General features: G+C 65.7%; 61 protein-coding genes and 1 riboswitch (3 of these 62 running past the window's edge). Of the genes, 33 read left to right on the top strand and 28 right to left on the bottom strand.

Annotation, left to right across the window (positions count from 1 at the left end):
- Nucleotides 1-2 carry a 2-nt sliver of a sensor histidine kinase gene (locus BR78_RS0114410; RefSeq protein WP_025587548.1) on the top strand. Its footprint begins 1,123 nt before the window's first position, so only 2 of the gene's 1,125 nt are visible here; its start codon lies off the left edge, out of view; only part of the stop codon is in view: it crosses the left edge, with 2 bases visible at nt 1-2.
- Nucleotides 1-790, top strand: the 3' portion of a protein-coding gene (locus BR78_RS0114405) for a LytR/AlgR family response regulator transcription factor (RefSeq protein WP_025587550.1). It extends 2 nt beyond the left edge of the window; 790 of the gene's 792 nt are visible here — the last part of the coding sequence; its start codon straddles the left edge of the window (only 1 of its three bases is visible, at nt 1); it ends in the stop codon at nt 788-790. The genes BR78_RS0114410 and BR78_RS0114405 overlap by 4 nt, the downstream gene beginning before the upstream one ends.
- A 49-nt stretch (nt 791-839) precedes the next feature.
- Here the strand turns inward: BR78_RS0114405 and BR78_RS0114400 are convergent, their stop codons facing one another.
- Nucleotides 840-3,869, bottom strand: a complete 3,030-nt coding sequence (locus tag BR78_RS0114400) for a TonB-dependent receptor domain-containing protein (RefSeq protein ID WP_025587552.1) — start codon at nt 3,867-3,869, stop codon at nt 840-842.
- Nucleotides 3,870-4,111: 242 nt separating this feature from the next.
- On the opposite strand from BR78_RS0114400, the gene BR78_RS0114395 reads away from it, so the two are divergent.
- From BR78_RS0114395 to BR78_RS0114375, 5 genes are all read left to right on the top strand, one after another.
- Entirely contained in the window at nt 4,112-4,579 is a 468-nt protein-coding gene (locus BR78_RS0114395; protein ID WP_025587554.1) for a hypothetical protein, read from the top strand.
- 60 nt (nt 4,580-4,639) lie between these two features.
- Nucleotides 4,640-5,575 (top strand): DUF5996 family protein, encoded by a 936-nt coding sequence (locus tag BR78_RS0114390; RefSeq protein ID WP_025587556.1) that lies wholly within the window; start codon nt 4,640-4,642, stop codon nt 5,573-5,575.
- The gene (locus tag BR78_RS0114385) at nt 5,575-5,784 is read left to right on the top strand and encodes a putative signal transducing protein (protein WP_025587308.1); all 210 of its coding nucleotides are present in this window, start codon (nt 5,575-5,577) and stop codon (nt 5,782-5,784) included. The genes BR78_RS0114390 and BR78_RS0114385 overlap by 1 nt, the downstream gene beginning before the upstream one ends.
- A 139-nt stretch (nt 5,785-5,923) precedes the next feature.
- Entirely contained in the window at nt 5,924-6,262 is a 339-nt protein-coding gene (locus BR78_RS0114380; protein WP_025587306.1) for a P-II family nitrogen regulator, read from the top strand.
- Nucleotides 6,263-6,276: 14 nt separating this feature from the next.
- The gene (locus BR78_RS0114375; protein ID WP_025587304.1) at nt 6,277-7,698 is read left to right on the top strand and encodes an ammonium transporter; all 1,422 of its coding nucleotides are present in this window, start codon (nt 6,277-6,279) and stop codon (nt 7,696-7,698) included.
- A 294-nt stretch (nt 7,699-7,992) separates the two neighbouring features.
- Here BR78_RS0114375 and BR78_RS0114370 read toward each other — a convergent pair whose 3' ends face one another.
- Genes BR78_RS0114370 through recQ form a run of 5 tightly spaced genes read right to left on the bottom strand, consistent with a single transcriptional unit; the run spans nt 7,993 to nt 13,057 of the window.
- Complete coding sequence (locus BR78_RS0114370) at nt 7,993-9,570, bottom strand: GMC family oxidoreductase (protein ID WP_025587302.1); 1,578 nt, start codon at nt 9,568-9,570, stop codon at nt 7,993-7,995.
- Complete coding sequence (locus BR78_RS0114365; RefSeq protein WP_025587300.1) at nt 9,504-10,466, bottom strand: sterol desaturase family protein; 963 nt, start codon at nt 10,464-10,466, stop codon at nt 9,504-9,506. Before BR78_RS0114365 ends, BR78_RS0114370 begins: the two co-directional genes overlap by 67 nt.
- Nucleotides 10,467-10,476: 10 nt before the next feature.
- Entirely contained in the window at nt 10,477-10,866 is a 390-nt protein-coding gene (locus tag BR78_RS0114360; protein ID WP_025587298.1) for a hypothetical protein, read from the bottom strand.
- Nucleotides 10,863-11,291 (bottom strand): TIGR01244 family sulfur transferase, encoded by a 429-nt coding sequence (locus BR78_RS0114355; RefSeq protein WP_025587296.1) that lies wholly within the window; start codon nt 11,289-11,291, stop codon nt 10,863-10,865. The genes BR78_RS0114360 and BR78_RS0114355 overlap by 4 nt, the downstream gene beginning before the upstream one ends.
- The gene (gene recQ, locus BR78_RS0114350) at nt 11,288-13,057 is read right to left on the bottom strand and encodes a DNA helicase RecQ (RefSeq protein ID WP_025587294.1); all 1,770 of its coding nucleotides are present in this window, start codon (nt 13,055-13,057) and stop codon (nt 11,288-11,290) included. The genes BR78_RS0114355 and recQ overlap by 4 nt, the downstream gene beginning before the upstream one ends.
- 115 nt (nt 13,058-13,172) lie before the next feature.
- On the opposite strand from recQ, the gene BR78_RS0114345 reads away from it, so the two are divergent.
- Nucleotides 13,173-14,627 (top strand): ATP-binding protein, encoded by a 1,455-nt coding sequence (locus BR78_RS0114345; RefSeq protein ID WP_029936806.1) that lies wholly within the window; start codon nt 13,173-13,175, stop codon nt 14,625-14,627.
- Nucleotides 14,628-14,690: 63 nt separating this feature from the next.
- Nucleotides 14,691-15,302, top strand: a complete 612-nt coding sequence (locus BR78_RS0114340; protein ID WP_025587291.1) for a hypothetical protein — start codon at nt 14,691-14,693, stop codon at nt 15,300-15,302.
- On the opposite strand, the gene BR78_RS0114335 is transcribed toward BR78_RS0114340, so the two are convergent.
- On the bottom strand, nt 15,266-16,234 hold the full coding sequence (locus BR78_RS0114335) for an alpha/beta fold hydrolase (protein WP_025587290.1): 969 nt from the start codon (nt 16,232-16,234) through the stop codon (nt 15,266-15,268). The genes BR78_RS0114340 and BR78_RS0114335 overlap by 37 nt on opposite strands.
- A 38-nt stretch (nt 16,235-16,272) precedes the next feature.
- Here BR78_RS0114335 and BR78_RS0114330 point away from each other — a divergent pair, with 38 nt between their 5' ends.
- Nucleotides 16,273-16,545 carry a GNAT family N-acetyltransferase gene (locus BR78_RS0114330; protein WP_025587288.1) on the top strand — a complete coding sequence of 91 codons (273 nt, stop codon included), beginning with the start codon at nt 16,273-16,275 and terminating at the stop codon, nt 16,543-16,545.
- Here the strand turns inward: BR78_RS0114330 and BR78_RS0114325 are convergent, their stop codons facing one another.
- Nucleotides 16,546-18,366, bottom strand: coding sequence for an ABCB family ABC transporter ATP-binding protein/permease (locus BR78_RS0114325; RefSeq protein WP_025587286.1), 1,821 nt, complete (start codon nt 18,364-18,366; stop codon nt 16,546-16,548).
- A 91-nt stretch (nt 18,367-18,457) separates the two neighbouring features.
- Between BR78_RS0114325 and BR78_RS0114320 the strand changes: the two genes are divergently transcribed.
- Complete coding sequence (locus BR78_RS0114320) at nt 18,458-18,697, top strand: hypothetical protein (protein ID WP_025587284.1); 240 nt, start codon at nt 18,458-18,460, stop codon at nt 18,695-18,697.
- 19 nt (nt 18,698-18,716) lie between these two features.
- On the opposite strand, the gene BR78_RS0114315 is transcribed toward BR78_RS0114320, so the two are convergent.
- The 6 genes from BR78_RS0114315 to BR78_RS0114290 all read right to left on the bottom strand — a co-directional run bounded on the left by BR78_RS0114315 (nt 18,717) and on the right by BR78_RS0114290 (nt 23,833).
- Entirely contained in the window at nt 18,717-18,908 is a 192-nt protein-coding gene (locus tag BR78_RS0114315; RefSeq protein ID WP_029936805.1) for a hypothetical protein, read from the bottom strand.
- A gap of 30 nt (nt 18,909-18,938) precedes the next feature.
- Entirely contained in the window at nt 18,939-19,895 is a 957-nt protein-coding gene (locus tag BR78_RS0114310; RefSeq protein ID WP_025587281.1) for a phytoene/squalene synthase family protein, read from the bottom strand.
- A complete protein-coding gene (locus BR78_RS0114305; protein ID WP_025587279.1) occupies nt 19,892-20,473 on the bottom strand; it encodes a TIGR00730 family Rossman fold protein in 582 nt (193 codons plus the stop codon). The genes BR78_RS0114310 and BR78_RS0114305 overlap by 4 nt, the downstream gene beginning before the upstream one ends.
- The gene (locus tag BR78_RS0114300) at nt 20,470-21,948 is read right to left on the bottom strand and encodes a phytoene desaturase (RefSeq protein ID WP_029936804.1); all 1,479 of its coding nucleotides are present in this window, start codon (nt 21,946-21,948) and stop codon (nt 20,470-20,472) included. Before BR78_RS0114300 ends, BR78_RS0114305 begins: the two co-directional genes overlap by 4 nt.
- The gene (crtY, locus tag BR78_RS0114295; RefSeq protein WP_025587275.1) at nt 21,945-23,105 is read right to left on the bottom strand and encodes a lycopene beta-cyclase CrtY; all 1,161 of its coding nucleotides are present in this window, start codon (nt 23,103-23,105) and stop codon (nt 21,945-21,947) included. Before crtY ends, BR78_RS0114300 begins: the two co-directional genes overlap by 4 nt.
- Before the next feature lie 113 nt (nt 23,106-23,218).
- Nucleotides 23,219-23,833, bottom strand: a complete 615-nt coding sequence (locus tag BR78_RS0114290; RefSeq protein ID WP_025587273.1) for a glutathione binding-like protein — start codon at nt 23,831-23,833, stop codon at nt 23,219-23,221.
- 76 nt (nt 23,834-23,909) lie between these two features.
- On the opposite strand from BR78_RS0114290, the gene BR78_RS0114285 reads away from it, so the two are divergent.
- Nucleotides 23,910-24,500 (top strand): TetR/AcrR family transcriptional regulator, encoded by a 591-nt coding sequence (locus tag BR78_RS0114285; protein WP_025587271.1) that lies wholly within the window; start codon nt 23,910-23,912, stop codon nt 24,498-24,500.
- 41 nt (nt 24,501-24,541) lie between these two features.
- Nucleotides 24,542-25,075 carry a DUF2585 domain-containing protein gene (locus tag BR78_RS0114280; RefSeq protein ID WP_269320216.1) on the top strand — a complete coding sequence of 178 codons (534 nt, stop codon included), beginning with the start codon at nt 24,542-24,544 and terminating at the stop codon, nt 25,073-25,075.
- 2 nt (nt 25,076-25,077) lie between these two features.
- Here the strand turns inward: BR78_RS0114280 and BR78_RS0114275 are convergent, their stop codons facing one another.
- Complete coding sequence (locus BR78_RS0114275) at nt 25,078-25,806, bottom strand: hypothetical protein (RefSeq protein ID WP_025587267.1); 729 nt, start codon at nt 25,804-25,806, stop codon at nt 25,078-25,080.
- A gap of 157 nt (nt 25,807-25,963) precedes the next feature.
- Here BR78_RS0114275 and BR78_RS0114270 point away from each other — a divergent pair, with 157 nt between their 5' ends.
- Nucleotides 25,964-26,680, top strand: a complete 717-nt coding sequence (locus BR78_RS0114270) for a sterol desaturase family protein (RefSeq protein ID WP_029727459.1) — start codon at nt 25,964-25,966, stop codon at nt 26,678-26,680.
- A gap of 10 nt (nt 26,681-26,690) precedes the next feature.
- Nucleotides 26,691-26,999 (top strand): alkylphosphonate utilization protein, encoded by a 309-nt coding sequence (locus BR78_RS0114265; RefSeq protein WP_025587263.1) that lies wholly within the window; start codon nt 26,691-26,693, stop codon nt 26,997-26,999.
- A gap of 52 nt (nt 27,000-27,051) precedes the next feature.
- On the opposite strand, the gene BR78_RS21020 is transcribed toward BR78_RS0114265, so the two are convergent.
- Both BR78_RS21020 and BR78_RS21785 read right to left on the bottom strand, forming a co-directional pair.
- Nucleotides 27,052-27,996 carry a hypothetical protein gene (locus BR78_RS21020; RefSeq protein WP_051683344.1) on the bottom strand — a complete coding sequence of 315 codons (945 nt, stop codon included), beginning with the start codon at nt 27,994-27,996 and terminating at the stop codon, nt 27,052-27,054.
- Nucleotides 27,997-28,061: 65 nt separating this feature from the next.
- Nucleotides 28,062-28,211 carry a hypothetical protein gene (locus tag BR78_RS21785; protein WP_156022329.1) on the bottom strand — a complete coding sequence of 50 codons (150 nt, stop codon included), beginning with the start codon at nt 28,209-28,211 and terminating at the stop codon, nt 28,062-28,064.
- Nucleotides 28,212-28,305: 94 nt separating this feature from the next.
- Between BR78_RS21785 and BR78_RS22335 the strand changes: the two genes are divergently transcribed.
- Nucleotides 28,306-28,431, top strand: a complete 126-nt coding sequence (locus tag BR78_RS22335) for a hypothetical protein (protein WP_269320213.1) — start codon at nt 28,306-28,308, stop codon at nt 28,429-28,431.
- Nucleotides 28,432-28,656: 225 nt separating this feature from the next.
- Here BR78_RS22335 and arr read toward each other — a convergent pair whose 3' ends face one another.
- The gene (arr, locus tag BR78_RS0114245) at nt 28,657-29,067 is read right to left on the bottom strand and encodes an NAD(+)--rifampin ADP-ribosyltransferase (protein WP_025587259.1); all 411 of its coding nucleotides are present in this window, start codon (nt 29,065-29,067) and stop codon (nt 28,657-28,659) included.
- A gap of 56 nt (nt 29,068-29,123) precedes the next feature.
- Nucleotides 29,124-29,411: a VOC family protein gene (locus BR78_RS0114240; RefSeq protein WP_156022328.1), complete on the bottom strand. Its 288-nt coding sequence runs from the start codon at nt 29,409-29,411 to the stop codon at nt 29,124-29,126.
- On the opposite strand from BR78_RS0114240, the gene BR78_RS21780 reads away from it, so the two are divergent.
- Nucleotides 29,410-30,768, top strand: a complete 1,359-nt coding sequence (locus BR78_RS21780) for a hypothetical protein (protein ID WP_156022327.1) — start codon at nt 29,410-29,412, stop codon at nt 30,766-30,768. The two genes, BR78_RS0114240 and BR78_RS21780, sit on opposite strands and share 2 nt — an antisense overlap.
- A 487-nt stretch (nt 30,769-31,255) precedes the next feature.
- On the opposite strand, the gene thiC is transcribed toward BR78_RS21780, so the two are convergent.
- The 3 genes from thiC to BR78_RS0114225 all read right to left on the bottom strand — a co-directional run bounded on the left by thiC (nt 31,256) and on the right by BR78_RS0114225 (nt 34,271).
- A complete protein-coding gene (thiC, locus tag BR78_RS0114235) occupies nt 31,256-33,151 on the bottom strand; it encodes a phosphomethylpyrimidine synthase ThiC (protein ID WP_025587256.1) in 1,896 nt (631 codons plus the stop codon).
- A 47-nt stretch (nt 33,152-33,198) separates the two neighbouring features.
- A riboswitch (TPP riboswitch) is annotated at nt 33,199-33,289 on the bottom strand.
- Nucleotides 33,290-33,396: 107 nt separating this feature from the next.
- Nucleotides 33,397-33,564 (bottom strand): 50S ribosomal protein L33, encoded by a 168-nt coding sequence (gene rpmG, locus BR78_RS0114230; protein ID WP_025560997.1) that lies wholly within the window; start codon nt 33,562-33,564, stop codon nt 33,397-33,399.
- A 131-nt stretch (nt 33,565-33,695) separates the two neighbouring features.
- Nucleotides 33,696-34,271, bottom strand: coding sequence for a DUF2059 domain-containing protein (locus BR78_RS0114225; RefSeq protein WP_025560998.1), 576 nt, complete (start codon nt 34,269-34,271; stop codon nt 33,696-33,698).
- Between the two features lie 109 nt (nt 34,272-34,380).
- Between BR78_RS0114225 and BR78_RS0114220 the strand changes: the two genes are divergently transcribed.
- Nucleotides 34,381-34,941, top strand: a complete 561-nt coding sequence (locus BR78_RS0114220) for a TMEM165/GDT1 family protein (RefSeq protein WP_025561000.1) — start codon at nt 34,381-34,383, stop codon at nt 34,939-34,941.
- Between the two features lie 101 nt (nt 34,942-35,042).
- Nucleotides 35,043-35,540, top strand: coding sequence for a Dps family protein (locus tag BR78_RS0114215; RefSeq protein WP_025561001.1), 498 nt, complete (start codon nt 35,043-35,045; stop codon nt 35,538-35,540).
- 256 nt (nt 35,541-35,796) lie between these two features.
- Here the strand turns inward: BR78_RS0114215 and BR78_RS0114210 are convergent, their stop codons facing one another.
- Nucleotides 35,797-36,120 carry a hypothetical protein gene (locus tag BR78_RS0114210; RefSeq protein WP_025561002.1) on the bottom strand — a complete coding sequence of 108 codons (324 nt, stop codon included), beginning with the start codon at nt 36,118-36,120 and terminating at the stop codon, nt 35,797-35,799.
- A gap of 154 nt (nt 36,121-36,274) precedes the next feature.
- Here BR78_RS0114210 and BR78_RS0114205 point away from each other — a divergent pair, with 154 nt between their 5' ends.
- Nucleotides 36,275-36,631, top strand: a complete 357-nt coding sequence (locus BR78_RS0114205; RefSeq protein ID WP_025561004.1) for a DUF1428 domain-containing protein — start codon at nt 36,275-36,277, stop codon at nt 36,629-36,631.
- Here the strand turns inward: BR78_RS0114205 and BR78_RS0114200 are convergent.
- Nucleotides 36,628-37,458: a metallophosphoesterase gene (locus BR78_RS0114200; protein WP_025561005.1), complete on the bottom strand. Its 831-nt coding sequence runs from the start codon at nt 37,456-37,458 to the stop codon at nt 36,628-36,630. The genes BR78_RS0114205 and BR78_RS0114200 overlap by 4 nt on opposite strands.
- A 159-nt stretch (nt 37,459-37,617) precedes the next feature.
- On the bottom strand, nt 37,618-37,848 hold the full coding sequence (locus tag BR78_RS0114195; protein ID WP_025561006.1) for a hypothetical protein: 231 nt from the start codon (nt 37,846-37,848) through the stop codon (nt 37,618-37,620).
- A gap of 261 nt (nt 37,849-38,109) precedes the next feature.
- Between BR78_RS0114195 and BR78_RS0114190 the strand changes: the two genes are divergently transcribed.
- From BR78_RS0114190 to BR78_RS0114180, 3 genes are all read left to right on the top strand, one after another.
- Nucleotides 38,110-39,693: a cisplatin damage response ATP-dependent DNA ligase gene (locus BR78_RS0114190; protein WP_025561007.1), complete on the top strand. Its 1,584-nt coding sequence runs from the start codon at nt 38,110-38,112 to the stop codon at nt 39,691-39,693.
- Nucleotides 39,694-39,707: 14 nt separating this feature from the next.
- The gene (locus tag BR78_RS0114185; protein WP_025561008.1) at nt 39,708-40,541 is read left to right on the top strand and encodes a DMT family transporter; all 834 of its coding nucleotides are present in this window, start codon (nt 39,708-39,710) and stop codon (nt 40,539-40,541) included.
- A 174-nt stretch (nt 40,542-40,715) separates the two neighbouring features.
- Nucleotides 40,716-41,546 (top strand): alpha/beta fold hydrolase, encoded by an 831-nt coding sequence (locus BR78_RS0114180; RefSeq protein ID WP_197021381.1) that lies wholly within the window; start codon nt 40,716-40,718, stop codon nt 41,544-41,546.
- An 88-nt stretch (nt 41,547-41,634) separates the two neighbouring features.
- Here the strand turns inward: BR78_RS0114180 and BR78_RS22330 are convergent, their stop codons facing one another.
- Nucleotides 41,635-42,435, bottom strand: a complete 801-nt coding sequence (locus tag BR78_RS22330) for a cold-shock protein (RefSeq protein WP_025587619.1) — start codon at nt 42,433-42,435, stop codon at nt 41,635-41,637.
- Nucleotides 42,436-42,647: 212 nt separating this feature from the next.
- Here BR78_RS22330 and BR78_RS0114170 point away from each other — a divergent pair, with 212 nt between their 5' ends.
- The 6 genes from BR78_RS0114170 to rpoN all read left to right on the top strand — a co-directional run bounded on the left by BR78_RS0114170 (nt 42,648) and on the right by rpoN (nt 47,918).
- Complete coding sequence (locus BR78_RS0114170; protein ID WP_025587617.1) at nt 42,648-43,457, top strand: TerC family protein; 810 nt, start codon at nt 42,648-42,650, stop codon at nt 43,455-43,457.
- A 31-nt stretch (nt 43,458-43,488) separates the two neighbouring features.
- Nucleotides 43,489-44,109 carry a ribonuclease D gene (locus BR78_RS0114165; RefSeq protein ID WP_025587615.1) on the top strand — a complete coding sequence of 207 codons (621 nt, stop codon included), beginning with the start codon at nt 43,489-43,491 and terminating at the stop codon, nt 44,107-44,109.
- Between the two features lie 41 nt (nt 44,110-44,150).
- On the top strand, nt 44,151-44,795 hold the full coding sequence (gene lptC / locus BR78_RS0114160; protein ID WP_025587613.1) for an LPS export ABC transporter periplasmic protein LptC: 645 nt from the start codon (nt 44,151-44,153) through the stop codon (nt 44,793-44,795).
- Nucleotides 44,795-45,346 (top strand): LptA/OstA family protein, encoded by a 552-nt coding sequence (locus tag BR78_RS0114155; RefSeq protein WP_029727498.1) that lies wholly within the window; start codon nt 44,795-44,797, stop codon nt 45,344-45,346. The genes lptC and BR78_RS0114155 overlap by 1 nt, the downstream gene beginning before the upstream one ends.
- 164 nt (nt 45,347-45,510) lie before the next feature.
- Nucleotides 45,511-46,287, top strand: coding sequence for an LPS export ABC transporter ATP-binding protein (lptB, locus tag BR78_RS0114150; protein WP_025587609.1), 777 nt, complete (start codon nt 45,511-45,513; stop codon nt 46,285-46,287).
- 116 nt (nt 46,288-46,403) lie between these two features.
- Nucleotides 46,404-47,918, top strand: coding sequence for an RNA polymerase factor sigma-54 (gene rpoN, locus BR78_RS0114140; RefSeq protein WP_025587607.1), 1,515 nt, complete (start codon nt 46,404-46,406; stop codon nt 47,916-47,918).
- 1 nt (nt 47,919) lies between these two features.
- On the opposite strand, the gene BR78_RS0114135 is transcribed toward rpoN, so the two are convergent.
- Nucleotides 47,920-48,624 (bottom strand): hypothetical protein, encoded by a 705-nt coding sequence (locus tag BR78_RS0114135; protein WP_156022326.1) that lies wholly within the window; start codon nt 48,622-48,624, stop codon nt 47,920-47,922.
- 65 nt (nt 48,625-48,689) lie between these two features.
- Here BR78_RS0114135 and BR78_RS0114130 point away from each other — a divergent pair, with 65 nt between their 5' ends.
- Nucleotides 48,690-49,094: a hypothetical protein gene (locus BR78_RS0114130; protein WP_025587650.1), complete on the top strand. Its 405-nt coding sequence runs from the start codon at nt 48,690-48,692 to the stop codon at nt 49,092-49,094.
- Here the strand turns inward: BR78_RS0114130 and BR78_RS0114125 are convergent.
- The gene (locus tag BR78_RS0114125; protein WP_025587649.1) at nt 49,091-50,089 is read right to left on the bottom strand and encodes a ligase-associated DNA damage response exonuclease; all 999 of its coding nucleotides are present in this window, start codon (nt 50,087-50,089) and stop codon (nt 49,091-49,093) included. The genes BR78_RS0114130 and BR78_RS0114125 overlap by 4 nt on opposite strands.
- Nucleotides 50,090-50,145: 56 nt before the next feature.
- On the opposite strand from BR78_RS0114125, the gene BR78_RS0114120 reads away from it, so the two are divergent.
- The 3 genes in view from BR78_RS0114120 to BR78_RS0114110 are tightly spaced (at most 42 nt apart) and all read left to right on the top strand, a layout consistent with a single transcriptional unit that may run on beyond the window.
- Nucleotides 50,146-52,554, top strand: coding sequence for a ligase-associated DNA damage response DEXH box helicase (locus BR78_RS0114120; protein WP_025587647.1), 2,409 nt, complete (start codon nt 50,146-50,148; stop codon nt 52,552-52,554).
- A 41-nt stretch (nt 52,555-52,595) separates the two neighbouring features.
- Nucleotides 52,596-53,603 (top strand): aspartyl protease family protein, encoded by a 1,008-nt coding sequence (locus BR78_RS0114115; RefSeq protein ID WP_025587645.1) that lies wholly within the window; start codon nt 52,596-52,598, stop codon nt 53,601-53,603.
- A 42-nt stretch (nt 53,604-53,645) separates the two neighbouring features.
- Nucleotides 53,646-53,866, top strand: the 5' portion of a protein-coding gene (locus BR78_RS0114110) for a mannitol dehydrogenase family protein (RefSeq protein WP_025587643.1). It continues 1,210 nt past the right edge of the window; the window shows 221 of its 1,431 coding nt (coding positions 1-221); the start codon lies at nt 53,646-53,648; its stop codon lies off the right edge, out of view.

The following is a 53,866-nucleotide window of genomic DNA, read 5'->3' as shown; positions in this document are numbered from 1 at the left end:
GAGCGACGATCGCATCCTGATCGTCGACGATGAGCCACTGGCGCTGCGGCGGCTCGAGATATTGCTCAAGGGGCTGCCCGGGGTCCGGCTGGTCGGATCGGCGGCGTCGTGCCGCGAGGCCGTCCACGCCATAATCGAGCTGCGGCCCGATATCGTCCTGCTCGACATCCGGCTCCGCGACGGCACCGGCTTCGAGATTCTCGAGCAATTGCCGCCCGATATGACCCCGGCGGTGATCTTCACCACTGCCTTCGATCATTTCGCGATCCGTGCCTTCGAAGTGTCGGCGGTGGACTATATCCTCAAGCCCATCGAGGCCGCGCGGTTGCAAGAGGCGATCGGCCGGGCGCGCGAGCGCCTGTCGGCCGACGGCTCGTCGCGCGAGATCGAGGAAATGCGCCGGATCATCGCCGATCTGCGCGCCGAATTCCATTCCGGCGGGCCGGCTCCTTACGAGACCGAATTGTGGATCCGCGGGGTCAGCGGAAGCCTGATCCATGTCGCGCTCGATCAGGTCGATTGGGTCAGCAGCGAAGACGATTATGTCCGGCTGCACACGCCTTCGGGATCGCATCTGCTGCGGCTCTCGATCAAGGCGCTGTCGGAGCGAATCGATTCGGCGAAGTTCGTCCGCGTCCACCGTGCCGCATTGGTGCGCGTCGCCGCGATCGCGCAGGTCCGTCAGACGCCCACCGGCCGGCGCGACGTGATCCTGCGCGACGGCACCCGGATCGCGACGGGGCGCGTCTATGCCAGACGTCTGCGCGACATGCTGCGCGAGCACGCATGAAAAGGCGGCGGGGTCGAAATCCGCCGCCTCTGTTTCACCGGCCCGCGTGTCAGAAGCGGAACTTGGCCCCGGCGCGATATTGCCGACCGAGGATGTTGTTGCCGACCTGGACGGCGTTGTAGTTGAACGCGCCATAGGTGACCGGATCGACCCCCGGCATGGCATCGAACAGGTTGATCGCGTTCATGTAGAAGCTGAAATTGTCGGTGACCTTGATCGTCGCGTTCAGGTCCACCGTGACGTAGCGCTTGACGCGGCAGCCGACATAATCGGGCGCGAGCCCGCAATCGTGATAGTCGGTGCCCTGATCCATCGCCGACAGATCGTAGCCACCGACGTAATTGACCGTGCCGGTCAGCATCAGCGGACCGGTCTCGACCGTGTTCTGCCAGGTGCCGCGCCAGCGGAAGGTGCCCGAGCCGGCGGTCAGGTTGAAGTTGCCGAGCGTGTCGACATAGGTCTCCTTGCTGCCGTCGGGAAAGGTCGTGCTGAGCTCGAGGATCAGGCTGGCGTCGAGATTGCTGGTCCAGCGGAACCCGCCGAAATCGTGCGTGAAATTGACTCCGAAATCCACGCCTTCGGATTTGATCGTGTTGGCGTTGATCAGCTGCGATTCGACGAAGGCGATGCGCGGCTTGGCAGTGGGGTGGTTCGGATCGGGCGCGTCGACGATGACGTTATAGCCCGCCGGGATCGGTGTGCCGGCATAATAAGCCGAGATCGCCGGATCAGACGAGGGCGCGGTGATCGCGCCGGTCTTGCGGATGTTGAAGTAATCGACCGTCAAAGTGAGGTTGCGGATCGGTTCGAACAGCAAGCCGGCGGTGAAGCTGCGCGACTTTTCGGGCTTGAGGTCAGGCGATGCCAGCGTGGTCAGGCCGATGGCATAGACCGTGATATAACCCGGGCACCCCGCCGCATTGTCGGGCCGGCAATTGGCGCCGTATTGCGCGAGGAACGCCGCAGGGATGTTGGACACCGATTGCGAGACGAATCCGGTCGTCGGCAGTGCATTCGCCTCGCCGAAGCTCGGGATGCGGAAGCCGCGCGAATAGGTGCCGCGCAAGGCGACTTCGCGGATCGGCGTGAACTTGGCGCCGATCTTGGGTGAGAAGGCGCTCTGCCCGCTCGAATAATGATCGTAGCGGCCTGACGCGTTGACTTCGAGCATGTCGACGATCGGCGCGTTGATCTCGGCAAAGGCCGAAGTCACCGTGCGATGGCCCTTGGTGCCGAACGCATTGAGCGTGAAGTAGCGCTGGGTGGGGCCATTATAGTCGTCGTTCGCGCTCGGTGCGTCGACTGCCTCGTAGAAGATCGACCCGCCGAAGCCGAGCTGGAGCGGGCCGCCGGGCAGATCGAACAGCTTCTTCGTGACGGTCAGCTGCGCCTGGTACAGGTCCGAGCTGTCGTGCGTGATGTTCTCGGGCGAGAGATAATCGCGTATCGCGGCGCTGTTCCGCTCGGGATTGACGAAGTTGTAGGTGCCCTGCGCGATCGCATCGAGCAGATGCTGGATATAGACGAAGCCGTCGGTGCGCAGCCGCAGGTCGGTGTGCATCGCGGTGGCGTCGAAGCGATAGGTCCAGTCGTCGAAGATCGACCCGTTGATCCCGAAGGCGGCGCGATAGACGCGGCTGCGCGTCTCGTTGAAGGTCCGCGTGTCCGCCAGCGTTCCCACCAGCCGTGCCACCTGGCCCTGCGCCGCGAACGGGTTGTTCGGATTGAGCACGCCATTGGCGGCGGTGCACCCGGTATTCAGCCCGTTCGCCGATCCGACGCCCTGCGGACAGACATAGATCGGGAGCGACAATGCGAACGAACCCGGTGCGACCGCGCCGGCGTTGGTCGCCGTCGAGAAACGCGGATAGCGGATGCCGGTATTGGCATTGGCGCGTATCGCGGCGGGACCGCCGGTGAAGTTGGTCGTGCTCTGCTGGAAATTGAACAATGCATAGGCCTCGGCACTGTCGCCGATCTTGGCGGTGAAGCGCGCCGAGGCGCCGAACCGCTCGATATTGGGCGTGACCGGCGCATAGGCGTTGGTGGTGTCCTGCTGGCAGAGCCGCGTCGGCACCGAGCCGTTGTTGCTCCCCGTGAGCTCGGCGGCGGTGGGGCTGTAAGAGGTGCCGACGCGGCAGCCGGCGGTCGGGTTCAGGATCTGGTATCGGCCCAGCGCGTTGGCGTTCGCGGCGTCATAAGGGCGGACGAAGAAAGTCGACGTGCCGATCACGAAGCCGAGATTCGGGAACTGGTTATCGCCGTCGAGCCCGTTCATCATGTTGTTCGGGCCGCATTGCAGCGCGCCGGTGCGATCGCTGCAGATGCCGCGGAGATCGTCCGAATTGAACGGCGCGCGGAGGTCCTTGTTATAGACCGCCTCGCTGCGGAGATAGAAGCCGCTGAGATAGGCGTTGTAGCCGTTGGTATCGAGATCGCCGGTGCCCGCAGTGAGCGTCAGCCGCTGGTTCGCACCGATTCCGGTCTCGGCGATGCCCGCCTCGACGCGCCCGGCCACGCCCCGGAACTCGCGCCTGGTGATGATGTTGACCACGCCCGCGATCGCGTCGGCGCCGTAGCTGGAGGAGGCACCGTCACGGAGCACTTCGACGCGATCGACGATGTCGTCGGGGATCGTGTTGAGATCGACGAAGTTGCGCGATCCGTCGTCGGCGAGCGGGAAATAGGCCGCGCGCAGCCCGTCGAACAGCACCAGCGTCGAGCTGGTCGAAAGGCCGCGCAACGAGACTGCGGAGGCGCCGCCGGCGAATGCGCCGTTCGCGGTGAACGAATTGGTGAGCGCCGGACCGTTGTTCGACGACAGTTGCTGCACGGCGTCCTGCACGGTGTTGAGCCCGCGCTGATCGAGCGTTTCGGCGGTGACGACCGTGACGGGTGACGGCGTCGCGGTATCGGATTGCCGCAGCATCGAACCGGTGACGACGATCTCGTCTTCTTCCTGGCCCGCGTCCTGGACGGCGGGATCGGCAGCGGCATTGTCCTGGGCGAGTGCCGGTGCAGCCACGGCGAACAACGAGATCGCGGTGGCGAGCAGGCGCGTACGTGTGGTGATGATCATGAAATTGGCCCCTTTTTGATTATCGACCGACTAGAGGAGGAGGTCCGGGGCATTCCAATTCGTGAGCGGGCGAACGCGCGCGGCTAGCTGCCAACCTGCCGGCGCAGGGGCCGGAAGACGTTCGGCGACGGATTTGTGCCGTTCGCCCGCATCGCACTCCGCCAACAGTTGCGCAGAGCCGCAAGGGGCTGGTGAAGTCGGATCGGCACGCGCACGCTGTCGCCAAAAGGGGAGGGTCGGTTTTGCAAGGGAAGACAATCGCAGTCGCAACTCTGGTTGCGGGCACGCTCGATATCGCCTCGGCGATGATCCTCACCGCGCTGCGCGGCAGATCGGTGACGGGCATGCTCCAGTCCGTCGCCTCGGGTCCGTTCGGCGAATGGCCGCAAACCAGCGGCTGGATCGGCGCAGCCACCGGCCTCGCAGTGCATTTCGCGATCATGGCGGCGATGGTCGCCGCCTTCGTCGCGGCGTCGCGGCTGCTACCGCGAATGCGCGAATGGCGGCTGCTCTATGGCGTCGCTTATGGCGCATTGCTCTATCTGATCATGTACTGGATCGTGATCCCGCTGCGCTGGCCGCCGAACCCCGGCGCGGCGATCACGCCGATGTCGGTGCTGATGCCGCTGGCGATCCATATCCTGCTCGTCGGCATTCCGATCGCATGGATCGTCACCGCCGCGCAGAACGTCCGCAAGTCTGCCATTTGATTTTCGGCGGGGAGGCGAGGATAGCGGGCCTATCGGCATTCGTCGCCGAAGGAGATCCGCATGACCGCGCACGCATGGCCCGTTCTCGGCTGGCAAGAGGGCCGCGGGAGCGCACTCCATCTGCAGTTGATGACGCAGATCGTCGGCAAGGTGCGGATCGCGCTGACACCGTGGCTCAACCATGGCTGGCACGTGCCGCTCTACGTGACGCCGCGCGGGCTGGGAACCTCGCCGATCCCGTCCGCAGCGGGGCCGTTCGAAATGGATTTCGACCTTCGCGCGCACGTCCTGCGCATCGCCACCGTTGCGGATAGCAGGACGCTGCCTCTCGAAGCCGGCACCGTCGCGGGCTTTTACGCCGGGGTAATGGAAGCGTTGCGGCAGCTCGGCATCGAAGTGGCCATCGCGACATTGCCCAACGAAATGCCCGACCCGGTCCGCTTTCCCGAGGATCATGCCCCACGGCCCTATGATCGCGACTGGATCGAGCGATTCCACGACGCACTCGTCCGCGTCGATCATGTCTTCAAGCAGTTCCGCACCGGCTTTCTCGGCAAGGCTAGCCCGGTTCACTTCTTCTGGGGCAGCTTCGATCTCGCCGTCACGCGCTTTTCGGGCCGCGCCGCACCGCCGCACCCGGGCGGCGTCCCCGGCCTGCCCGATGCCGTGACGCGCGAAGCCTATAGCCATGAAGTATCGAGCGCGGGCTTCTGGCCGGGCAGCGACGCCTCGCCGCGCGCAGCCTTTTATTCCTACGCGTATCCGGCGCCGCAAGGCTTCGCCGAAGCACCCGTAGGCCCGGCGGCTGCGCGGTTCGATGCCACGCTCGGCGAGTTCCTTCTCGACTACGACACCGTCCGCGCCGCGCCCGACCCCGAAGCGGCACTGCTCGAATTCCTGCAATCGACCTACGAGGCGGCTGCCATTTTGGGCGACTGGGATCGGGCGGCACTCGAATGCGCGCAGGGCACCGCGCGCCGGCCGAGGAACGTGTAATGGCGCTGGTCGAGCTCGGCCGCTTCGACCGACAGGAAGCCTATATCGTCCAGTCGCGGCTGGAGAGCGAAGGCATCATGAGCTTCGTCTTCGACGCGGGAACGAGCATCGCGGACGGCAGTTATCTGCTGATCCCGGTGCGGGTGATGGTCGACGACGAGGATTTCGGACTCGCCCGGAAACTGCTCGATGACGTGCCTGATTTTTGAGCAGACTTTCGCATCTGCACAAAAATTTACGCCCAGGTAATATTTAATTACCCGTCCGGCCGACGGAATCGCGCGATTCTGCATGCTGGCACGGCCCTTGCTCTCTGGTCCTCCGGGTTAACTGCCAAGAGGGGGCGAAATGAAGCTCATCATCGCCATCATAAAACCGTTCAAGCTCGACGAGGTCCGCGAGGCACTCACGCAAGTGGGCGTCACCGGCATGACCGTAACCGAGGTCAAGGGGTTCGGCCGCCAAAAGGGCCAGACCGAGATCTATCGCGGCGCCGAGTACAGCACCAACATGGTGCCCAAGATCAAGCTGGAGATCGCCTGCGGCGCCGACATCGTCGAACGCGCCGTCGAGGCTATCCAGGCCGCGGCCAGCACCGGCGCGATCGGCGACGGCAAGATTTTCGTCCTCGATCTCGGCCAGGCGGTGCGCATCCGCACCGGCGAGACCGACGAGACGGCGCTGTGAAGAAGGGGGTCCAGATGAAGCTAGCAACGAAACTTGCCGCGGGGGCGGGGCTCGCCCTGTTCGCGGCCTTGCCCGCCTGGGCACAGGATGCCGCGCCCGCCGCGGCGGCGACGGTCGTGCCGACCGACGCGATGGTCAACAAGGGCGACGTTGCCTGGATGCTCGTTTCGACGGCGTTCGTGCTGATGATGTCGGTTCCCGGCCTCGCGCTCTTCTACGGCGGCCTCGTTCGCACCAAGAACATGCTCTCGGTGCTGATGCAGGTGCTGACGATCGTCTGCGTCGCGGGCCTCGTCTGGTGCGCCTGGGGCTATTCGATGGCGTTCACCAACGGCGGCGGGCTCAACAGCTTCGTCGGCGGCTTCTCGAAGGTGCTGCTCAAGGGCGTCGACGCGAACACCTTCGCGGCGACCTTCTCGAACGGCGTCTATCTGCCCGAAACCGTGTTCGTCGTTTTCCAGATGACCTTCGCGATGATCACCCCGGCGCTGATCGTCGGTGCGTTCGCCGAGCGCATCAAGTTCACCCCGCTGATCCTCTTCGTGGTGGCGTGGCTGACGCTGGTCTATTTCCCGATGGCGCACATGGTCTGGTATTGGCCGGGGCCGGACTTCCAGCCCGGCCTGCCTGACGATCACGGCTATCTCTGGGGTCTCGGCGCGCTCGATTTCGCCGGCGGCACCGTCGTCCACATCAATGCGGGCATCGCCGGCCTGGTCGGCTGCCTCGTGATCGGCAAGCGCACCGGCTACAAGACGGATCCGATGCCGCCGCACTCGCTGACCATGACGATGATCGGCGCTGCCTTGCTGTGGGTGGGCTGGTTCGGCTTCAACGCCGGATCGAACCTCGAAGCCAACAAGTTCGCCGCATTGGCCTTCGTCAACACCATGACTGCGACTGCCGCCGCCGGTGCGATGTGGGCGATCATCGAACAGATCATCCACAAGAAGCCGTCGCTGCTCGGCGCGGCATCGGGCGTCGTCGCCGGCCTGGTGGCGATCACCCCGGCCGCGGGCTTCGCAAGCCCGATGACGTCGATCGTTCTCGGCGCAGTCGCCTCGGGCGTGTGCTTCTTCTTCGTCACCACGGTGAAGAACAAGTTCAAGTATGACGACACGCTCGACGTGTTCGGCGTGCACTGCATCGGCGGCATCGTCGGCGCGATCGGCACTGCGATCGTCGCCAACCCTGCGCTGGGCGGCCAGGGCTTCATGGACTTCAACGTGATCCCGGCGGTCGCTGGTACCTATGACATGGGCGCGCAATTGCTCACCCAGGCCAAGGCAGTCGGCGTGACCTTGCTGCTCTCGGGCGGGGTCTCGGCGATCCTGTTCCTGGCGCTCAAGCACACGATCGGCCTTCGCCCGAGCGTCGAGGTCGAGCTCGAAGGGCTCGACATCAACGAGCATGGCGAGCGCGCCTACAACTACTGACGAAATCGGGCGCCGCCAGCGCGGCGCCCAACCGACGTTCCTCCTGCGGACGACTGGGCCGGTGGTTTTCGAACCGCCGGCCCTCTTTTTGTCATGGAAGCGGCAAAAGACACGCCGGCAATCGAATGGCTTTCAATGTAGGATTTGGCGTGCCAGCGTCGCTGGCGGCTCTTTGACAGCGTGAAGGCAACCAGACTGTTCGCGATCATTTATTACGCAGATCAGCAACTTTTGTTCACGATTCACGGGAAAAGTGCGAAGTTAAGCGGTATCTTTCCTACATTGGGCCGGCAATCACGCTTCGCACAGGAAGGCAGCGGCGCGCTCGCCGATCATGATGCTGGGGGCGTTGGTGTTGCCGCCGATCAACCGCGGCATCACCGAGGCGTCGGCGATATAGAGCCCGTCCACGCCGCGCACCTTGAGCCGCGGATCGACGACGGCGGCTTCGTCCGATCCCATCCGCGCAGTGCCGACGGGGTGATAGACAGTGTCGGCGCGGGCGCGGATCAGGCTTTCCAGTGCGGCGTCGTCGGCGAGGTCGATCGGGTAGCGATCGCGGCCCTTATAGTCCGCCAGCGGCGGCGTATCGAGGATGCGGTACATCGCGCGGACCCCGGCCTTGAGCACTTCCATGTCGCGTGGGTCGGAGAGGAAAGCGGGATCGATCAGCGGCGCCGAAGCGGCGTCGGGCGACTGAAGCCGGACGGTGCCGCGACTCTCGGGACGGAGCACGCAGGCGTGGCAGCTATAGCCATGCCCCTTCACCTTGGTGCGGCCATGATCCTCGACGATCGCGATGAGGAAGTGGAGCTGGACGTCGGGCCGCGCGCCCGCGAGCTCGGTACGCAGGAAGCCGCCTGCCTCGGCAAAAGGCGAAGTCATCCCGCCGCGGCGAGTGAGCAGCCATTGGGCCATCGCTCCCAGCGACTTGAGCGTGCCGATCGGCGAACGGCCGAGGAAGAAGCTGCCCTCGGTCTCGAACGCCGCGACATAATCGATATGGTCCTGCAGGTCGGAACCCACCGCCGGACGATCGAGCCGCACCTCGATCCCCATTTCTGCCAGATGCGCACCTGGGCCGATTCCCGACAGCATCAGCAATTGTGGAGTCTGGAAGGCGCCGGCAGCAAGGACGACTGCGCGTCGCGCCCGAATTTCTCGCGCCTCGCCGGCCAGACGATAGGCGACGCCCGAGGCGCGGCCGTCGGTGAACAGGATGCGATCGACGAGCGCGTCGCAGATGATCTCCAGATTGTCGCGCTGGCCCGGGGGGAGATAGGCGCGCGCCGCGGTCCAGCGCTCGCCGCCCTTCTGGGTCACCTGATAGAGGCCGACGCCTTCCTGCTGCACGCCGTTGAAGTCCGGGTTGACCGGAATCTGCAGCCGCGACGCCGCCTCGACGAACGCGCGGCTGCCGGGATGGGCATGCTCCTGGTCGCTCACCCAGAGCGGGCCGTTCTCGCCATGGAAGGCGTCGGCGCCGCGGACATTGTGCTCGCTTGTCCGGAACCAGGGCAGCACCTCGTCCCAGCCCCAGCCCGGGCAGCCGAGGTCGCGCCACTCGTCATAGTCCTGGGAATGGCCGCGGATGTAGAGCATCGCGTTGATCGCGCTCGATCCGCCGAGGCCCTTGCCACGCGGCTGATAGCCGCGGCGGCCGTTCAGCCCCGGCTGCGGCACGGTCTCGAAGCGCCAGTTGGTCCTGTCGGTCTGGAAGGGCATCATGCCGGGCATGATCGTCTTGAGGCTGGTATTGCGTCCGCCCGCCTCGAGCACGGCGACTGTGTATTTGCCGCTTTCGCTCAGGCGGCCCGCGACGGCGCTCCCGCCGGATCCGCATCCGATGACGACGATATCGGCTTCTTCCACATTTCCCCCCGCTCCTGGCGCGCCGCTTCCCAGCGCGCCTTTATCGTTTCCGACGTGTCCCGGCTTCCGTCATGGCTCCACCCCGGCGGCCGGATCATGTAATTGAGCCGGGCACGCCAATCGGGCGCGCGCCAGACGTCCTTCGCGATCCCGACCCATTCATGGGTTGCCGCCCAGAGGATGTTGAAACTGCCGAGATTCTTGACGATGCCGTAGCGCGGCCGATCGTCGTCGCGCTCGGGCTCGAACGTGCCCAACCATTTATCCCAGACGATGAACACCCCGGCATAATTGCGATCGAGATAGCGCGGGTTGGTCGCGTGGTGGACGCGGTGGTGCGACGGCGTGTTCATCACCGCCTCGAACCAGCGCGGCATCCGGCCGATCACTTCGGTGTGGATCCAGAACTGGTAGATCAGGTTGAGGCCGGCCACGAAGAATATCATCGCCGGCGGGAACCCGATCAGGAACAGAGGCAGCCGGAACAGGAAAGCCAGGCTGAAAAAGCCCGTCCAGGTCTGCCGCAGCGCAGTCGACAGATTATAGTGCTGGCTCGAATGATGAATGACATGGCTCGCCCAGAACCAGCGGACGCGGTGCGCAGAGCGGTGGAAGACATAATAAGCGAGATCGTCGAGCACGAAGGCGATGGCGAACCAGTACCAAGCATAGCCGATCTCGAAGAGTCGGAACTGCCACACCCACGTCGCCAGCGCGAACACCATACCGCCTGAAAGGACTCCGGCGACGGTGCTGCCTGTACCCAATGCCAAAGACGTCAGCGTGTCGCGTGGTTCGTAGCGGCTGCGATCCTTGATCCGCGCGACGACCATCTCCGCCAGCACCAGCAGCACGAAGGCGGGAATTGCCAGCGTCACGGGATCGGCGAGCTTCATGCCCCCGGACTTACATCAATGTCAGTTGTGCTTCCAGCCTGTCGACGTCCTCGGGAAGCACGCCGTACAGCAACACCGGGCCGAACATCCGTTCGCCGCTTTCGATCGTCACGCCTTCGGGCGAGGGCCGGCGCCACAGCGGGCGGGCCAGCCGGCGCGCGGCGACCTTGGCGCCGTGGCGCTTGAGCAGCGCGATCCCGTCAGTGCCGAGCACCAGTGCCGCCGCGCCATTGGTGCCGACCAGCGCGTCGCGCGCGACGAAGCCGCTCAGCGCATCTTCGGCCATGGTCTTGGCGGTCTCGGTATCGGCGATGCGGCTTTCGCCCAGCTTGAGCAGCCACGAGATCAGGACCAGCACCAGGACGGCGGCGACGGAGCCGCCCAGCTGCATCCAGTTCATGCGCGGCCGGAAAGCGCGTCGAGCAGCGGGCGGATGCCGGAGATGTCATAGCCCGCGCCGGCGGCCTTGGCAGTCAGCGTGTCGGGATCGCCGCCGGTGCTGGCCTCGGCCAATGCCCAGAGATTGCACGAGCGCGTGCCGGAGCGGCAAAAAGCCAGCACTGGTCCGCCGGCGCCCGCGAGCGCCTTCGCCATTGCCTCGACCTGCGTCGCCGAGAAGCCGGCATGCGTGACCGGGATTTCCGCATAAGCGAGCCCCGCCGCCTCGGCCGCCGCGCGGATGGCAGCGCCGGACGGCTGGCCGAGCTCCTCGCCTTCGGGACGATTGTTGACGATCGCCTTGAACCCGGCATCGGCGAACCCGGCCACGTCCTCGGGCGCGATCTGGGGCGCTACCGATATCTGCTCGTCGATCTTCCGGATCATGCCGCCTCGCGAATTACTTCCAGGAACACCGATCCATAGGCTTCGAGCTTGCGCGCGCCAACGCCCGAAAGCTGTCCCAGCGCATCGAGCGTCCCGGGCCGGAGCATCGCCATATCGCGCAGCACCGAATCGTGGAAGATCACATAAGGCGGCAGGCCGGCTTCCATCGCGATCTCGCGGCGCTTGGCACGCAAGGCCTCGAACAGCGGGTTGCCGACCGGATTGACGCCGCCGTTGGCCGCGCGCCCGCGCGACCGCCGCTCACGTCTGGGCGGGAGGACAAGCTTGACCTCGATTTCGCCCTTGAGGATCGGCTTGGCGCCGGGGCCGAATTCGAGCCCGCCATGGGCATTGGCACGCAGCGCGTCGCGCAGCAGCAATGCGCGCGCCACCGGCTTGAGCAATGCCGCCTCGTCGCCGTCGACGATTCCGAACACCGAAAGCTTCTCGTGGCCGTTCATCAGGCTCCGTTCGCTCGACTGGCCGAGCAGGATAGACTCGATATAGCCGACGCCGAACATCATGCCGGTGCGAAACACCGCGGAGAGGAATTTCTGCGCAGTGACGCTGGCATCGATCGCCGCGGGCGGGCTCAGGCAATTGTCGCAATTGCCGCAATTCTCGGGCGCGTCCTCGCCGAAATGCTTGAGCAGGACGCGGCGGCGGCAGCCCGCGGTCTCGACCAGCGCGCCGAGTGCCGAGAGCCGCGTACGCTCGCCCGCCTGTCGCCCGGGCTCGACTTCGCCGATGCGCTGGCGGGCGCGGGCGAAATCGTCGGCGCCCCAGAACAGGTGCGCAACCGCCGGATCGCCGTCGCGGCCGGCGCGCCCGGTCTCCTGGTAATAGGCCTCGATCGACTTGGGCAGCCCGGCATGCGCGACGAAGCGGACGTCGGGCTTGTCGATCCCCATCCCGAAGGCGACGGTGGCGACGATCACCATGTCTTCGCTCGCGACGAACGCCGCCTGGTTGCGGCGGCGGACCGAAGGGTCGAGTCCGGCGTGATAAGGCAGCACGCTGCGTCCGGTCCCGGCGAGCTTTTCCGCCAGTTTTTCTACTCCGGCGCGGGTCTGGGCATAGACGATGCCGGGCCCCGGCTGTTCGGCAATCAGATCGACGATCTGACGCGTCGTGTTCTCGCGCGGAGCGATCGCGTAGCGGATGTTCGGTCGGTCGAACCCGGCGACGATCAGTCCGTCCGGCGGAATCCCGAGCTGCTCGAGGATGTCGGCACGGGTATGCGCGTCGGCAGTGGCGGTCAGCGCCAGCCGCGGCACGTGGCCGAACCGGTCGAGCAGCGGCCGCAACAGCCGGTAGTCGGGACGGAAGTCATGCCCCCATTCGGAGACGCAATGCGCCTCGTCGATCGCGAAGAGGCTGAGCTTCGCCTGCCCCAGCAAATTACGGAAACCCTCACCCGACGCGCGCTCGGGCGCGACATAGAGCAAGTCGAGATCACCCGCGCGGAACCGCGCAATGGTCTCCTCGCGATTCTCGTCGACGGAAGTCAGCGTCGCCGCGCGGATGCCCACGGCTTCGGCGGCGCGAAGCTGATCGTGCATCAACGCGATTAGCGGCGAGACGACTATGCAGGTCCCGTCGAGCGCGAGACTGGGGACCTGATAGCAGAGCGATTTGCCTGCGCCTGTGGGCATCACCGCGAGCGTGTTGGCGCCCGCCATGACGCGATCGACCACCTGCCGCTGCACGCCGCGGAAATCGGGAAAGCCGAAGGTCTTGTGGAGGATGTCGAGCGGATCGGTCACGCCGCCCCTATCCTCCGCCGCGCCGTGAGGGGCAAGTTCCGTCCACAGCATTGCGCCGAACCGTCCATACGGGGCCTTGCCTGCCGGGGGCGCCATCCGCCAAAGCATGCGGCGAATGACGGTTCGCGTGGAAATGGGGAAAGACACGGGCGGGGCGGCCGTGTCGATGGATCTCGAGGAGCTCCTGGCCACGCGCTTGCTCGTCCAGGGCAATTCGGGGTCGGGCAAGTCGCATCTGCTGCGCCGGCTGCTCGAACAATCCGCCGGGCAGGTCCAGCAAGTGGTGATCGATCCTGAAGGCGATTTCGTCACTCTGGGCGACCGCTACGGCCATATCGCGATCGAGGCTTCCGAGCATAGCGAGCGCGACGTCGCACGGTTCGCGACGCGCATCCGCGAGCATCGCGCCTCGGTGGTACTGAGCCTCGAAGGCCTCGAGGCCGAGGGCCAGATGAAATGCGCCGCGGCGTTTCTGAACGGCCTGTTCGATGCGCCGCGCGAGCATTGGTATCCGGCATTGGTGGTGGTCGACGAGGCGCAGCTCTTCGCCCCCGCGGGCGGCGGCGAAGTGGCCGAGGACGTGCGTCGGGCCTCGCTGTCGGCGATGACCAATTTGATGTGCCGCGGCCGCAAGCGCGGGCTCGCCGGCGTGATCGCCACCCAGCGGCTCGCCAAGCTCGCCAAGAATGTCGCGGCCGAGGCTTCGAACTTCCTGATGGGGCGGACCTTCCTCGACATCGACATGGCGCGCGCCGCCGATCTGCTCGGCATGGAGCGCCGCCAGGCCGAGGCGATCCGCGACTTGCAGCGCGGTCATTTCCTCGCGCTCGGGCCGGCAGTGGCGCGGCGGCCAGTGGCGATCCAGATCGGCGCGGTCGAGACCAGCGCGCGCAGTTCCAGCCCCAAATTGACGCCGCTGCCGCAAGCGCCGGCGGAGGATTTCCGGGATTTGCTGCTCGCCCCGGCGGAGCCGAGCTGGAGCCCGCCCGTGCCCATGGCCGCTTCGGCGCCGGTCCCCTCCGAACGGCTGATCGAGGCGCTCGCCCGCGCGACGCCGATGCCGGTCGAGGCCGTGCCCGACGTGCCCGCGGAAGAAGCCGCCGAGCGGATCGCCGACGTGCTGCGCGACATCGTCGAGGATGCCGAATCGACCTACCGATCGCCTTCGGTGCTCTATCAGGACTTCCTCGTGCGCTGTCGGATGGTCGGGCTGGCGCGCCCGCCGCTCGACCTCTCCGGATTCGTGCGCCGGCTCTCGGCGGCGCGGGCGGGCATCCACGGGGATCCCGACGCGGACTGGGCTCAGGCGCTCGATGCGGCGCGCGCGCTTCCCGACGACATGCTCGGGCCCTTTCTGCTCGTCGCCCGTGCCGCGCGTGAGGGGCTGCCCTGCCCGAGCGACACCGAGCTGGCCGCGACCTATGGCACCAGCTCGCTCGGCCGGGTGCGGCGGCTGCTCACTTATATCGAGAGCAAGGAGCTGTTCGTGACTCGCGTCGATCTGGCCGGCAAGCGATCGATCACGATTCCTCGCCTCGGCTGGACCACGCAACCATCCGAAATGGGCTAAGCGTCGCTTTCAGGCGCTTCGACGCGCTGTTAGCCTCTCTTCCGGCAGCAGGGAGAGGGGGCCATGGACAAGGGCTTCGGCAGGCCGGACGAGCCGCGCGGGTTCAGCTTCGGCCGTAGTTCACTGGCCGTCGCGGGGATCGGGTTCATTTATGGCGCCGTCGCGCTGTTCGGCTTCGTTTGCTATCTTCTGGTGCAGGACGACATACGTGCCAGCGAGCATCCGACCACGCTTGCCGATTTCGTGCCCGAACTCATTCTGAGCGCCATCGGTCTGGTGGGCGCGCTTCTGGGCACGCAATTGCTGCGATCGGTGGGACTTTCGAAGAGCCAGCAGCCGAGCCGAGTGATCAACGGCGATGAATGGGCGGCGATCAGCGATCAGGTGAAATCGGGTCAGGAAGAAGCGGTGACGCAGTATATCCGACTGACCAGCCTTAGCGGCTTCACCGGCGCATTCACGAAGCTGGGACTGACCGGGCTGCCGCTGGCGACGATCGGATTGACTCTGTTCTTCTCGATCCTCGCGATCAGCTATCCCGCCTTCATGGACCTCGCCAAGCTGACGCTCGGCGCATTCATCGGGTCCTTCGTGCAGAAGCAGGCAGGGACGGGCGGGTCGGTAAAGCTGCCCGGCGGTCAGACGGTGTCGGTGAGCGCGCCTCCGGTCGCCTGAATATCCCGATGCAGCACGCGCCGCAGCCAGGCTTCGGTCTCTGCCGGGTGCGTCACCGGCAGCATGTGGCCGCCATGGATCAGCTCGACCGTCGCACCGGGGATTTCGGCCGCGGTCCGTTCGCCGTTGAGCCCGGGATCGAGCACCGCGTCGCTGCGGCCATAAAGGATCGCCACCGGCACGCGCATCGTGCCATAGCGCGCAGTGAGCGCCGCCATCTCGGCCGGCACGGTGCGGAGCTCGAACGATCCCGCCATATAGCTCTTGGGCCGCACCGCCAGTGCGCCGCCGCCGGCGAGGGCGAAGTCGGCGGGAACGGGATCGGGCGCGAAGATCGCCGCCGCAGTGCGGGGGCCATTGCGCAGGCCGACCGGCACTGCGACGGTCCAGGCCAGCACGGGACGCAGTGCCGGCGGTGCGAGCAGGCCCTTGAACGGCGCAGGTGCCGTCTCGACGACCTGGCTGAGTGGAGCGATCAGCGCGAGCCCGCGAACCAGATCGGGCCGATCGAGCGCGAGCGCGAGGCTCACTGCGCCGCCCAGCGAATGGCCGACCAGGAAAGGCCTGTCCAGGTCGAGCTGCTCGATCAGCGCCGCGATCATCTTCGCCTGGACGACGATGCCCGGCCGCGCGCCCTCGATCGACGAATGCCCCCACCCCGGCCGATCGACGAGGATGACGCGGTGATCGGCGGCAAGGCGGCCGGCGAGCGAATGCGAGAAGTTGCGGAGCTGCCCCATCAGGCCGTGGATCATCACGATCGCCGGACCTTCGGCCTCGGGGTTGAGGTCGACATAATGGAGCCGGGCGCCGGGCACCTCGACGAACTTGCCCTCGGCGGGCACCATCTCCTCGGCCTTGCGCCCCACATAGGCCGACCAGCCGGCGAGCCCGAGCGCGAATGTCCCGAGCACTCCCAAAGCTATCAGCATCGCTTTCCTCTCCCGCCACGCCGGGCTAGAGCCTAGGCATGTCCGACGTACGCAACAACGAAGAACGCAGCCGCTATGAATTGGTCGAGCAGGGCCATCTCGCCTTCTCGGCCTATGAGATAGACGGCGAAGTGATCACGTTCACGCACACGGTCGTGTCGCCGTCGCTGCAGGGAATGGGCATCGGCAGCCGGCTGATCGTCGGTGCGCTGGGCGATGTGCGCAGCCGCGGGTTGAAGGTGCGTGCGCAATGCCCGTTCGTCGCGGCGTATATCGCGAAGCATCCGGAGTGGCAGGACCTGCTGGTCTAACTACTCCGCCGCCAGCTCCTCGCCTTCCTCGCGTTCCTGCGCCTGGCGGGTCCACATTTCTGCATAGAGGCCGCCCTGGCGGAGCAGTTCGGCATGGGTACCCTGCTCGGCGACGCGGCCGGCTTCGAGCACGACGATGCGATCGGCATGGACGACGGTCGACAGGCGGTGCGCGATGACGATCGTGGTGCGGCCGCGTTCGATCGCTTCCAGCGTCGCCTGGATGTCGGCCTCGGTGCGGCTGTCGAGCGCGCTGGTCGCTTCGTCTAGGATGAGGATAGGGGGGTCCTTGACCAAAGTCCGAGCGATCGCGACGCGCTGCTTCTCGCCGCCCGAGAGCTTGAGGCCCCGCTCGCCGACGCGGGTGTCGAAGCCTTCGGGCAGCGACTGGATGAAGCCGGCAATCGCGGCGCCGCGCGCCGCGTTCGCGATCTCGTCCGGTCCGGCGCCTTCGCGGCCATAAGCGATGTTGTAGCCGATCGTGTCGTTGAACAGCACCGTGTCCTGGGGGACGATGCCGATCGCGGCGCGCAGACTCGTTTGCGTCACGTCGCGGATATCCTGCCCGTCGATCGTGATCCGGCCGCCGGTCACGTCGTAGAAGCGGTACATCAGCCGCGCGAGCGTCGACTTGCCCGCGCCCGAGGGGCCGACCACCGCGACGGTGGACCCGGCAGGGATGTCGAGATCGATGCCCTTCAGGATCTGGCGGTCGGCATCGTAGCCGAAGGCGACGTTCTCGAACCGGACATGCCCCTGGCGCACGTCGAGCGAAGCCGCGCCAGGGGAGTCGGTGATCTCGGCATGGGTGTCGATCAGGTCGAACATGCTGCCCATGTCGATCACGCCCTGGCGGATCGTGCGATAGACCCAGCCGAGCATGTCGAGTGGCCGGAAGAGCTGGCTGAGCAAGGTGGAGACCAGGACCACGTCGCCCGCAGTGAACCTGCCCGAACTCCAGCCGAACACGACGAGTGCCATGCCCGCGCCGAGCATCACGTTGGTGATCACCGCCTGGCCGATATTGAGCCAGGCGAGCGAGTTCTCCGAGGTGACCGCGGCCTTCATGTATGCGGCCATCGCCTTGTCGTAGCGGGCGCTCTCGCGGGCCTCGGCGTTGAAATATTTCACCGTCTCGAAGTTGAGCAGCGAATCGACCGCGTGCGCCACCGCGCCGGTATCAAGGTCGTTCATCTGTTCGCGCAGCTTCGAGCGCCAGTCGGTCACCCAGCGCGTGAACGCGATATAGGCGACCACCATCACCAGCGTACCCGCGACCAGCCACAGGCCGAAGCGCGTCCAGAAGATACCGATCACCAGCGCGAGCTCGAGGATCGTCGGGGCGATGTTGAACAGCAGGAAATAGAGCATCGTGTCGATGCTCTTGGTGCCGCGCTCGACCACCTTGGTGATCGCGCCGGTCCGGCGCTCGAGATGGAAGCGGAGCGACAGATTGTGGAGATGCGCGAACACGTCCGAGGCCAGCCGGCGCGTCGCGTCCTGCCCGACCTTCTCGAACACGGCGTTGCGCAGATTGTCGAACAACACGGTGCCCAGCCGCGCGGCGGCATAGCCGACCACCAGGGCGATCACGAGCCAGACCGCGTCGCGCGATCCACTCGCCATCCGATCGATCGCGCCCTGCAGCGCGAAAGGCGCGCCATAGACCTGGACTAGCTTGGAGATCACGACGAGTATCAGCGAAATCACGATCCGGGCGCGAAGCCCGGGCGAGTCCTTCGGCCACAGATAGGGCAGAAAGCGCCGCATCGTCGCGAGCAACGGCCGCTCGGGCGCGGAATCAGAAACTTGCGGAAGCATCAAGGCGCGATTTGGGGCGTCGAGCGCCGCGATGCAACGTTTTGCCGGAACGTGCATGATCCCGCTTCGTTTATTCGCGAAGGAAGGGGTGATGGATCAGGTTCTCTACGTGCTGGCGATCATGGGCTGCGGCGACGATTCGGCGCAGTGCCAGCAGGCGCGTGTCGAGCCCGTCCGATACACTTCGATCCAGGCGTGTCAGGAGGCGATGCCGGCTGCGCTCCAGCGCAACACCGATGTGGATTATCCGGTGATCAGCGCCGCTTGCCAGCGCCTCACGCCGCAGATGGTGGACGCGCGTTTGCCGCACACCGAACGTCGCGGCGGTTGAGGCATTGGTTCAAGAAATTCTAGCATTCGCGCTCAATCGGTAGCGCCCAACGGATCTGATCGCGCAGCAGCGCTTCCAGATCATGTGCCCCGGCATTGTGCGCGGCGGCGCGCTTGCGCAGCAGCATGACCAAAAGCGCGGTGCGGTTCTCCGGCAGCTCCGGGGCGGCACGTCCTTGCGCCAACGCGCGCGACAGCTGGAGCGAAAGCATAGTCATTTCCATCACCTGGCGCCGGCCTGCTTAGGAAGGGCTTTCGCTCTTTGGTTGACGCGGCCTTGACCAAATCGGGGTCGCGAAATCCGGATCCGCGGCGCCCCTTTTGCGGATGCAGGACTGCACGAACGCGCGCGCGATCCACAGGAACTTGGCGCTGGCCGGCACCGTGACACGCTTGTCCCAGGCCGATTCGCCGAGCGCCTCCACACGGCGCGCGATATCGCCATAGATTCCGGCGGCGGCCAAAACAGCCCAAGCGGAGCGAAATGGCAGGGTTGCGGCACCAAGGCGTGCGCGCGCCTCATACTCGCCCGCCCGGTGCGTAAGGCACCGCGCCAAGCCCGCAAGTGTGGTTCGATCGGTCATCACGGCGTCTCGCGCGACCCCGGCCTCGGCGAGCCAATCGGTGGGCAAGTAGCAACGTCCCGCAGCGGCATCCTCAGCAAGATCTCGCGCAATATTGGCCAACTGGAAGGCGATCCCCAGATCGCAAGCGCGATCGAGGCGTTCCTCGTCGGTCGGCGCGACCCCCATCACCACCGCCATCATGCAGCCCACAGCGCCGGCGACATGATAGCAATAGCGCATCAGGTCGGCCTCGGTCGCCGGCGCCCAGCCAGTGGCATCGAGCGCGAACCCTTCGACGACATCCCGGACCAGCCCGTGCGGCATGGCGGTCTCGGCGGCCACGATGCGGAGGGCGTCGAAGGCGGGATCGCCGACCCATCGCCCCTCCAGTGCCGCGGCGGTTCGCTCCCGGATCGCCTCGAGCCGCGCGGCCGGGTCTGCGACCGCCGTTATGGCATGGCCGTGGTCCTGACCGTCCGCGAGGTCGTCGCAGGCACGGCACCACGCGTAGAGCAGCCAGGCCCGCTCGCGCGTGGCGCGATCGAACAGCCGGCTCGCGGCAGCGAAGCTCTTCGAGCCCCGCGAGATCGCTTCGCCCGCGGTCGCGACGATCGCGTCGCGGGCGGGTTTCACAGCTCTTCGCGCGCCATGCGGATGATGGGTATCGTCGGCTCGAAGTTCATCATCTTGTCGAGGAGTCCATCGAGGTCGCTGTCCACCAGCAGCAGCCCCTGATGCTGCGGTCGCAGGAAGCCGACCTGGCCCATATGGACCCAGAAATCGACGAGCTTGTCGTAATAGCCGGCCACGTTGAGCAGCCCGATCGGATCGGCGTGATAGCCGAGCTGCGCCCAGCTCAGCGCCTCCCACAATTCGTCCATCGTACCGGTGCCGCCGGGCAGGTTGACGAAGCCGTCGGCGAGATCGGTGAACAGGGCTTTGCGCTCGTGCATCGTCTGGACGACCTGGAGCTCGGTGAGCCCACGATGCGCGACTTCGGCGTTGACCAAAGCCTGCGGGATCACGCCGATCACTTCGCCGCCCGCCTCCAGTGCCGAATCGGCGACCGCGCCCATCAGCCCCAGCCTGCCGCCGCCATAGACGATTCCGATGCCGCGCTGGGCGAGGCTGCGCCCGACATGGCGTGCGGATTCGATGTACACCGGATCGGCGGGGGTGGCCGAGCCGCAATAGACCGCGATGCGCTTCATCGGCCGTCTCCCAGCATCAGCGCCGCGGTCGCCTTCGCGCTTCCGACCACGCCCGGAATACCCGCCCCGGGATGGGCACCCGCGCCGACGAAATAGAGGTTCGAGATCGAATCGTCGCGATTGTGCGCGCGGAAATACGCGCTCTGGGTCAGGATCGGCTCGAGGCTGAACGCTGAGCCGAGATGCGCCTTGAGATCATGGGCGAAATCCGGCGGCGCATAAGAGAATTTAGTCACGATACGGTCCTTGAGATCGGGGATCAGCCGGCGGGTGACTTCGGCGAGCATGCGCTCTTCGAGCACAGGGCCGACTTCGCTCCAGTCGGCGGGGAACTTGCCCAGATGCGGCACCGGCGCAAGCGCATAAAATGTGGAATGCCCTTCGGGCGCCATGCCCGGATCGGTCGCACTCGGATGATGGAGATAGAGCGAGAAATCCTCGCTCAGCACGCCGTGATCGTAAATGTCCTCGAGCAATCCCTGATAGCGCGAGCCGAACAGGACCGAGTGATGGGGGATCTCCGGAAAAGTGCCGCGCAGCCCGAAATGGACAAGAAACAGCGAGGGTGAGAAGCGCTTATGCTCGAGACCGGATGCGGTGCGCTGGGCGCTGCGCGAATCCTTGAGCAACGTCCGATAGCTGTGGACGATGTCGGCATTGCTCGCGACGGCATCGACTTCGAGCTCGAAGCCGCTTCCGGTGCGCAGGCCTGTCACGCGATCACCGAGCGTGTGGATCGCCGATACCGCGTCGCCGAGCCGCACCACGCCGCCCAGCCGCTCGAAATGGCGAACCATGCCCGCGACCAGCCGGTTGGTGCCGCCTTGGGCGAACCACACGCCGCCGTCGCGTTCGAGCTTGTGGATCAACGCGTAGATCGCGCTGGTCGTCATCGGATTGCCGCCTACCAGCAAGGTATGGAAGCTCAGCGCCTGACGCAGCTTCTCGTTCTTCACGTAGCGCGACACCATCGAGTAGACCGAGCGCCAGGCCTGATATTTCATCAGCGCCGGGGCCGCGCGGACCATCGAGCCGAAATCGAGGAACGAGACATGGCCGAGCCTCTCATAGCCCTCGCGATAGACGCCTTCGGAATATTTGAGGAAACGGCGATAGCCGGCCACGTCCTCGGGGCTGAGTCGCGCGATCTCCGCGCTCAGCTGGGCGTCGTCGCCCGAATAATCGAATGCCACGCCGTCGGGCCAGGACAGGCGATAAAAGGGCGAGACCGGCACCAGCTTCACGTCTTCGGAAATGTCGTGGCCGGAGATGCGCCAGAGCTCGCGAAGGGCATCAGGCGCAGTGATCACTGTCGGCCCGGCATCGAAGGTGAAGCCGTCGCGCTCCCAAAAATAGGCGCGACCGCCCGGTTTGTCGCGCGCCTCCAGGATCGTGGTATCGATCCCCGCCGATTGCAGCCGGATCGCGAGCGCGAGCCCGCCAATCCCAGCGCCGATCACTGCCGCTTTCTTCATACGACCCCCGTTATCGCGCGCACCGCCCGGCCGATCGGCACCGGCGGCTTGCCCGCTATCACCCGGATCTTGTCGCCCAGGTTGGATTTGGCCGCATAGAAGCGGCCGATCAGCCTCTCGTCCAGTCGATAGAAGCGTTCAAGGATCCGATAGCGTTGCTCGGGCTCGGCCGCACGAAACAGCATCGCAGCCAGCATCCGGTAGAAGCGGCGGCTGCGCCAGAGGCGTCGCGCGTAATTGTGGAGCAGATCGTGCAGCGCCTGCCCGTCGACAGTGCCGGCATTCGCCACGAGCGCCGCAGTGCGCACTGCATCGGGCAGCGAATAGCTGGTCAGCGGATGGAACAGGCCGGCGCGCACCCCCGCCTTGGCGACATCGGGCTCGCTCGATCGCCAATATGCCTCGAAGTCGCCGCCGATCGCGACCGGGAGCACACCCGATTCCTCACGCGCGATCTTTGCCACAGGCCAGCCGCGCGCGGCGGCATAGGCATCGATCCGACCGCCCAGCGTCGCAGTGTGGAGATCAGGGGTGTCGCTGTAATAGGTGTCCTCGACGAATAATCGGTCGGATGCGAAGGGGAGGCAATAAGCGAAGCGATAGCCGTCGATCTGGTCGACCGTCGCGTCCATCACCATCGGGCGTTCGAGCCCGTGGGGAGCGGCCAGCACGAGCTCGCGGCCGAGGAATTTCTGCCATCCGAGATCGAGCGCGGTCAGGTCGCCGGCACCGCGGCAGTCGATGACGCCCTTCGCCTCGATGCGGTCACCATCGGCCAGCTCGACCGTGCTGCTGGTCATCGCCAGCACCTTGCGCCCCAGCATCGCGGCGTGCGTGGGCAATTCGCTCAGCACCACGCGTTCGAAATGGCGTGAGTCGATCGAATGATAAGGCGACTTCAGGGTGCGTTGGTAGCCGGGGAAGGCGACGTCATAGCGCGTCCATTGGTGGCTGATCAGCGACGACACCATCCAGCGATCGGCTGGGGCGATGTCGCTGGCGAAGAAGGACCAGAGGTGATTGCCGCCGAGATGGGCGGATGCTTCGATCAGCCTTAATTCGGCTTGGGGATGTCGGGCGTGTACGGCGTGTGCGATCAGGCCCCCGGCAAGACCGCCGCCGACGATGGCGAGATCGCAGCTGATCGTGGCCGACATCGTCCCGGCCTAGCCCAAGGGCGAGGGGCGTTCCAACAAAAACCCTCCCCGGCTCGCACCGGAGAGGGCAGGTGTGGCGGGAGCGGAGCGATGCGGCTCGCCCCCGGAGCTCGTCACGCCGCCTTGAGCAGCGGCCATTCCTCGGCCATCGCCCGCGCCACCGACGGCCGCGTGCGCAGCCGGGTGCGATAATCGAGCAGCACCGGCCAGTCGGCGATCGTCACCCCCGAATGCTCGCACCAGTTGAGCACGCTCAGCAGATAGGCGTCGGCGACGGTGAACCGGTCCTCGAGGAACGCCTGCCCCTCCAGATGCCGTGCAAGCACGCCGAACGGCTTTGCGACTCGCGCCAGCGCCGCTGCGCGCTCCTCAGGGCCGGCGGCCTTGCCGAGCAACGGCGTGAACACGGCCTTGTGCAATTCGGTGCCGATGAAGTTGAGCCAGCCCAGCATCCGGTAATGCGCGTCGGAAAAGCCGGTGAAGCTCAGCGATCCTTCGGGCGCCAGCTCGGCAATATAGGTGAGCACTGCGGGACCCTCGGTGAGCACGAAGCCGCCGCGCGTCTCGATCGCGGGAACATAACCCATCGGGCTCAATTGGCTGAAATGGCGGCCGTCGGCAAGGCGGCCGTCCGCGGGGACCTGCACGAATTCGGCGTCGAGCTCGGCTTCCTCGAGCGCGATCCGCGCGGCGAGCGAACAGGCGAACGGGCGAAAATAGAGCTTCATGACCATCTCCCTTGATTTCTGTACGATCTCGCATAGAAATAGACAGGTCAAGAGATTATTTGCGGGTTCGCATAAAATGACGGTAAAAGTCCGCGGCCGGCCGCGCAGCTTCGATCCCGACGAGGCGCTGGGACGCGCCACCGAGCGGTTTCGGACGCATGGTTTCGCGGGCACTTCGCTCGACGATCTCGCCACCGCTACCGGGCTCGCCCGGCCGAGCCTCGCGGCCGCGTTCGGCGACAAGCGCGCATTGTACATTGCGGCGATCGAGCGGCTCACCGCCCGGGTCGAGCGCCAGCTGCTGCGACTCGGCGAAGCGAAGCTGCCGCTGCGCGCGTTGGTCGAGCGGATCCTGATCGGAAGCATCGACCTGTACCTCACCGGCAGCGACGGCCCCGAAGGGTGCCTGATCATCAACACCGCGGCGACCCAGGCCGCGTCGGATCCGCAAGTGCGCGAGAAGGTCACGGCGTTCCTCGCAGTCGAGGACGGGCGCATCGCCGAGCTGCTCGCGGCGGCGGGCAGCACTTCGCCCGAAGCGCAGGGGCGGCTTGTGGCGTCGGTGCTCCATTCGCTAAGCGTGCGTGCGCGGGGCGGGGCGTCGCGTGAGGAGCTGGAGCGCGTGGCACGGGATTGCATCGACCTGGTCGCGGGAAGCGGATCCTGACCGCGTTCCGTCCGCCGCTGCGGATTTCGCGCGGCGCAAGGATCGTAGCCTTGCTCGTCGGGCTGGCCGTGGCCGGCATCCTGCTGGCGATGGACCGGCCGCCGATCTGCCCCTGCGGCACGATCAAGCTGTGGCACGGCAACGTCCAGTCGAGCGAGAACAGCCAGCATCTCGCCGACTGGTACAGCTTCAGCCACATCATCCACGGCTTCCTGTTCTATGCCGCGGCGCATTTCCTGCTGCGCGGCGAGGTGCGGCGCTGGGCGTTGCCGATGGCGGTGGCGATCGAGGGGTTCTGGGAACTCCTCGAGAATTCGCCGATCATCATCAACCGGTATCGCGAGACGACGATCGCATTGGGCTATTCGGGCGACAGCATCGTCAATTCGCTCGCCGATATCGGCTGGATGGCGTTCGGCTTCTGGCTCGCCTCGCGGCTGCCGGCCTGGGCGACGATCGCGCTGGCGATCCTGTTCGAACTGACGACGCTGGTCCTCATCCGCGACAATCTGACGCTCAATATGCTGATGCTGGTCTGGCCGATCGACGCGGTCAGAGCGTGGCAGGGCGGCTGAGGTCATCCCGGGCAAGCCACGCGCTGGACCCGCGCCCATGCGTTGAGCGTGCCCTGAACGGCCTGCTTGATCTCCACGCACTGGCCGGCGAGCAGCTGGCCGATCACCTTGTTGTTGCCGTTCACGACCGGCGTGTTGCTCTCCCGGATATTCACGAACCAGCGCGCCCGGATCACATTGCCCACGGTGTTGAGCGCTTCCCGATTGCCACGCGCCACGTCGAAATTCACTGCCGAATAGCTGGGGTCGTTCCGGCGCGACACCGCCACCCATTGCGGGCGATCGAGATTGGCCTCGACTTCCAACGGCCGTCCGGCAGCGGCGAGGGACGGCGTGGGCGTGCCGGTTGCGGCGCCGGTGGGTTCGGGATCGGCAGCAGGGGCCGCCGCAGCCGGTTCGCCGGCAGCGGGCTTCGCCGCGCCGCCCATCGCCTCGGCCGGAGTCGCCGGACTGCGCCAGCTGTTGTTGAGCACCACCACCAGCTTCGGATCGGCAGTGCCGCAGATCGACCCCTGCACCTCGAGCTTGGCGTCGAGCAGCGCCTTGCGCGCATCGGTGAAGATGTTCGCCTGGACATAGTCGAAATTCTGCTGGAGCAGCTCGCCGCACATCTTCGACTTGTTCATGTGCGTCTGGTCCCGCGTCACCAGGAAGGTGCCGATCGCCAGCCCCGCCGCGACCACGCCCTTGAGCGTGATGTCGGTAACTTTCTGCCATTGTTCGAGAGTCATATCCGCACCTTCCCATATTCGAGGTGCGACCCTGTTCTTGTGCGGCGATGCTAGCACGATCCGCGCAATCCCGCGATCGTCGCTGGCTGCGGGGCGACGCATTGCGTAGGTGTCGGGAGTGACTGCGGTGCCTGCCATCCTCCTCTCCGCGCTGGCGATGACGCTGATCGTCGGCGCGCGCTATCTCGTCACCTCGGGCGCCTTCGCCTTTGCGACACGGCTGCGGCATCCGGCGCTCTATGCCGGGCTCGACCGGCAGATCCGCAGCGAGATCGGCTGGAGCCTTGCCTCGGCGGCGATCTATGGCCTGCCCGCCGGCGTGGTGGCTTGGGGCTGGCAGAATCGCGGCTGGACGCGGATCTATACCGAGGTTGCCGACTGGCCGCTCTGGTATCTGCCGCTCTCGGTGCTGCTCTATCTCCTCGTGCACGACGCCTGGTTCTACTGGACGCATCGGTTGATGCACCGGCCGGGGCTTTTCCGCATCGCGCATGCCGTCCACCATGCCAGCCGCCCGCCCACCGCCTGGGCGGCGATGAGCTTCCATCCCGTAGAAGCGATCACCGGCGCGGTGGTGATCCCGCTGCTCGTCTTCCTCGTCCCCATCCATGTCGGCGCGCTGGGGCTGGTGCTGGCGATCATGACGATCATGGGCGTGACCAACCATATGGGCTGGGAGGTCTTTCCGCGGTTCGTCCATAGCGGGCCGCTGGGTGCCTGGCTGATCACCGCGAGCCATCACCAGCGCCACCACCAGCGCTACGGATGCAATTACGGCCTCTATTTCCGCTTCTGGGACCGGCTGTGCGGCACCGACAGGGGGCTCGGCGATTTCGAGGCCGGCACGGTAGCGTCCACCCGATCTCGCCGCTAAGGCGGGGCGCATGGCAGAAGAAGAGGACAGCTTCGTCTATGACGAAGCGACCGGCGAATGGATCAGCGCGGCCGCGGCGAAGGCCAAGGCCGGCGCCGCAGATTCGGTCGAGGTGCGTGATTCGGTGGGCAATCTGCTCGCCGACGGCGACCAGGTGACCTTGATCAAGGACCTCACCGTCAAGGGCGCGGGGCAGACGCTCAAGCGCGGCACGCTGATCAAGTCGATCCGCCTCACCGGCGATCCACAGGAGATCGACTGCAAATACGAGGGCATCAAGGGCCTCGTCCTGCGCGCCGAGTTCGTGCGGAAGCGCTGAGCCGCCCCTTGCGGGGGCGAAAGGTTAGTAAAGGTTAGGCGAAAACGCCCTTTTACCGGCGACGCCGCCGACTTGCCCTTCCCGGCCCGGCCCCTTCTTCCTCCGCCTCGTCCATGCCGTCCGGCCATTCCGCGTGATCCTCGGGCGCTTCCTCTTCGCGCGGCGGATAGAGCAGCGCGTCGAAGGCCTGATCGATCGGCGATGCAGGCGCGGCTTCGTCATCGCGCACCGCGGGATCGTGCCAGTGCGGCAGCGTGCCGTTGCACAGATCGGCGACCTCGACCGCGACATCGAGCTCCTCGGGCGGCATGAGCTTGTGCGGCTCGGGCGGCGTCACCGGCTCGAGCGCGGCGATCGCCTGGGCGACGGGGGCGATATCGGGCGGCGGCGCTTCATCGGGATGGCGAACGCTGTGATGCGCATGACGATAGCGCTCGGGCAGATGCGCGCGCAGCAGGAACATCACCATGCGGTCGCTGGGCTTGAGCCGCCGCCCGACCCGCCTGCCGTCGCGATCGAAGACGGGCTCATCCGACCCGTTGATCGCGCGTTCGAACGCGACATCGGCCAGCTTGAACGCCGCCTGCTGGATCGCGGCGTTCCACGCGGCGGCGAACGCCTCGGCCCCCGGCGCGCGGCGCAGGCGATAGCAGCTCTGCACCGTCATGCCGACCGTCTGCGCGGCGGTCTCGACGCTGCCGGTATCGGCGACCGTTTCGATGAACAGACGCTGCTTCGCTTCGGAAAAGCCGTCGGCCCGTGCGCGACGGCGGACGGGCACCCAATCATATTCGCCCGGATCGAAGCCATTGGCATCGATATAGGGCGTCGCGCTGTCGCCGGGCGGACCGGCATCGGGCAGGCCCGCGCCCGATTGCGGCACAAGCGCACCGAGCGATTCGGGTGCGATGCCGGGCAGAGGCGCGGCGGGGTTGGCGGGATCGGCGGCGGCGGAGAGCGCGCGGCCGATGGTTTCGCGGTGATCGTGCTTGCTCATCCGAAAGGATGGAGCAGATCAAATCCTACATTGGAAGGGTTTTGTTCCCGACATGTTCCGGCGGATCAGTGGCGCTTGAAATACTGGACCTCGCGCTCGTGCTGCTGCGCCGCGGCCTTGGTGTCGAAGGTGCCGAGGTTGCGGCGCTTGCCGGTGTCCGGGTCCTTCTTCCGGGAATAAAGGCGATATTCGCCCGAGGCGAGCTTGCGGATCATGGAGGCACAACGCGCGCCCGGCCGAATTGATGCGCGTGTGCGGCGCGGATGCGCCTAGAGTGCGGCGGGGCGTTTCGCTCCCGAAGGACGAGCCATGGCCAAGGGCCAGAAGAAATCGAACCGCGAAGTGCGCAAGCCCAAGGCGGAGAAGGTCAAGACGATCGCCGCCAATGCATCGACCAAGGACCGGCCGGTGAACATGGTGACGATCAAGGACTGACGCCCCAATCCCGCTGGAGCCTCCTGCCATTCCCTTCGAGGCCGGGTGGACCCCGGCACGAGGCCGGGGTGACAAAAGGAGAAGGTGCGTCCCGGCCCTGGAGTCGGATTCAGGGCGTTTGAATCGACAGATTGGAGAAGGCATCCTGCCCCTCGACGGCAGCTCGCGACTGGGCCCCGGCCTTCGCCGGGGAACACAAGTGCTTCAACGCGGCCGGATCAATCCCTAATCGATCGCCTCGATGCCGGCCGCCTTCAGCCGTTCGAGATGCTCCCTCATGTGCTGGAGCTGTTCGGGCGAATGGCCCTGCCATTCCAGGACTTCGCCGAGGACGCGCAGCGGGGCCTGCGAGCGATAGGATTTGGTCGGGTTGCCGGGGAATTTCTTGTCGGTGAGATTGGGGTCGTCGACAAAGGCGCCGGTGGGTTCGATCTCGTAGATGCGCTCGCGCCCGTCACCTTGGGCCAGCTCGGCACCCCAGGTCGCGGCTTCGAGCGTGGCGGAGAAATAGGCCCAGCTCGCCTGCTTGCCGCTGCCGTAATTCGAGCTGTAGCCGGGGCCGATCAGATCGCCGGGGCGCAGATCGGCGCGGGTGCCGTGATAGAAAGGCGGCGTGGCGTCGGCGGCGTAGGTCAAGGCGCGTCTCCTTGCTGGCTCGGGAAGGCGTGATGTCGGGTCGGGCCGCGCGGCGGTCAATCCCTGTCGGCGAACTGCACCAGGTCCCAGAGATTGCCGTAGAGATCGCGGAACACCGCGACCTTGCCATAAGGCTGGACCGCGGGCGGGCGGACCCATTCGACGCCGGCCGCAGTGAAAGCGGCGAAATCGCGATCGAAATCATCGGTGGCGAGGAACAGGAACACGCGCCCGCCCGCCTGATCGCCGACGAAGCGCGCCTGTTCGGGCGTGGCGGCGACTCGCTTTCCTACATTTGATATTTCTGTCATTGCTACCCAGATGTGACGGGGGGGGCGGCGCATGACGGCTGAAGTTGTTGTGATGAACAAATCTGCGATCGCTCTGGCGGCTGACAGTAAGGTCACAATTGGCGGTTCGCGGATGTCCAAGACGTATGACACCGTCAACAAGCTATTCACACTGTCGAAAATTCATCCAGTTGGTGTAATGATCTATGGCAATGCAGACTTTATGCAATACCCATGGGAAACACTTATAAAACTGTATAGAAAGCAACGCGGTATAACCAGTGAGGCAACGGTATCTGACTGGGCAGAAGACTTTAAATCTTATGTAGAGAAATTTGGAAACATCACTTCTGGCGATAAAATACGTAATTTAAAGGAGGTAATTCGATCTTGGTTCGCGTCTGCTCTAGATGAGGCTGATGATACTTCTATATCTCGCGGTATATCTATTGGTAGCGAAGATTACGTGCATCTGTTGAAGGGTGTGTTCATAGACAAAATAGCTGCTATTGCTGAAAAGGATAAGTGGCTGCCCCCTCGCGCTGTCAGTGCGTTTATTCGGAAATATGGGGGCATAGTCGATGGAATTACCAAAGAGTTTGTGGGTGATTTCAAAGATGAGGACCTGTCAACCGTAGCCGACCAATTCATCTCCGCGGCTATACTGTTTAAGCACCCTTCTCCGCTATCGAGCGGCGTTGTCATCGCCGGATTTGGCGATGATGAGTATTTTCCCACCGTCGTTTCCCTAGAGTGTGACGGCTATATCGGCGACCAGCTGAAACTTTATACGGACAGTACGATCGATGTGTCTCGAAGCATGAGCGGTGCTATGCGAGCTTTCGCTCAGGGCGAAATGGTCCAACGTTTCATGACAGGCTTGGACCCGATGCTCGGCTCGGCCCTCATGACCGCTTTTTCAGAAGTAATGAAGGATAACTGCCTTGAGGTTTTGAGTAAATATGGGGCTGTCCGTAAGAATACGATAAAAAATCGAGGGGAAATAGAAAGAGCGGTTCATGTTTCTATGAAGCAACTCGTTGATCAAGTTCAAAGATATACCAATCGAGCATACGCTAGCCCGATCGTTCAGATGATATCTCTTCTACCTAGAGACGAACTTGCAAATCTTGCGGAATCTTTGGTGGCCCTTACCTCCTTAAAACGGAGGGTTTCTAATGACGTTGAAACAGTCGGTGGTGCTATCGATGTAGCACTCATATCAAAGAGTGACGGATTTGTCTGGATTAAGCGAAAATATTATTTCCCTGAGGATTTGAATCCTCAATTCAATCGGAATTATTTAAATGATGTTATGGCAGGAGGGTCATATGCGGAATCAAGATCTACGACTCTGCGTGGACGAACTACTAGAAAGACTGCCGCCGCCACCAGCACGAAAAAAAAGTGACCGGGCCGTAAATCTACGCATCAGTCCCCGGCGGGATGGTGTTGAATTGGCTCAAACCGCCAAGCAGGCGTTTGCGGATGCTCTCGAAAATGCATGATTAGAATAAGGGGGTCGACGCGGTCGATCCCCTTATTCACCCGATGAACTAACGGTGGGCGGCGAGCTCGACATGGAGATAGCGGGCCTTGGGTTGCTTCGAGCCAGTTGAGGAATCGAGCTGGGCGCCGTTGTGGAAGGCCACTTTCACGTAGCGATCGAAGGCAGTGGAAGCTGAGGAAATAATGGTCCTCCGCTATCCCGTAGAGCGAGCTTCCGGCTCGGCATGGCGGCACAGCCGGTGACGACTGCTTCTCTCTATCGTCACCCCGGCCTTGTGCCGGGGTCCACCAAGCCGCGAATGATGCGGCTCGATCCTTTTGCTTCATCGCCTGCCGCCAAGTGGACCCCGGCACAAGGCCGGGGTGACGACGGGTGGGCGACGGGAGGGCTAGTCGTGCTCCCTTCCGCCAGCCCCCATATACAGCTCGCTCCCCGTCTCCTTGAACACCTTGCTCATCTCCTCCATGCCCTTGAGCGCGGCGGCCTCGCTGGGGGCGGCGGTCTCCGTGCCGGTGGAAGTGGCGGCGAGGAAGGTGTCGGCGCTGGCGTTCTGCTTCGCGGCGAAGTCGCGGACTTCCTGGGTGATCTTCATCGAGCAGAATTTGGGGCCGCACATCGAGCAGAAATGCGCGGTCTTGGCGCCTTCGGCGGGGAGGGTCTGGTCGTGATATTGCTCCGCCGTGTCGGGATCCAGCGACAGGTTGAACTGGTCGCGCCAGCGGAACTCGAAGCGGGCGCGGCTCAGCGCGTCGTCGCGGACCTTGGCGGCAGGGTGGCCCTTGGCGAGATCGGCGGCGTGGGCGGCCAGCTTGTAGGTCACCACGCCGACCTTGACGTCGTCGCGATCCGGCAACCCAAGGTGCTCCTTGGGGGTGACGTAGCAGAGCATCGCCGTGCCGTACCAGCCGATCATCGCGGCACCGATGCCGCTGGTGATGTGGTCATAGCCCGGCGCGATATCGGTGGTGAGCGGCCCGAGCGTGTAGAAGGGCGCCTCGCCGCACGCCTCGAGCTGCTTGTCCATGTTCGCCTTGATCTTGTGCATCGGCACATGGCCGGGGCCCTCGATCATCACCTGGACGTCCTGCGCCCAGGCGCGCCTGGTCAGCTCGCCCAGGGTGTAGAGCTCGGCGAACTGGGCTTCGTCATTGGCGTCGGCGATCGAGCCGGGGCGCAGGCCGTCGCCGAGCGAATAGGCGATGTCGTACGCCTTCATGATCTCGGTGATCTCGTCGAAGCGCTCGTAGAGGAAGCTCTCCTTGTGGTGGGCGAGGCACCATTTGGCCATGATCGAGCCGCCGCGGCTGACGATGCCGGTGACGCGCCTGGCGGTCATCGGGACATAGGGCAGGCGGACGCCGGCATGGATGGTGAAATAGTCGACGCCCTGCTCGGCCTGCTCGATGAGGGTGTCGCGGAAGATCTCCCAGGTCAGGTCCTCGGCCACGCCGCCGACCTTCTCCAGCGCCTGGTAGATCGGGACGGTGCCGATCGGCACGGGGGAGTTGCGCAGGATCCATTCGCGGGTGTCGTGGATGTTGCGGCCGGTGGAGAGGTCCATCACCGTGTCGGCGCCCCAGCGGATCGACCAGACCATCTTGTCGACTTCGGCGGCGACGTTCGAGGCGACCGCGCTGTTGCCGATATTGGCGTTGATCTTGACGAGGAAATTGCGGCCGATCGCCATCGGCTCGCTCTCGGGGTGGTTGATGTTGTTGGGGATGATCGCGCGGCCGCGGGCCACTTCGTCGCGGACGAATTCGGGGGTGACGTAGTCGGGGATCGACGCGCCGAAATCCTCGCCGTCGCGGATATATTCGGCCAGGCGCTCGCGGCCGAGATTCTCGCGGACCGCGACATATTCCATCTCGGGCGTGATGATGCCGCGCCGGGCATAATGCATCTGGCTGACATTGGCGCCGGGCTTGGCGCGCAGCGGGCGCTTGACGACGTTGGGGAAGGGCTCGACGCCACCCGAGCGATCGGGGCCGAGCTGGCCGTTGTCCTCGGGGCGGATCTCGCGGGCCTGGACCTGCTCGACATCGCCGCGGCCGAGGATCCAGTCGCGGCGGAGCGCGGGGAGACCGGCCTTGATGTCGATGCGGGCTTCGGGGTCGGTATAGGGGCCCGAGGTGTCGTAGACGCGGACCGGGGCCTCGCCGCTGCCGGGCTCGAGATGGATCTCGCGCATCGCGACGCCGAGCGGGCCGACATGGATTTTGCGCGAGCCGCGAATCGGGCCGGTGGTTACGCCGATTTCGGTGCGTGCGGGGAGGTCGGCCATGGTGTCTTCTCCAAATAGGGGAGAGGACGGTCCGGTGGCGGGGCCGCTCCCTCCCTACGCCGGTGTCAGCCGGATCAGGTTCAGCGGGTCGAGGGCTCCTGCCCTCCTCTCAAGCGCGGTGCGGCGCTCCCCCGGGGATGCCGGGGTCTTAGGCGCATGACGGGGCGAGGGGAAGAGGCAATGGCGCCGGCCTCGCGCAGCGAACCGCGGAGGCCAGGTGCGTGCGGGGCCGAGGCCCCACGGCCTTACTTGATCTTGGCTTCCTTGAACTCGACATGCTTGCGCACGACGGGATCATATTTGCGGAAGGAGAACTTCTCGGTCTGGGTGCGCGGATTCTTCTTCGTGACGTAGAAGAAACCCGTGTCCGCCGTGCTGACGAGCTTGATCTTGACAGTGGTCGGCTTGGCCATGACCCGAAACCCTTGAATCGTTCGAAAAGAAATAGCGGCGCGCGCAGGCGCACCGCTGTCAGGCCGCGGCGGATGCGCGAATCGTGTGGAAAAGTCAAGAAGGCGATGCGGTACGCACCGCACCGGCATCCCTAAGGTTGCTTCTTCGCCTCCGCTCGGAGCGTCTCGACCAGCTTGGCCATGCGTTCCTGCATGCCCGCCATCGTCTGGTTCATCATCGCGCGCTGGGCGGCCTGGACGTCCGGATCGGACATGATCGTCGGCGCCGTCTCGATATAGGCGCGCCCCGAGGGCGTTTTGAAGAAATTGCCGATGTCGCGCATCTGATCGAGCGTGAAGCGCCGCGCATAGGCCCGCGCCATCGCGTCGAACAGCGCCGGCATCGCCGCCTTGGTCGTCGCGATCGAGCGCTCGAACTCTTCATTCATGAAACCATTCATCGCCGAGGCCAGCTTCGGATTGTCGCGCGCCATATCGGCGAACATCGGCGCATTCGACATTGCCTCGCGCGCATTGTCGAGCATCGGCCGCACCATCTGCTCGACCATCGCGTCGCGCTTGTCGGCGGGCATGATACGCTCGATCAGGGCCTGCGCCGCAGCCAGCCGCGCGGGATCGGGTGCCGTGACCGGAGGCGGCGCAGTCTGCGCGCTGACCGGCGCCAGGGGCGACAAAGCGAGCACGACTGCTCCCACAACCAACCGCATTCGCATTCCCCTGGGATTTTCCGATGCGCAGGCTTAGCGCTCCCCGTCGGGCCTCGCCAGCTGCGATCGACGATTGTACCGGCGAGGACGATGCGGCGATAAGGCGCGGATGGAAGCGCTCGTTCCCGCCATTCTACTGGCGCTGCTGGCACAGCCCGGCGATCGGCCGGCGTTGCTCACTGCGATCCTTGCCGATCGGTTTCGCCGGCCGCCGCTGGTGGCGCTCGCGGCGGCGCTCGCGCATGGGATCGGCAGCGTCGCCGCGGCGCTGGCGGGTGGGGCTCTGGTGCTGACGCCCGAGGCGCAGTCGCTACTGCTCGCGATCGCATTGGTGGCGGGGGGTGTGACCGCGCTGTGGCGCACCGCGCTGCCCAGTCGGCTCGAGCGCTGGCATTTCGGGCCGTTTCTCACGCCGCTGGCGGGGGTGTTCGTGCTCGCTTTGGGCGAGCAGACGCAGTTCTTCACTTTCGCGCTTGCCGCTTCCGGCATGCCGTGGTTCGCCGCCGCCGGGTCGACCTTGGGCGCGGCCGCAGTCGCCATGGCCGCGGCGCTGCTAGGCGAGGCGCGCTGGAACGCGCTGCCGCTGCGCTGGCTCCGTCTGGGCGCAGCCGCGATCTTCCTCGTCGCCGGTACCGTGCTCGCCCTCAATGGGCTGGACCTGCTCGGCTGATCGGCGCGGGCGATCTTTCTCATCGAAAATAGCCGTGGCAGCCTGCGGAGCCGATCCTATATGCGGGTCGTTGGGCTCACGTATCGTTTTCGGAGGACATGATGGCAGACACAAAGGCGGCGCTTCAGACGCCCACGGACCTCAATCGCAACGACACGAAGAGCGTGGCCGATGCGCTGAACAGCGCGCTGGCCGATTGCTTCGCGCTCTATTTCAAGACCAAGAATTTCCACTGGCACGTCTCGGGCCCGCATTTCCGCGACTATCACCTGCTGCTCGACGACCAGGCGGCGCAGGTTTACGGCGTGACCGATGCGATCGCCGAGCGCGTGCGCAAGACCGGCAACGTCACGATCCGCTCGATCGGCGACATCGCGCGCCGCCAGACGATCAAGGACAATGATGCCGAGTTCGTGGCGCCCGGCGACATGCTCGCCGAGCTGCGCGACGACAATCTCAAGCTGGTCGAGAGCTTCCGCGCAGTGAAGCAGGCCGCCGAGAATGCGGGCGACAACGCCACCTCCGGCATCGTCGACGAATGGACCGATCAGGCCGAGGAGCGCGCCTGGTTCCTGTTCGAGGCCAGCCGCAAGGGCTGAATGGATCCCGGTCCGTGGAGGTCGCACTTCTCGTCATCCCGGAAGCCGATTTTCTTCAAATCTCTGATTTGATCAGAAAATCGAGCTGTCCGGGATCCACCGCGCGGCAATCCACCAGCGGAGAGGTGGATCCCGGACTGTAAGTCTTTCCAACGAAAAACCTGCGGTTTTCCGGGAAAGCCTAACATCCGGGATGACGAAGAAAGCGGATCGAACCGCTATCCGAGCGAGCCGGGGCGATCCCCCGGCCCTTTTCTTATTTGATCGCGGCGAGGTCGGTCTCGACTTTCTTGAGCATCTCGTCGGTGAGCTTGCCGTCGGACATCGGCTGGACCGCGCGCAGGCTCATGCCCTTGAACATGTCGTAGGACGGGTGGGTGGAGACGCCGGGCAGATCGGCATCGAGCACCGCCTTGGCCTTGGCATCGGCGACCAGCGCCTCGATCGGCGTGTCGAGGCCGAACTTCGCGGCGGCAGCGGGGGCTGCGGCCGGCGCGGGCGCCGCGGCGGGCGCGGTCTGGGCGAAGGCGCCGGGGGCGAGAAATACGAGCGCGGCGGCGGCCGGAACGATAAGCTTCATAAGTGCGGAACCCTCTTCCCAAGGCAGGGCGTGCTGCCCGGCGCCGCCGATCCTAACCGCAACTTCGCGGCAGCGCCATTGCACGGAGCGACTCGACATTGCCGCAGCCCGTGGCAGGTTGACCCCTCGAAGAACCAGCGGAAGGACGTGCGTCATGTATGTCTGCGGCCTCGTGATCCCGGTACCTGCGGAACAGCTCGAAGCCTATCGCCGATGGGCCGAGAACGGCGCCGCCTTCTTCAAGGAATATGGCTGCCTCGAAATCGTCGAATGCTGGGAGGATTTCGTGCCCGAAGGGAAGCAGACGGACTTTCGCCGCGCCGTTGCGGCGCAAGCGGGCGAGAAGATCGTCTTCAGCTGGCAGGTCTGGCCGGACAAGGCGTTTTTCGAAGCCGCCGAGGCGAGGATGCACGAGGATCCGCGGATGGACGATGCCGGCGAGCCGCCCTTCGATGCCCGGCGGCTGATCCTGGGCTGCTTCGAGCCGATCGCCATGATGGGCAGGGACTAGCGCTGTGCGGGAGGGCCGAGCGTCAGCAGCCACATATCCGGCGGCGCATTGAGGCGAAACGGCAGGCTGCCGCCGATTCCCGCGGTGACGATCACAGTGCGGACGCCCTCGCGAATCACGCCGCAGCGATAGCGGTCCTGGTAGCGCGAGACCGGATCGAGCGAGCCGTAAAAGGGTATCACTACCTGCCCGCAATGGGTGTGGCCGGCGAGGAGGAGCGGGAAATCGCGGGGCAGTTGCGGCGCGATATCGGGCGAATGGGTGAGCACCAGCTTCGCACCCGGGAGCCGGCGCGCGGCGGCGATCGTGGGCGCGGTTCGGGCATATTCCGAATAATCGTCATCCACCGCCGCGATCGCGAGCGGCCCGCGCGCTGCCGCCTGGTTGGCGAGCAGGGTCACGCCGACGCCGGCGAGCGCGGTGCGTACTGCGCCGAGCCCGGTCCAATGATCGTGATTCCCCGGCACCGCCACCACGCCCAGCCGCGCACGCAGCCTCTTGAGCGGCGTCAGCCTCGCGGTGGCCGAAGCGGCGTCGATCTCCTCCTCGCCCGGCATGAAATCGCCGGCGATGAGCACGAGGTCGGGCCGCAGCGCGTTTATACTGGCGGCGATGCGTTCGAGCCTGGCCGGCGTGACGGCGAGGTTCCCGGCATGCACGTCGCTCAGCAGCACCAGCCGCAGCGGCGGCGCCCCGGCGGGCCAATCGGCCAATGCGAGCTCGGCGCGGCGCACGATCGGATCGGCGCGCGCCTCCAGAAATCCCCAGAGCAGCGTGCCGGTCAGGCACGCTCCCAACCCGATCAGCAACAGGCGCGTGTTTCGCATGCCGGACATCGTAACGGGAGCGCATCGACGGCGCTATGCGTTGCGCGAGCTCACGCGGAAGCATGAGACTAGCGCCAGAAGTGCGCGACCTGGAAGACTCAATGGAAAACCGGCGGCGCACTTGACTGCACCGCCGGTTCGAACGTCACACGAGCGCGCTCAGGGGCTGTCAGGGTCGTCGTCATCGTTTGTCGACACGTAAATGGCCGTTCCGATGATGGCAGCGGACGCGATGAGGATTATCGCTACCGATCCATTGAGATCGCTCGATTTTTCGCCAACGGTGGCTGCGCGTTGCAGCGACAGCATCGACACCGATGCCTGAGCGGCGGGTACGGCCGCCACACCGAGCGCCAGCGCTGACGCTGTCACGAATTTGAGAATACGCATAGTGAGCCCTTTCGATACTTAAAGGCCTCCCCAGAACAGGCTGTCATCCCTTTGTAAAACCGTCCATCGCAGCGCGACGAGCTGCCCCAATCGAGGGGCCGGTCCAACGCACCGGGGTGTCGCGCCAGGCAAGATGGCCGAAGTCAGGCCAGTGTTTCATCGCTTTCCGTACCCCAGCATTTGGCGATGATAGTGGAAGTCGCTGCGGCAATGCGAAGATCGTGACGGGAGCGCATCGGCGGCGCTATGCGTTGCGCGACCATGCGCGCCTTTGCCGATCTGCTCGATGCCCTGATCTATACGCGGTCGCGCAACGCCAAATTGCGGCTGATCGGCGATTATCTGGCGCGCACGCCCGATCCCGACCGCGGCTGGGCGATGGCGGCGCTCACCGGAAGCCTCGATCTGCCCGCAGTCAAGCCGGCGCTGGTGCGCGCGATGGTCGAGGAGCGCGTCGATCCGGTGCTGTTCGCGCTGAGCCGGGACTTTGTCGGCGATTCGGCCGAGACGATCGCCTTGCTCTGGCCCGGGCCGGAGATTCCACCCAAGGCCGGCGCGCCGCTGACGCTTTCCGAGGTCGTCCATGTGCTCGGCACGATCTCGAAGTCCGATGCCCCCGCCGCGCTGGCATCGATGCTCGACCGGCTGGATGCCGACGAGCGCTTCGCATTGCTCAAGCTGGCGATGGGCGCATTGCGGGTAGGGGTCTCGGCGCGGCTGGCCAAGACCGGGCTGGCGCAGGCGTTCGGGCTCGATGTGGATGCAGTCGAGGAGGTCTGGCACGGGCTGGTGCCGCCTTATGCCGCGCTGTTCGACTGGGCGGAGGGACGCGGAGCCCAGCCGACCCCGGAGAATGTGCCGGTGTTCCGGCCGTTCATGCTCGCACATCCGCTGGAGGAGGCGCAGGTCAGCCTCGACGACTATGCCGCCGAGTGGAAATGGGACGGCATCCGCGTCCAGCTCGTCTGCGTCGCGGGCGAGACGCGGCTCTACAGCCGGGCGGGCGACGACATCACGCCCAGCTTTCCCGAAGTGGCGCGGGCGTTCGCGACGCCGGGCGTGCTCGACGGCGAACTGCTGGTGAAGGGCAGTGCGCAGGGTGGCGAAGGCGGCGCGGGGAGTTTCAATGCGCTCCAACAGCGGCTGGGGCGGAAGGTCGTGCCGGCCAAGACGCTCGCCGAATATCCCGCTTTCGTGCGGCTCTACGATATCCTGTTCGACGGGGCGGAGGATCTGCGTGCCTTGCCCTGGACGGAGCGGCGAGGGCGGCTCGAAGGCTTTGCCGCGCGGCTCGATCCCGAGCGGTTCGACGTGTCTGCAGTGATCGAGGCGGAGGACTTCGCCGCGCTGGAGGAGATCCGCGCCGGCGCGCGCGACGCGGCGATCGAGGGCGTGATGCTCAAGCGCCGCGATTCGCCCTATGTCGGTGGGCGGCGCGCAGGGCTCTGGTACAAATGGAAGCGCGATCCGCTGATCGCCGATTGCGTGCTGATGTACGCGCAGCGCGGGAGCGGCAAGCGCAGTTCCTTTTATTCCGATTATACGTTCGGCGCGTGGACCGCGGAAGGCGAGCTGCTCCCCGTCGGCAAGGCCTATTTCGGCTTCACCGACGAAGAGCTCAAATGGCTCGACCATCATGTGCGCAACCATACGGTCAATCGCTTCGGCCCGGTGCGCGAGACCGACAAGAGCCTGGTGCTCGAAGTGGCGTTCGATTCGATCCACGAATCGAAGCGGCATAAATCGGGGCTGGCGATGCGCTTCCCGCGGATCAGCCGAATCCGCAACGACAAACCGGCGAGCGAGGCGGATACGATCGAGGGGTTGCGCAAGCTCGCGACCTGACCGAGGGGACGGCGATGCAGGCCGCCTTTCTTGCCCCGGCGATGATGATCGCATCGGGATCGATCCACGCGGGGGTCAATGCCATCCTGAAGGGCGGCAAGGACAAGATGGCCGGCCGCGCGACGATCGACGGATCGAGCGCCGTGCTGATGCTGCCCGCGACCTTGCTCGTGCCGCTGCCTGCGGGCGCATGGGGCTGGCTGTTCGCGACGGCGTTCCTGCACTGCGCCTATCTCTACGCGTTGGTCCGCGCGTTCGAGACCAGTGACTTCTCCGCGGCCTATCCGATCCTGCGCGGCACTGCTCCGCTGGTCACTGCCGCAGTCGCGATCGGATTGCTCGGCGAGCCGGCGAACGCGCGCGAGATCGCGGGAATCGCACTGATCGGCGCGGCCCTGTTCGTGATGGTGGCCGGCCGCCACATCAGCCGCGCGGGGCTGGGCTGGGCGCTGTTCACCGGGTTCACCATCGCCGGCTATACCGTTATCGACGCGCAGGGCGTGCGGGCGGCGCCGACGCCTTTCAGTTACATCGTCTGGATGTTCGTGCTGATGGGGATCGCGACCGTCACGATGTTCGCATTGCTTTCGCGCGGGGGCATCTTCGCTTCGGCACGCGCGCAGTGGCGGCCGGGCGCGGCGGCGGGAGGGCTGTCGATCCTGACCTATGGGCTGGCGCTCAGCGCCTTCGCGCTCGGGCCGACCGCGCCGCTCGCCGCCTTGCGCGAGACCGGGATGGTGACGGCGCTGCTGATCGCGACGTTCGTGCTCAAGGAGCGCGTGACTGTCGGCCGCGCGGTGGGGGTGGCGGGGATACTCGGCGGAGCGGTGCTGATTCTTACGCGGTGATGCAGGGCGGCGATCGAGGCGAGAGTGTTTCTCCGGCGCAATGAACTTCCGGCCGGCCCTCGTTGTTTTTCCCCGATGGCAGAGGAGGAAGGCGCTTTTCCCGGATTTGAAACCATCTCGATCGATTCCGGTCGAGGGTCGGTCTTCATACGCAGAGGCGGAGCCGGACCGCCCGTGCTCCTGCTGCATGGCTTTCCCGAAACCGGATTGATGTGGCACGCGGTCGCCCCGCTGCTCGCCGAGGCGTTCACCGTGGTCGTCGCCGACCTGCCGGGATATGGGCGCAGCAGTTGCCCCCGGGACAGCGGCCGCCATGCGATGTCGAAGCGCGCACTGGCCGCGACGCTGACGGATGCGATGCGGATCGCCGGGCATGAACGCTTCGCCGTCGTCGGCCATGACCGCGGTGGCCGCGTCGCATATCGCGCGGCGCTCGATCATCCCGAGGTCATATCGCATGTCGCCGTGCTCGACATGGTTCCGACCTACGAAGTGTGGGACCGTGCCGACGCCCGGCTTGCTCTGGCTTTCTGGCCGTTTTCGCTGCTCGCACAGCCGGCGCCGCTTCCCGAGCGTCTCCTGGCGGCGGCGCCCGATGCCGTCGTCGACAACGCGATCGCCGAATGGGGATCGTCACCGGACGCATTTCCCGGCTGGCTTCGCGAGGCATATGTCGATGCATTGCGCGATCCTGCCCGCGTCCACGCCATCTGCGAGGAATATCGCGCCGCAGCCGGGGTAGATCGGGAAATCGACAAAGCGGATCTCGACGCCGGGCACCGCATCGCCTGCCCACTGCTGGCGCTGTGGAGCGATCGAGGGGGATTGGCGCGCTGGTACGACGATGCGGGCGGGCCGCTGGGCTTGTGGCGGCGCTGGGCCGATGACGTGCGGGGTCAATCGGTGTCGGGGGGACATTTCTTCCCCGAGGAATATCCGGCAGCGACCGCCAAGCGCATCCGCGCCTTCCTGGAGAGCGGGGGCTCGCGCCAAAAGCGGGCGTAACGAGAGCCCGCCCGCCGCCGATCGAGGACCCAAGCAAAAGGGCCGGAGGTTTCCCTCCGGCCCTTTCGTTTGTCTGTCAGCTAAAGGCTCAGCTGCCCGGCTGCAGGTTCACTGCCGCGTACTTGCCGCGGCGATCGACTTCGAGTTCGAACTCGAGGCGGTCGCCTTCGTTGAGCGTCGGCATGCCGGCGCGTTCGACGGCGCTGATGTGAACGAATGCGTCAGGCTGCCCGTCATCGCGCTGGATGAAGCCGAAGCCCTTCATCGCGTTGAAGAACTTGACCGTTCCGGTCGCCTTCTCGCCCGTCAGCTGACGCTGCGGACCACCGGCGCCGCCGCGCGGGCCGTCGCGATCACGCGGCGGACCCGAATCGGTCACCGGCATCGGCTCGCCGTCGATCTTGAGATCGGTCGCCGAGATGCGGCCGCCACGATCGACGAGCGTGAAGCCCATCGGCTGGCCTTCCGCGAGACCGGTCAGGCCGGCCTGCTCGACTGCCGAAATGTGCACGAACACGTCCTCGCCGCCGTCATCGCGAACGACGAAGCCGAAGCCCTTTTGTGCGTTGAAGAACTTTACGACGCCCGTCGCCTCGCCGACGACCTGGGGGGGCATTCCGCCGCCGCCGCCGCCACGGAAACCGCCGCCGCCGCCGCCGCCGAAGCCGCCGCCTCCACCGCCGCGATAGCCACCGCCACCGCCGCCGCCATAGCCGCCACCGCCGCCGAAGCCGCCGCGATCACCACCGAAGCCACCGCCGCCAAAACCACGATCGCCGCCGAAGCCGCTACCGCCGCCGAAACCGCCGCCACCTTCGTCGCCAAAACCGTCGCGCTTGTCTCTGCCGCGCCCGCCGCGATCCCCACGGCGCCCTCGATCAAAACTCATGCCCTGTTCGTCTTCCCGGTTCGCCCTTACTCCAATCAAAACCCAAGCGTCGGACGAAAAACGCAGGTGTCCGGGCACAAAAAACAGCGCCACGGAATCGGTCATAGCCCAAAATCGGACAGAGCGCGAACGAAAATCGTCTTGATTAGGGCAGATTCATGGAGTCGGCGGCGCTTGCGCCACGCTCCGTCGCGCGGCACAGCTTGCGGGATATGGAGAACATCCTCGAACTGCTCGCCAGCCCGGCCGCCTGGGCCGCGCTCGTCACGCTGATCGTGATGGAAGTCGTGCTGGGCATCGACAATCTCATCTTCATCTCGATCCTGTCGAACAAACTGCCCGAGGAACAACGCCAAAAGGCGCGGCGAGTCGGCATCAGCCTCGCGCTGGTGATGCGACTCGCGCTGCTGACGATGATCGCGTGGATCGTCGGGCTGACCGCGCCGGTGTTCGACCTCGGCATCGTCGGGCCGCTCTCGCACGGCGAGCCTGCCTTCGAGACGCAATTCTCGTGGCGCGACCTGATCCTGCTGGCCGGCGGGCTGTTCCTGGTGTGGAAGGCGACCACCGAGATCCACCATTCGGTCGATTCGGACGAACACGACACCGACGACCTGCTCGACAAGAAGAAGGTCGTGTCGATGACCTTCACCGCGGCGATCGTCCAGATCCTGCTGCTCGACATCGTCTTCTCGATCGATTCGATCCTCACCGCCGTGGGGATGACCGAGCATGTCGAGATCATGTACGTCGCCGTCGTGGTGGCAGTGACAGTGATGCTCGTCGCCGCCGATCCGCTCGCCAACTTCATCAACCGCAACCCGACGGTGGTGATGCTCGCTCTGGGCTTCCTGCTGATGATCGGCATGGTGCTGATCGCCGAGGCATTCGGCGCGCATGTGCCCAAGGGCTATATCTACACTGCGATGGCCTTCTCGGCGGCGGTCGAGGGGCTCAACATCTGGTCGCGCCGCGCCAAGGACAGGAAGGCGGCGCGAAACGAGCCGCCTTCAGCCCATTGAGGCGCGCGGCGAACAAGTCTAGGCGGCTGCCATGACCGTGCATTTTCATGAAGAAGACCTGCCCGAAGGCGTGTTCGCCCCCGGCGCGTCGATCGCCGTCGATACCGAGACGATGGGGCTGATCACGCCGCGCGACCGGCTGTGCGTCGTCCAGCTCTCCGACGGCGGCGGCGACGAGCATCTCGTTCGCTTCGGCCCGCGCTCTTCCTATGACGCGCCCAATCTCAGAGCACTGCTCGCCGATCCCGAACGGCTCAAGCTCTATCATTTCGCGCGCTTCGATCTCGCGGCGATTCGTTTCTATCTCGGCGTGACTGCCGCGCCGGTCTATTGCACCAAGATCGCCTCGCGGTTGGTGCGCACCTATACCGACCGGCACGGATTGAAGGACCTTGTCCGCGAGCTGCTGGGGCAGGAAATCTCGAAGCAGCAGCAATCCTCGGACTGGGGCGGGCCCGAGCTTTCGGAAGCGCAGAAGGACTATGCCGCCTCGGACGTGCGCTATCTCCATGCGATGAAGGCGGAACTCGACAAGCGCCTCGAGCGCGAAGGGCGCATGCCGCTCGCCCAGGCCGCTTTCGATTTCCTCCCGTGGCGCGCAGAGCTGGATCTCGCCGGCTGGCCCGAGGTGGATATCTTTGCGCATATCTAGCGCCACGCCGCTTCTATCCTATCTGCCAGACATGGCCTTCCATGTCTGAAGTCGCCGCGCGCCTCCGTTCGCAGAAGCGCGGCTGGGCGCATCCGGGCAGCAGCCACGACCGCATCGTGCGGCTGGGGCTGATCTTGCTGCCGATCGGGATTGGCGTGCTCGGCGCGTTCCTCGTGGTCGCGCCGTTGATGATGGGCGGCGATGTCAGCTTCGTGCTCGACAAGAACAAGGTCGACATTTCGCCCGAGCGGCTGCGCATCGACGCCGCCGAATATCGGGGTGCCGACGACAAGGGGCGCCCTTTTCATCTTCATGCGGGATCCGCGGTGCAGCGCAGTTCGTTCGAGCCGATCGTGAAGCTCAACGACCTCTCCGCCGAGATCCGGCTCGACACCGGCCCGGCCTCACTCAGAGCCGAGCGCGGCCAATACGACATGACCAACCAGAAGGTCGCGGTGAACGGCCCGCTCAAGTTCCAGACCTCGGACGGCTATGTTCTCAACACGCACGACGCGACCGTCGATCTCAAGGCGCGAACCATGGCAAGCGGCGGCGCGGTGACCGGAAATACCCCCACCGGCGTGTTCAGCGCGGACAAGCTTACCGCCGATCTGGAAAGCCGTACCGTCTCGCTCGAAGGCAATGCGCGCTTGCGGATCGTCCCCAGCCGCGCAAATAGGCGTTGATGACCCGCCGTATCGCCCCGCTTCCGATCGGACTCGCGCTGGCGCTGGCCGCTGCCGCGCCCGCTTTCGCGCAGACGCGCCACAATTCGTCCGCGCCGATCGACTTCGCATCGGACCGGATCGAACTGCAGGACCGCGCCAACCGCGTGCTGCTGACCGGCAATGTGAAGATCACCCAGGCCGAGATGACGCTGACCGCAGCGCGGATGACGGTGGCCTATACCGGGCAGATCACCAATGGCTCGCCCCAGGTCTCGCGGCTCGATGCGTCGGGCGGCGTCACCGTGTCGCGGCCCGATCAGACCGCGCGCTCGCAATATGCAGTGTACGATCTCAACCGTCGGGTGATCACGATGGTGGGCGGCGTGACGCTGCGCCAGGGCGCGAACAACGTCTCGGGCGGGCGTCTGTCGATCGACCTCGACACCGGCCGCGCGACGATCGACGGTTCGGGCGTGCGTGGCGGCACCATTCCCGGCGAGCCGGGCGTGCAGAATTCGGGCGGCCGCGTGACCGGCCGCTTCTCGGTGCCGAAGCGCGAAGGGCAGTAATGCGCTGAAGCGCCCGCCGGCACCGGACAGCAAAGCGCCGGTAACCCGCCTTTTTCAACGGACTGCCGCAGTTTCGCTTTTCATCCCCGGCAATCTCATGCAGGAATCCTGCCAATCCGCACCTATATGCGGCGGATGAGTGAAACGATCGCGCAGGAATCGGTATGAACGACGTCGCCATGCTCGAGCATCCCGTAGCCGATCCGGCGCCGTTGCCGGACAGGGGGCTCGCGGTCGTCTCGATCGCCAAATCGTACGACAAGCGCGTGGTGCTCACCGACGTCTCGGTCTCGGTCGGGCGTGGCGAAGTGGTCGGGCTGCTCGGCCCCAACGGCGCGGGCAAGACGACGTGCTTCTATTCGGTGATGGGGCTGGTGAAGCCTGATTCGGGCCGGATCATGCTGGACGGCGAGGATATCACCAAGCTGCCGATGTATCGCCGCGCGATTCTCGGGCTCGGCTACCTGCCGCAGGAGACGTCGATCTTCCGCGGCATGACGGTCGAGAAGAACATCCTCGCCGTGCTCGAGCTCGCCGAGCCCGACAAGGGCGCGCGCGAGCGGCGACTCGATACGTTGCTCGAAGAATTCGGGCTGACTCGGCTGCGCAGCGCGCCGGCGATGGCGCTGTCGGGCGGCGAGCGGCGGCGCGCCGAGATCGCCCGCGCGCTGGCGGCGGACCCGACGATCATCCTGCTCGACGAGCCGTTCGCGGGCATCGATCCGATCTCGATCTCGGACATTCGCGATCTCGTGATCCAGCTCAAGAATCGCGGGATCGGCGTGCTGATCACCGATCACAATGTCCGCGAGACGCTCGACATCGTCGATCGCGGCTACATCATCTATGACGGCCGCGTGCTCTTCGCCGGATCGCCCGAGGAACTCGTCCGCGACGAGAATGTCCGCCGGCTGTACCTGGGCGAAAGCTTCGAGCTCTAGGCTATGGGTGCGTTCGCCCCCTTTCCGTTCGTTTCGAGCGAAGTCGAGAAACGGGGTTTGGTCCCCGGCCAGCGCTTCTCGACTTCGCTCGAAGCGAACGGTGGGAGGCAGACCGGATGAGTCTCGCGCCGCGCCTCGATCTGCGGCAGTCGCAATCTCTGGTGATGACGCCGCAGCTCCAGCAGGCGATCAAGCTGCTGGCGCTGTCGAACCTCGAGATCGAGACCTTCATCGCCGAAGAGCTCGAGAAGAACCCCTTGCTCGATTCGCAAGGCGGCAATGACGACGCGCCCGACGTCGCGGCGGCCGAGCCCGAGGGCGATTTCGAGGCGGTGCGCGACGGCCCCGCCGATGCGAGCGAGCTGCTGGCGGGCGGCGGCGAGGCGGCGGGCGAAGCATCGCTCGACGTCGACTTCGCCGCGGAGACTTTCCACCATGACAGCGCCGCCGATTCGGTGGGCGGGCTCGACGGCAGCCTCGGGATGAGCGGCACGGGCGGCGGCGGATCCGAGGACGGGCCCGATTTCGACAATTTCGGCGCGTCCGAGCTGAGCTTGGCGGACCATCTGATGGCGCAGGCCGGCGAGAGCGTGGCCGGTGCCGATCTGTTCATCGCCGCGCATCTGATCGACCAGATCGACGAGGCGGGCTACCTCACCGCGCCGCTGCTCGACATCGCCGCCCGGCTCGGTGTGCCGCTGGCCCGCGTCGAGGCGGTATTGGCCACGATCCAGACCTTCGACCCGACCGGGGTAGGCGCGCGCAATCTCGCCGAGTGCCTCGCGCTGCAGGCGAAGGAAGCCGATCGCTACGATCCGTGCATGGCGCGGCTGATCGACAATCTCGAGCTCGTCGCGCGGGGCGACCTGCCTCGGCTCAAACGCCTGTGCAATGTCGACGACGAGGATCTGGCGGACATGATCCGCGAGCTCCGGAACTACGATCCCAAGCCCGGCTGCCGCTATGGCGGAGAGCCGACGCTGGCGGTGGTGCCCGACATCTTCGTCGCGCGGCGTGGCGCGGGCTGGGCAGTCGAGATCAACGCCGCGACCTTGCCCAAGCTGCTGGTCAACCGCGCTTATTATGCCGAGGTTTCGGCGGGCAAGCAGGACAAGGCCAGCAAGGCGTGGATGTCGGACATGCTCGCCAGCGCCAATTGGCTGGTCAAGGCGCTCGACCAGCGCCAGCGCACGATCATCAAGGTCGCGACCGAGATCGTGAAGCAGCAGGAGGCGTTCTTCCTGAAAGGCGTCGCGCATCTCAAGCCGATGACCCTGCGCCAGGTCGCCGACGTGATCGAGATGCACGAATCAACGGTCAGCCGCGTGACCAGCAACAAATATCTGAGCTGCGCGCGCGGGCTGTTCGAGCTCAAATATTTCTTCACCAGCGCGATCCAGTCGGCGGACGGCGGCGACGCGGTCTCGGCGGAAGCGGTCAAGAGCGCGATCCGGACGCTGATCCAGGGCGAGGACCCCAAGGCGATCCTCTCCGACGACACGCTGGTCGACATGCTGCGCGAGAAGGGCTTCGACATCGCCCGGCGCACGGTGGCCAAATATCGTGAGGCGCTGGGGATCGGCAGCTCGGTCCAGCGCCGCCGGCAAAAGGCGCTGGAGGGCGTAGGCTGAGCTAGTGGGCGGCGATCCCCGCGGCTCCCGGGGGCGGCGGATCCTGGTCCTCGCGCGGCGGCTTGTAGCCGGTGTCGTCATAGTCGACGTCGAGTTCGACATCCTCTTCCTCGACATCTTCGACGTCGCTCCCGGCGTGCTTGTGCTCTTCGGCTTTCGCCTTCGCCTTCTCGGCCTTGATGGCGCCGGTCAGGCCAGTGATGGTCTTGCGGGTGCCGGCATTCATCTTCTGCGAACTGTCGGCGCTCAGATGTCCGGCGCGCATCTTGTTGACATTGCCGGCGGCGATCGCGGCGCGGATCTCCTTGCGACTGTGCTGGGTCGAGTCATAGCCCCGGACGCTGTTGGCCAGCCGCTCGACCTTCCGGTTCTTCGCCCTTTCCTTGCCCTTGGCGGCCGCCTTCTGTTTGTCCTGCTTCTTGTTGTTGCTCTTCTTCTCTTTGGAAGGATCTTTCTTCGGCGGCATCAGCTGGATGGGCGCCTGACCGGCATTGAGCGCCACGGCCTGCGCTGCGAGACGCTGTACGCGCGGGGCTGCGTTGAGCGCGCCTCCTGCGATCATGGGTACAGGCACGAGCGGAGGCGGCGCGGCGCGGCTGCGTCCGGCGAATTCTGCCATAGCCCATCCTTCTCCCCATTCGGCTGCGATGGAGAATCCTCCGTAGCGGCCGATGGCGCAATCGGAGCTTGCGCGGTTTCGGATCAATCCCTGGCGCGGTGAAATGAGGGGAGGACTCGGGATTCGGAAAAGGTCTTTCCTATAAGAAGGGCATGAGCGCGACCTTCTCCATCACTGTCGAACCCGAGCGCGATCTCGTCCGGATCGCCATGGCGGGCCTGTTCACCCCCGAGGACATCCGGGACTTCTACGAGGCGCGGCGGGCGGCGCATGCGAAGCTGACCTGCGGCCGCAACGCGCATCTGACGATCAACGATCTGCGGGGCATGAAAATCCAGCCGCAGGAAAGCGTCGCCGAATTCCAGCAGATGCTGGGCGCGCCCGAATATCGTTCGCGCCGGCTCGCCTTCGTGATCGGCCGCACGCTCGCGCGCAGCCAGCTCCAGCGCGCGCTCGGCGGGCGCGGTTCGGGCCCGCGCTGTTTCGACACTGTCGCCGAGGCCGAGGCCTGGCTGTTCCACGGAGCGATAGCGGGAGCGCTGCGCGCCGCGGGCTAGTCGTCTTCGTCCTCGAAGCCGGCGAGGTCCAGCGCACGCGCCTTTATCTGATGCAGCCGGCACCAATGGACCAGCGCATCCTCGCGGCCATGCGTCACCCACACTTCGCGCGGCGCGATCTCGCGGATCGTCGTGGTCAATTCGTCCCAATCGGCATGGTCGGAGAGGATCAGCGGCAGCTCGACATTGCGCTGCCGGGCCCGCTGGCGGACGCGCATCCACCCCGATGCCATCGCCGTGATCGGATCGGGCAGGCGGCGCGACCAGCGGTCGTTGAGGCTGCCTGGCGGGCACAGGATGATCCGTCCCTGCAGCTCGGCTTTCGCCACGCCGGTGGCGGGGCGCAGCTCGCCGAGATCGACACCCTGCTCGACATAGAGATCGCACAGCCGCTGGAGCGCGCCGTGGATGTAGATCGGATCGTCGAATCCCATCACGCGCAGCTCCTTGATCACCCGCTGCGCCTTGCCCAGCGCATAGGCCCCGACCAGTACGCAGCGGGACGGATTGGCGCGAAGCGCGGTCAGCAATTTGTCGAGCTCGTCATGCGTTTCGGGATGGCGGAACACGGGAAGGCCGAAAGTCGCCTCGGTGACGAAGATGTCGCAGGGCACCGGCTCGAAGCGGGCGCAGGTGGGATCTTCGCGGCGCTTATAGTCGCCCGATACGACGATCCGCTCGCCGGCATGGTCGAGCACGATTTGCGCCGAGCCGAGCACGTGTCCCGCGGGAACGAAGCCGACATCGACCTCGCCCATGCGCAGCGATTCGCCATAGCCGACCGGGTGGCCGTTCTGCGGCCCGTAGCGGCATTCCATGATCGCGAGCGTCTCAGGGGTCGCCCACACCTCGCCATGCCCGCCGCGCGCATGATCGGCATGGCCATGCGTGATCAGCGCGCGCTCCACCGGTTGCGAGGGATCGACCCATGCGTCGGCGGCGGGAATATAGATGCCCTGGGGGCGGGGTTCGATCCAGTCGCCGAGTTTGGCCATTGTGTCTATATGGTCGTGATGCCCGCCGGTTCCCACACGCTGAAGCCCCTCGAGAAGTGACGGACCTGCCTCAAACCCTCACCGACTGGTTCGCGTCGCGCGGCTGGACGCCGCGGCGGCACCAGCTGGAGATGCTCGACGCCGCGCGCGCCGGTCAGCACGCGTTGCTGGTCGCTCCGACGGGGGCGGGCAAGACGCTCGCCGGCTTTTTGCCGACGCTGGCCGAGTTGATCGAGCATCCCGGGCAAGGGCTGCACACGCTCTACATCTCGCCGCTCAAGGCGCTCGCGGTCGATGTGCAGCGCAATCTGCTCACCCCGATCGAGGAGATGGGGCTGCCCATCCGCGTCGAGACGCGGACGGGCGATACGCCGCACGAGCGGAAAGTGCGCCAGCGCGCGCGGCCGCCCGAGATCCTGCTCACCACGCCCGAATCGCTGAGCCTTTTGCTTTCCTACGAAGACAGCCTCAATATGTTCGAGGGGCTGAAGACGGTCGTGATCGACGAGGTCCATGCGTTTGCCACCGGCAAGCGTGGCGACCTGCTGGCGCTGGCGCTGGCGCGGCTGCAGCGGCTGGCACCCGGGCTGCGCCGCGTCGCGCTGTCGGCGACGGTGGCCGATCCCGACGGCTATCGTGCCTGGCTGGCACCGCATGGCGACATCGACGCAGTGACTTTGGTGCAGGGCGAAAAGGGCGCCGATCCCGATATCGCGATCCTGCTCCCCGAAGGCCGCGTGCCCTGGGCGGGCCATTCGGGCGTCTATGCGATGCCGCAGGTGATGGCCGAGATCGAGACGCACCGCACCACGATCGTCTTCTGCAACACGCGCGGGCTCGCCGAATTGGTCTTCCAGCAGCTCTGGAAGGTCAACGAACTGAAGCTGCCCATCGGCGTGCATCATGGCAGCCTGAGCCTCGAGGCGCGGCGCCGCGCCGAGCAGGCGATGGCCGACGGCAAATTGCGTGCGCTGGTGGCGACCGCGAGCCTCGATCTCGGAGTCGATTGGGGCGATGTCGACTGCGTGATCCAGATGGGCGCGCCGAAGGGATCGTCGCGGCTGCTCCAGCGGATCGGCCGCGCCAACCACCGGCTCGACGAGGCGTCGGAGGCAGTGCTCGTCCCCGGCAACCGCTTCGAATATCTCGAGGCGCGCGCGGCGCTCGACGCCGTCGAGCAAGGCGAGCTGGATCCGGACGTCTTCCGCCCCGGCGCGCTCGACGTGCTGGCGCAGCATGTCATGGCCTGCGCATGCGCGGCCCCGTTCGATGCTGCGGGAATGCTGCACGAAGTGCGCGGCGCTTTGCCTTATTCGGCGCTCGAACAGGAGACGTTCGACCGCGTCCTCAGCTTCATCGCCGATGGCGGCTATTCCTTGCGCGCCTATGACAAGTTCAAGCGGCTGACGCGCGGGCAGGACGGCCTGTGGCGCGTCACCAAGCCTGCCTTCGTTGCGCAGCATCGGCTCAATGCTGGGATCATCGTCGAGGCGCCGATGCTCGACGTGCGCTTCAAGAACGGCCGCAAGCTGGGCAAGATCGAGGAGGGATTCGGATCGACGCTGTCGCCGGGCGATACCTTCTTCTTCGCCGGGCTGAGCCTCGAGGTCGAGCGCGTCGAGCTCACCGACCTGATCGTGCGGGCGAGCGCGAAGCAGGCGCGCTACGTGTCGTATATGGGCGCGCGGCTGGCGATCACCTCGACGCTCGCCAATCGCGTGCGCGAATATCTGCACGACCGCGATCAGTGGCGGCGCTTTCCCGACGATGTCCGCGAATGGCTCGAAGTGCAGGAGCGCCGCTCGGCGATCCCGGCGCCGGCACAATTGCTGGTCGAGACTTTCCCGCACGAAGGCAAGCACCACATGGTCGCGTACAGCTTCGAAGGCTGGAATGCGCACCAGTCGCTCGGCATGCTGATCACGCGGCGGATGGAGGCAATGGGGCTGAAGCCGCTGGGCTTCGTCGCCAATGATTATGCGCTGGCGGTGTACGGGCTCGAGAAGATCGCGGATCCCGCGGCGCTGTTTTCGCCCGATATCCTCGAGCATGAATTCGTCGACTGGGTGCAGCAATCGGCGTTGCTCAAGCGGGCGTTCCGCGAAGTGGCGATCATCGGCGGGCTGGTCGAGCGCCAGCATCCGGGCAAGAAGAAGAGCGGGCGGCAGGTCACCTTCTCGACCGACCTGATCTATGACGTGCTCCGGAAATACGAGCCCGACCATCTGCTGCTCAGGGCCGCCTGGGCCGATGCGCGCGCGCGGATGACCGATGTCGGGCGGCTCGCGCGCCTGCTCGATACCGCCGCGGACACGATGCTGCACATCGACTTGCCGCGGGTGAGCCCGATGGCGGTGCCCGTGTTGATCATGATCGGGCGCGAACGCACCCCGCAAGGCAGCGGCGAGGATGCGCTGCTGATCGAGGCGGAAGGCATCGCGGCGGAAGCGATGCGGCTCGATTGATTTCGATTGCTGCGCAACATGCGCAGGTATATTGCTATTACATGTCTGGAGTTCTTTATCCGCTCCTGCTCTTCACACTGCCGATCGAGGCACCTGTCGGCCCGCCTGCGGCCCCTCCGCAAGATCCCGAGCTGATCAGCCCTGAATCGGTGATGGAAGCCACCTTGCTGACGCTCGGCGAAGTCGATCAGCGGCTGACGGTGCCGGTAGCAGTCAACACCAAGGGCCCCTATAATTTCATCATCGACACCGGCGCCGAACGTACCGTGGTCTCGCGCGAGCTCGCCAACACGCTGCGGCTGAGCGCGGGACACCCGGTGACATTGCTGTCGATGACCGGGCGCAGCCAGGTCGATACGGTGCTGGTGCCCGACCTGACGATCAAGTCGATCGGCGTGCAGCACAGCGTGGTCGCGCCCAAGCTCGAAGCGCGCAACCTTGGCGCGATCGGGCTGCTGGGGATCGACACGCTGCGCGACCACCAGGTCTCGATCGATTTCGATCGCGGCACGATGGAGGTCCGTCCCAGCCAGAAGCGTGCAAAAGGGGCCCGCAAGGCGGACGACGAAATCGTCGTCACCGCCAAGAGCATGTTCGGCCAGCTGATCGTGACCGATGCCTATTACGGCAACACGCGAATCCAGGTGGTGCTCGATACCGGCAGCCAGGTGAGCATGGGCAACAGCGCATTGCGCAAGCGCCTCGGCCGCGGCCGCAAGACCCAGCCGATCGAGCTGACCGACGTGACCGGCGACAAGACGATGGCCGATTATACCACCATGCCCAACATCAAGGTGGGCGAGGTGCTGTTCGGATCGATGCCGGTGGCTTTCGCCGATGTCGCACCGTTCGAGCGCTTCGGGCTGACCAAGCGCCCGGCTCTGCTGCTCGGCATGGATGCGCTGCGCAGCTTCCGCCGCGTCGACATCGATTTCCCCAACCGGCAGGTCCGCTTTCGGATGCCGAAGGGAAGCGAGCGGCGACCCCGTTTCACCACGGGCTCGCTGATCCCGGGCGGTGGCGGGTCGCTCGGCGTCAAATCCTATTAGTCCGGATTGACTTGGACGCGCCGGGGCTGCTTGGCTCGGCGGATGATCCTGTCCCGCGCATCGCTCGCCTCCCTGCCTGACACCATCGCCCGCCCGGGCCACGCACCGGACGGTATCCGCACAGGCATCGTCCATTTCGGCCCCGGCGCCTTCCACCGCGCACATCAGGCCGCTTATGTCGATCGGCTACTCGATCATGACCCGCGCTGGGGGATTGCCGCGGTTTCGCTGCGCAGTGGAAGCGCCACCGACGCGTTGAAGGC

Source organism: Sphingomonas sp. UNC305MFCol5.2, from assembly GCF_000712135.1.
In the GTDB taxonomy this organism is placed as follows: domain Bacteria; phylum Pseudomonadota; class Alphaproteobacteria; order Sphingomonadales; family Sphingomonadaceae; genus Sphingomonas.
The sequence above is the reverse complement of the archived record's forward strand: the minus strand, read 5'-3'. Positions and strand labels throughout refer to the sequence as shown.

Excerpts from the sequence above, each read along its gene's own strand:
- BR78_RS0114190 (WP_025561007.1), top strand. The coding sequence starts at position 38,110 with ATGCGCGCCTTTGCCGATCTGCTCGATGCCCTGATCTATACGCGGTCG.
- BR78_RS0114130 (WP_025587650.1), top strand. The coding sequence starts at position 48,690 with ATGAGCGCGACCTTCTCCATCACTGTCGAACCCGAGCGCGATCTCGTC.
- BR78_RS0114220 (WP_025561000.1), top strand. The coding sequence starts at position 34,381 with ATGGAAGCGCTCGTTCCCGCCATTCTACTGGCGCTGCTGGCACAGCCC.
- BR78_RS21020 (WP_051683344.1), bottom strand. The coding sequence starts at position 27,996 with ATGAGCAAGCACGATCACCGCGAAACCATCGGCCGCGCGCTCTCCGCC.
- BR78_RS22330 (WP_025587619.1), bottom strand. The coding sequence starts at position 42,435 with ATGAGTTTTGATCGAGGGCGCCGTGGGGATCGCGGCGGGCGCGGCAGA.
- BR78_RS0114270 (WP_029727459.1), top strand. The coding sequence starts at position 25,964 with ATGACGCTGATCGTCGGCGCGCGCTATCTCGTCACCTCGGGCGCCTTC.
- BR78_RS0114275 (WP_025587267.1), bottom strand. The coding sequence starts at position 25,806 with ATGACTCTCGAACAATGGCAGAAAGTTACCGACATCACGCTCAAGGGC.
- BR78_RS0114400 (WP_025587552.1), bottom strand. The coding sequence starts at position 3,869 with ATGATCATCACCACACGTACGCGCCTGCTCGCCACCGCGATCTCGTTG.
- BR78_RS0114360 (WP_025587298.1), bottom strand. The coding sequence starts at position 10,866 with ATGAACTGGATGCAGCTGGGCGGCTCCGTCGCCGCCGTCCTGGTGCTG.
- BR78_RS0114165 (WP_025587615.1), top strand. The coding sequence starts at position 43,489 with ATGACCGTGCATTTTCATGAAGAAGACCTGCCCGAAGGCGTGTTCGCC.
- lptC (WP_025587613.1), top strand. The coding sequence starts at position 44,151 with ATGTCTGAAGTCGCCGCGCGCCTCCGTTCGCAGAAGCGCGGCTGGGCG.
- BR78_RS0114285 (WP_025587271.1), top strand. The coding sequence starts at position 23,910 with ATGACGGTAAAAGTCCGCGGCCGGCCGCGCAGCTTCGATCCCGACGAG.
- BR78_RS0114225 (WP_025560998.1), bottom strand. The coding sequence starts at position 34,271 with ATGCGGTTGGTTGTGGGAGCAGTCGTGCTCGCTTTGTCGCCCCTGGCG.
- BR78_RS0114115 (WP_025587645.1), top strand. The coding sequence starts at position 52,596 with ATGTCTGGAGTTCTTTATCCGCTCCTGCTCTTCACACTGCCGATCGAG.
- BR78_RS0114345 (WP_029936806.1), top strand. The coding sequence starts at position 13,173 with ATGACGGTTCGCGTGGAAATGGGGAAAGACACGGGCGGGGCGGCCGTG.
- BR78_RS22335 (WP_269320213.1), top strand. The coding sequence starts at position 28,306 with ATGGCCAAGGGCCAGAAGAAATCGAACCGCGAAGTGCGCAAGCCCAAG.
- rpoN (WP_025587607.1), top strand. The coding sequence starts at position 46,404 with ATGAGTCTCGCGCCGCGCCTCGATCTGCGGCAGTCGCAATCTCTGGTG.
- rpmG (WP_025560997.1), bottom strand. The coding sequence starts at position 33,564 with ATGGCCAAGCCGACCACTGTCAAGATCAAGCTCGTCAGCACGGCGGAC.
- BR78_RS0114170 (WP_025587617.1), top strand. The coding sequence starts at position 42,648 with ATGGAGAACATCCTCGAACTGCTCGCCAGCCCGGCCGCCTGGGCCGCG.
- BR78_RS0114340 (WP_025587291.1), top strand. The coding sequence starts at position 14,691 with ATGGACAAGGGCTTCGGCAGGCCGGACGAGCCGCGCGGGTTCAGCTTC.
- BR78_RS0114155 (WP_029727498.1), top strand. The coding sequence starts at position 44,795 with ATGACCCGCCGTATCGCCCCGCTTCCGATCGGACTCGCGCTGGCGCTG.
- BR78_RS0114335 (WP_025587290.1), bottom strand. The coding sequence starts at position 16,234 with ATGCTGATAGCTTTGGGAGTGCTCGGGACATTCGCGCTCGGGCTCGCC.
- BR78_RS0114300 (WP_029936804.1), bottom strand. The coding sequence starts at position 21,948 with ATGAAGAAAGCGGCAGTGATCGGCGCTGGGATTGGCGGGCTCGCGCTC.
- BR78_RS0114125 (WP_025587649.1), bottom strand. The coding sequence starts at position 50,089 with ATGGCCAAACTCGGCGACTGGATCGAACCCCGCCCCCAGGGCATCTAT.
- BR78_RS0114390 (WP_025587556.1), top strand. The coding sequence starts at position 4,640 with ATGACCGCGCACGCATGGCCCGTTCTCGGCTGGCAAGAGGGCCGCGGG.
- BR78_RS21785 (WP_156022329.1), bottom strand. The coding sequence starts at position 28,211 with ATGATCCGCAAGCTCGCCTCGGGCGAATATCGCCTTTATTCCCGGAAG.
- thiC (WP_025587256.1), bottom strand. The coding sequence starts at position 33,151 with ATGGCCGACCTCCCCGCACGCACCGAAATCGGCGTAACCACCGGCCCG.
- BR78_RS0114290 (WP_025587273.1), bottom strand. The coding sequence starts at position 23,833 with ATGAAGCTCTATTTTCGCCCGTTCGCCTGTTCGCTCGCCGCGCGGATC.
- BR78_RS0114380 (WP_025587306.1), top strand. The coding sequence starts at position 5,924 with ATGAAGCTCATCATCGCCATCATAAAACCGTTCAAGCTCGACGAGGTC.
- BR78_RS0114240 (WP_156022328.1), bottom strand. The coding sequence starts at position 29,411 with ATGCGCCGCCCCCCCCGTCACATCTGGGTAGCAATGACAGAAATATCA.
- BR78_RS0114215 (WP_025561001.1), top strand. The coding sequence starts at position 35,043 with ATGGCAGACACAAAGGCGGCGCTTCAGACGCCCACGGACCTCAATCGC.
- BR78_RS0114355 (WP_025587296.1), bottom strand. The coding sequence starts at position 11,291 with ATGATCCGGAAGATCGACGAGCAGATATCGGTAGCGCCCCAGATCGCG.
- BR78_RS21780 (WP_156022327.1), top strand. The coding sequence starts at position 29,410 with ATGACGGCTGAAGTTGTTGTGATGAACAAATCTGCGATCGCTCTGGCG.
- BR78_RS0114305 (WP_025587279.1), bottom strand. The coding sequence starts at position 20,473 with ATGAAGCGCATCGCGGTCTATTGCGGCTCGGCCACCCCCGCCGATCCG.
- lptB (WP_025587609.1), top strand. The coding sequence starts at position 45,511 with ATGAACGACGTCGCCATGCTCGAGCATCCCGTAGCCGATCCGGCGCCG.
- BR78_RS0114210 (WP_025561002.1), bottom strand. The coding sequence starts at position 36,120 with ATGAAGCTTATCGTTCCGGCCGCCGCCGCGCTCGTATTTCTCGCCCCC.
- BR78_RS0114325 (WP_025587286.1), bottom strand. The coding sequence starts at position 18,366 with ATGCTTCCGCAAGTTTCTGATTCCGCGCCCGAGCGGCCGTTGCTCGCG.
- BR78_RS0114385 (WP_025587308.1), top strand. The coding sequence starts at position 5,575 with ATGGCGCTGGTCGAGCTCGGCCGCTTCGACCGACAGGAAGCCTATATC.
- BR78_RS0114375 (WP_025587304.1), top strand. The coding sequence starts at position 6,277 with ATGAAGCTAGCAACGAAACTTGCCGCGGGGGCGGGGCTCGCCCTGTTC.
- BR78_RS0114365 (WP_025587300.1), bottom strand. The coding sequence starts at position 10,466 with ATGAAGCTCGCCGATCCCGTGACGCTGGCAATTCCCGCCTTCGTGCTG.
- crtY (WP_025587275.1), bottom strand. The coding sequence starts at position 23,105 with ATGTCGGCCACGATCAGCTGCGATCTCGCCATCGTCGGCGGCGGTCTT.
- BR78_RS0114320 (WP_025587284.1), top strand. The coding sequence starts at position 18,458 with ATGGATCAGGTTCTCTACGTGCTGGCGATCATGGGCTGCGGCGACGAT.
- BR78_RS0114185 (WP_025561008.1), top strand. The coding sequence starts at position 39,708 with ATGCAGGCCGCCTTTCTTGCCCCGGCGATGATGATCGCATCGGGATCG.
- BR78_RS0114205 (WP_025561004.1), top strand. The coding sequence starts at position 36,275 with ATGTATGTCTGCGGCCTCGTGATCCCGGTACCTGCGGAACAGCTCGAA.
- BR78_RS0114195 (WP_025561006.1), bottom strand. The coding sequence starts at position 37,848 with ATGCGTATTCTCAAATTCGTGACAGCGTCAGCGCTGGCGCTCGGTGTG.
- BR78_RS0114265 (WP_025587263.1), top strand. The coding sequence starts at position 26,691 with ATGGCAGAAGAAGAGGACAGCTTCGTCTATGACGAAGCGACCGGCGAA.
- BR78_RS0114200 (WP_025561005.1), bottom strand. The coding sequence starts at position 37,458 with ATGCGAAACACGCGCCTGTTGCTGATCGGGTTGGGAGCGTGCCTGACC.
- BR78_RS0114330 (WP_025587288.1), top strand. The coding sequence starts at position 16,273 with ATGTCCGACGTACGCAACAACGAAGAACGCAGCCGCTATGAATTGGTC.
- BR78_RS0114315 (WP_029936805.1), bottom strand. The coding sequence starts at position 18,908 with ATGCTTTCGCTCCAGCTGTCGCGCGCGTTGGCGCAAGGACGTGCCGCC.